50 protein-coding genes and 3 pseudogenes (2 of these 53 cut by a window edge) are annotated in these 57,671 nt (G+C 43.9%); 18 read left to right on the top strand and 35 right to left on the bottom strand.

The window, feature by feature from the left end; translation table 11 throughout:
* From OCV52_RS09275 to OCV52_RS09285, 3 genes are all read left to right on the top strand, one after another.
* Positions 1-1,197, top strand: partial view of an NAD-dependent malic enzyme gene (locus tag OCV52_RS09275; protein WP_061032752.1) — the 3' portion only. 492 nt of this gene lie to the left of the window's left edge; only the last 1,197 of its 1,689 coding nucleotides appear in the window; the start codon falls outside the window, past its left edge; its stop codon occupies positions 1,195-1,197.
* Positions 1,198-1,358: 161 nt separating this feature from the next.
* The gene (locus OCV52_RS09280; RefSeq protein WP_137408591.1) at positions 1,359-2,111 is read left to right on the top strand and encodes a SanA/YdcF family protein; all 753 of its coding nucleotides are present in this window, start codon (positions 1,359-1,361) and stop codon (positions 2,109-2,111) included.
* A gap of 199 nt (positions 2,112-2,310) precedes the next feature.
* On the top strand, positions 2,311-3,681 hold the full coding sequence (locus OCV52_RS09285; protein WP_137408592.1) for an SLC13 family permease: 1,371 nt from the start codon (positions 2,311-2,313) through the stop codon (positions 3,679-3,681).
* A gap of 241 nt (positions 3,682-3,922) precedes the next feature.
* Here the strand turns inward: OCV52_RS09285 and OCV52_RS09290 are convergent.
* Together OCV52_RS09290 and OCV52_RS09295 are read right to left on the bottom strand one after the other, a co-directional pair.
* Positions 3,923-4,273, bottom strand: a pseudogene (locus tag OCV52_RS09290) (GlpM family protein).
* A 123-nt stretch (positions 4,274-4,396) separates the two neighbouring features.
* Positions 4,397-5,692, bottom strand: a complete 1,296-nt coding sequence (locus OCV52_RS09295) for a GGDEF domain-containing protein (RefSeq protein WP_137408593.1) — start codon at positions 5,690-5,692, stop codon at positions 4,397-4,399.
* Positions 5,693-5,994: 302 nt separating this feature from the next.
* On the opposite strand from OCV52_RS09295, the gene OCV52_RS09300 reads away from it, so the two are divergent.
* A complete protein-coding gene (locus tag OCV52_RS09300; protein WP_137408594.1) occupies positions 5,995-6,819 on the top strand; it encodes a DUF2797 domain-containing protein in 825 nt (274 codons plus the stop codon).
* Between the two features lie 108 nt (positions 6,820-6,927).
* Here the strand turns inward: OCV52_RS09300 and OCV52_RS09305 are convergent, their stop codons facing one another.
* A complete protein-coding gene (locus OCV52_RS09305; protein ID WP_019821838.1) occupies positions 6,928-8,178 on the bottom strand; it encodes a sensor domain-containing diguanylate cyclase in 1,251 nt (416 codons plus the stop codon).
* A gap of 314 nt (positions 8,179-8,492) precedes the next feature.
* Positions 8,493-9,377 (bottom strand): LysR family transcriptional regulator, encoded by an 885-nt coding sequence (locus OCV52_RS09310; RefSeq protein WP_137408595.1) that lies wholly within the window; start codon positions 9,375-9,377, stop codon positions 8,493-8,495.
* Between the two features lie 207 nt (positions 9,378-9,584).
* On the opposite strand from OCV52_RS09310, the gene OCV52_RS09315 reads away from it, so the two are divergent.
* On the top strand, positions 9,585-10,256 hold the full coding sequence (locus tag OCV52_RS09315) for a type 1 glutamine amidotransferase domain-containing protein (protein ID WP_137408596.1): 672 nt from the start codon (positions 9,585-9,587) through the stop codon (positions 10,254-10,256).
* A gap of 138 nt (positions 10,257-10,394) precedes the next feature.
* Here the strand turns inward: OCV52_RS09315 and OCV52_RS09320 are convergent, their stop codons facing one another.
* The 3 genes and pseudogenes from OCV52_RS09320 to OCV52_RS09330 form a co-directional block, all read right to left on the bottom strand.
* The gene (locus OCV52_RS09320; RefSeq protein ID WP_137408597.1) at positions 10,395-11,630 is read right to left on the bottom strand and encodes a cysteine desulfurase-like protein; all 1,236 of its coding nucleotides are present in this window, start codon (positions 11,628-11,630) and stop codon (positions 10,395-10,397) included.
* Positions 11,614-12,270 carry a 2OG-Fe dioxygenase family protein gene (locus OCV52_RS09325; RefSeq protein WP_102424225.1) on the bottom strand — a complete coding sequence of 219 codons (657 nt, stop codon included), beginning with the start codon at positions 12,268-12,270 and terminating at the stop codon, positions 11,614-11,616. Before OCV52_RS09325 ends, OCV52_RS09320 begins: the two co-directional genes overlap by 17 nt.
* A 764-nt stretch (positions 12,271-13,034) precedes the next feature.
* Positions 13,035-14,258 (bottom strand): annotated as a pseudogene (locus tag OCV52_RS09330) (ISL3 family transposase).
* A gap of 263 nt (positions 14,259-14,521) precedes the next feature.
* On the opposite strand from OCV52_RS09330, the gene OCV52_RS09335 reads away from it, so the two are divergent.
* Both OCV52_RS09335 and OCV52_RS09340 read left to right on the top strand, forming a co-directional pair.
* Positions 14,522-14,845 (top strand): Ldh family oxidoreductase, encoded by a 324-nt coding sequence (locus OCV52_RS09335; RefSeq protein WP_137408598.1) that lies wholly within the window; start codon positions 14,522-14,524, stop codon positions 14,843-14,845.
* 54 nt (positions 14,846-14,899) lie between these two features.
* Positions 14,900-16,108, top strand: a complete 1,209-nt coding sequence (locus tag OCV52_RS09340) for an IS256 family transposase (protein WP_137409203.1) — start codon at positions 14,900-14,902, stop codon at positions 16,106-16,108.
* Between the two features lie 171 nt (positions 16,109-16,279).
* Here the strand turns inward: OCV52_RS09340 and OCV52_RS09345 are convergent, their stop codons facing one another.
* Both OCV52_RS09345 and OCV52_RS09350 read right to left on the bottom strand, forming a co-directional pair.
* Positions 16,280-16,714 (bottom strand): MarR family winged helix-turn-helix transcriptional regulator, encoded by a 435-nt coding sequence (locus OCV52_RS09345; protein ID WP_137407495.1) that lies wholly within the window; start codon positions 16,712-16,714, stop codon positions 16,280-16,282.
* Entirely contained in the window at positions 16,707-17,132 is a 426-nt protein-coding gene (locus OCV52_RS09350; protein ID WP_233090575.1) for an SRPBCC family protein, read from the bottom strand. The genes OCV52_RS09345 and OCV52_RS09350 overlap by 8 nt, the downstream gene beginning before the upstream one ends.
* A gap of 215 nt (positions 17,133-17,347) precedes the next feature.
* On the opposite strand from OCV52_RS09350, the gene trxB reads away from it, so the two are divergent.
* The 6 genes from trxB (at position 17,348) to OCV52_RS09380 (ending at position 23,330) form a co-directional block, all read left to right on the top strand.
* Positions 17,348-18,307: a thioredoxin-disulfide reductase gene (gene trxB, locus OCV52_RS09355; RefSeq protein WP_008223323.1), complete on the top strand. Its 960-nt coding sequence runs from the start codon at positions 17,348-17,350 to the stop codon at positions 18,305-18,307.
* A 161-nt stretch (positions 18,308-18,468) separates the two neighbouring features.
* Entirely contained in the window at positions 18,469-20,253 is a 1,785-nt protein-coding gene (cydD, locus tag OCV52_RS09360) for a heme ABC transporter permease/ATP-binding protein CydD (RefSeq protein WP_137407493.1), read from the top strand.
* A complete protein-coding gene (gene cydC / locus OCV52_RS09365; RefSeq protein WP_137407492.1) occupies positions 20,246-21,967 on the top strand; it encodes a heme ABC transporter ATP-binding protein/permease CydC in 1,722 nt (573 codons plus the stop codon). Before cydD ends, cydC begins: the two co-directional genes overlap by 8 nt.
* Positions 21,968-22,300: 333 nt before the next feature.
* Positions 22,301-22,681 (top strand): nucleoside 2-deoxyribosyltransferase, encoded by a 381-nt coding sequence (locus tag OCV52_RS09370; RefSeq protein ID WP_240700676.1) that lies wholly within the window; start codon positions 22,301-22,303, stop codon positions 22,679-22,681.
* A gap of 21 nt (positions 22,682-22,702) precedes the next feature.
* Positions 22,703-22,876 carry a hypothetical protein gene (locus OCV52_RS09375; RefSeq protein ID WP_240700675.1) on the top strand — a complete coding sequence of 58 codons (174 nt, stop codon included), beginning with the start codon at positions 22,703-22,705 and terminating at the stop codon, positions 22,874-22,876.
* Positions 22,877-22,961: 85 nt separating this feature from the next.
* A complete protein-coding gene (locus OCV52_RS09380) occupies positions 22,962-23,330 on the top strand; it encodes a hypothetical protein (RefSeq protein WP_102426289.1) in 369 nt (122 codons plus the stop codon).
* Between the two features lie 212 nt (positions 23,331-23,542).
* Here OCV52_RS09380 and OCV52_RS09385 read toward each other — a convergent pair whose 3' ends face one another.
* On the bottom strand, positions 23,543-24,400 hold the full coding sequence (locus tag OCV52_RS09385) for an EAL domain-containing protein (RefSeq protein ID WP_137407491.1): 858 nt from the start codon (positions 24,398-24,400) through the stop codon (positions 23,543-23,545).
* 9 nt (positions 24,401-24,409) lie between these two features.
* A complete protein-coding gene (locus OCV52_RS09390) occupies positions 24,410-24,700 on the bottom strand; it encodes a hypothetical protein (RefSeq protein WP_102425849.1) in 291 nt (96 codons plus the stop codon).
* A 260-nt stretch (positions 24,701-24,960) separates the two neighbouring features.
* Here OCV52_RS09390 and OCV52_RS09395 point away from each other — a divergent pair, with 260 nt between their 5' ends.
* From OCV52_RS09395 to OCV52_RS09405, 3 genes are all read left to right on the top strand, one after another.
* Positions 24,961-25,866, top strand: coding sequence for a transcriptional regulator (locus OCV52_RS09395; RefSeq protein WP_137407490.1), 906 nt, complete (start codon positions 24,961-24,963; stop codon positions 25,864-25,866).
* Between the two features lie 153 nt (positions 25,867-26,019).
* Positions 26,020-26,637 carry a redoxin family protein gene (locus OCV52_RS09400; protein WP_102426552.1) on the top strand — a complete coding sequence of 206 codons (618 nt, stop codon included), beginning with the start codon at positions 26,020-26,022 and terminating at the stop codon, positions 26,635-26,637.
* A gap of 197 nt (positions 26,638-26,834) precedes the next feature.
* Positions 26,835-28,247 carry a hypothetical protein gene (locus tag OCV52_RS09405; RefSeq protein ID WP_137407489.1) on the top strand — a complete coding sequence of 471 codons (1,413 nt, stop codon included), beginning with the start codon at positions 26,835-26,837 and terminating at the stop codon, positions 28,245-28,247.
* Positions 28,248-28,332: 85 nt separating this feature from the next.
* Here OCV52_RS09405 and OCV52_RS09410 read toward each other — a convergent pair whose 3' ends face one another.
* The 9 genes from OCV52_RS09410 to OCV52_RS09450 form a co-directional block, all read right to left on the bottom strand.
* Positions 28,333-30,216: a methyl-accepting chemotaxis protein gene (locus OCV52_RS09410; RefSeq protein WP_137407488.1), complete on the bottom strand. Its 1,884-nt coding sequence runs from the start codon at positions 30,214-30,216 to the stop codon at positions 28,333-28,335.
* A 324-nt stretch (positions 30,217-30,540) separates the two neighbouring features.
* A complete protein-coding gene (locus OCV52_RS09415) occupies positions 30,541-32,112 on the bottom strand; it encodes a BCCT family transporter (protein ID WP_102432399.1) in 1,572 nt (523 codons plus the stop codon).
* A 271-nt stretch (positions 32,113-32,383) separates the two neighbouring features.
* Positions 32,384-33,982 carry a BCCT family transporter gene (locus OCV52_RS09420; protein ID WP_137407487.1) on the bottom strand — a complete coding sequence of 533 codons (1,599 nt, stop codon included), beginning with the start codon at positions 33,980-33,982 and terminating at the stop codon, positions 32,384-32,386.
* A gap of 169 nt (positions 33,983-34,151) precedes the next feature.
* A complete protein-coding gene (locus OCV52_RS09425; protein WP_048659561.1) occupies positions 34,152-34,790 on the bottom strand; it encodes a response regulator transcription factor in 639 nt (212 codons plus the stop codon).
* A complete protein-coding gene (locus OCV52_RS09430) occupies positions 34,783-36,138 on the bottom strand; it encodes a cache domain-containing protein (protein ID WP_137407486.1) in 1,356 nt (451 codons plus the stop codon). The genes OCV52_RS09425 and OCV52_RS09430 overlap by 8 nt, the downstream gene beginning before the upstream one ends.
* 104 nt (positions 36,139-36,242) lie before the next feature.
* Positions 36,243-37,526 (bottom strand): TRAP transporter large permease, encoded by a 1,284-nt coding sequence (locus OCV52_RS09435; protein ID WP_048664743.1) that lies wholly within the window; start codon positions 37,524-37,526, stop codon positions 36,243-36,245.
* Positions 37,527-37,535: 9 nt separating this feature from the next.
* Positions 37,536-38,066 (bottom strand): TRAP transporter small permease subunit, encoded by a 531-nt coding sequence (locus OCV52_RS09440; protein WP_048659564.1) that lies wholly within the window; start codon positions 38,064-38,066, stop codon positions 37,536-37,538.
* 177 nt (positions 38,067-38,243) lie between these two features.
* The gene (locus OCV52_RS09445) at positions 38,244-39,338 is read right to left on the bottom strand and encodes a TRAP transporter substrate-binding protein (RefSeq protein WP_137407485.1); all 1,095 of its coding nucleotides are present in this window, start codon (positions 39,336-39,338) and stop codon (positions 38,244-38,246) included.
* A 509-nt stretch (positions 39,339-39,847) separates the two neighbouring features.
* A complete protein-coding gene (locus OCV52_RS09450) occupies positions 39,848-40,240 on the bottom strand; it encodes a hypothetical protein (RefSeq protein ID WP_004740184.1) in 393 nt (130 codons plus the stop codon).
* Between the two features lie 220 nt (positions 40,241-40,460).
* Between OCV52_RS09450 and OCV52_RS09455 the strand changes: the two genes are divergently transcribed.
* Positions 40,461-41,261: a DUF2982 domain-containing protein gene (locus OCV52_RS09455; RefSeq protein ID WP_137407484.1), complete on the top strand. Its 801-nt coding sequence runs from the start codon at positions 40,461-40,463 to the stop codon at positions 41,259-41,261.
* Positions 41,262-41,379: 118 nt separating this feature from the next.
* Here OCV52_RS09455 and OCV52_RS09460 read toward each other — a convergent pair whose 3' ends face one another.
* From OCV52_RS09460 to nrfB, 15 genes and pseudogenes are all read right to left on the bottom strand, one after another.
* A complete protein-coding gene (locus tag OCV52_RS09460) occupies positions 41,380-42,033 on the bottom strand; it encodes an MBL fold metallo-hydrolase (RefSeq protein WP_137407483.1) in 654 nt (217 codons plus the stop codon).
* A 100-nt stretch (positions 42,034-42,133) separates the two neighbouring features.
* A complete protein-coding gene (locus OCV52_RS09465) occupies positions 42,134-42,682 on the bottom strand; it encodes a YcbK family protein (protein ID WP_008222012.1) in 549 nt (182 codons plus the stop codon).
* A 197-nt stretch (positions 42,683-42,879) separates the two neighbouring features.
* A complete protein-coding gene (locus OCV52_RS09470) occupies positions 42,880-44,418 on the bottom strand; it encodes a L,D-transpeptidase family protein (RefSeq protein WP_137407482.1) in 1,539 nt (512 codons plus the stop codon).
* Between the two features lie 81 nt (positions 44,419-44,499).
* Positions 44,500-45,585, bottom strand: coding sequence for a DUF1513 domain-containing protein (locus tag OCV52_RS09475; protein WP_137407481.1), 1,086 nt, complete (start codon positions 45,583-45,585; stop codon positions 44,500-44,502).
* Positions 45,575-46,636 carry an imelysin family protein gene (locus tag OCV52_RS09480; RefSeq protein WP_137407480.1) on the bottom strand — a complete coding sequence of 354 codons (1,062 nt, stop codon included), beginning with the start codon at positions 46,634-46,636 and terminating at the stop codon, positions 45,575-45,577. The genes OCV52_RS09475 and OCV52_RS09480 overlap by 11 nt, the downstream gene beginning before the upstream one ends.
* Before the next feature lie 160 nt (positions 46,637-46,796).
* A complete protein-coding gene (locus tag OCV52_RS09485; RefSeq protein ID WP_137407479.1) occupies positions 46,797-48,185 on the bottom strand; it encodes a di-heme oxidoreductase family protein in 1,389 nt (462 codons plus the stop codon).
* 111 nt (positions 48,186-48,296) lie between these two features.
* Entirely contained in the window at positions 48,297-49,556 is a 1,260-nt protein-coding gene (locus tag OCV52_RS09490) for an imelysin family protein (RefSeq protein ID WP_137407478.1), read from the bottom strand.
* A gap of 175 nt (positions 49,557-49,731) precedes the next feature.
* The gene (locus tag OCV52_RS09495) at positions 49,732-50,328 is read right to left on the bottom strand and encodes a GTP cyclohydrolase II (protein ID WP_061032781.1); all 597 of its coding nucleotides are present in this window, start codon (positions 50,326-50,328) and stop codon (positions 49,732-49,734) included.
* A 247-nt stretch (positions 50,329-50,575) separates the two neighbouring features.
* Positions 50,576-50,752, bottom strand: a complete 177-nt coding sequence (locus OCV52_RS09500; protein ID WP_170222442.1) for a hypothetical protein — start codon at positions 50,750-50,752, stop codon at positions 50,576-50,578.
* A gap of 88 nt (positions 50,753-50,840) precedes the next feature.
* Positions 50,841-51,270 (bottom strand): annotated as a pseudogene (locus tag OCV52_RS09505) (cytochrome c-type biogenesis protein CcmH).
* Entirely contained in the window at positions 51,270-51,824 is a 555-nt protein-coding gene (locus OCV52_RS09510; protein ID WP_137407477.1) for a DsbE family thiol:disulfide interchange protein, read from the bottom strand. The pseudogene OCV52_RS09505 and the gene OCV52_RS09510 overlap by 1 nt, the downstream one beginning before the upstream one ends.
* The gene (locus OCV52_RS09515; protein WP_137407476.1) at positions 51,805-53,721 is read right to left on the bottom strand and encodes a heme lyase CcmF/NrfE family subunit; all 1,917 of its coding nucleotides are present in this window, start codon (positions 53,719-53,721) and stop codon (positions 51,805-51,807) included. Before OCV52_RS09515 ends, OCV52_RS09510 begins: the two co-directional genes overlap by 20 nt.
* Positions 53,722-53,888: 167 nt before the next feature.
* Positions 53,889-54,863, bottom strand: a complete 975-nt coding sequence (gene nrfD, locus OCV52_RS09520; RefSeq protein ID WP_137407475.1) for a cytochrome c nitrite reductase subunit NrfD — start codon at positions 54,861-54,863, stop codon at positions 53,889-53,891.
* Between the two features lie 2 nt (positions 54,864-54,865).
* Positions 54,866-55,552 (bottom strand): cytochrome c nitrite reductase Fe-S protein, encoded by a 687-nt coding sequence (nrfC, locus tag OCV52_RS09525; RefSeq protein ID WP_137407474.1) that lies wholly within the window; start codon positions 55,550-55,552, stop codon positions 54,866-54,868.
* Positions 55,553-55,555: 3 nt separating this feature from the next.
* Positions 55,556-56,140: a cytochrome c nitrite reductase pentaheme subunit gene (gene nrfB / locus OCV52_RS09530; RefSeq protein ID WP_137407473.1), complete on the bottom strand. Its 585-nt coding sequence runs from the start codon at positions 56,138-56,140 to the stop codon at positions 55,556-55,558.
* A 482-nt stretch (positions 56,141-56,622) separates the two neighbouring features.
* Between nrfB and nrfA the strand changes: the two genes are divergently transcribed.
* On the top strand, positions 56,623-57,671 hold the 5' portion of the coding sequence (gene nrfA, locus OCV52_RS09535; RefSeq protein WP_206383566.1) for an ammonia-forming nitrite reductase cytochrome c552 subunit. The gene runs 400 nt beyond the window's last position; only the first 1,049 of its 1,449 coding nucleotides appear in the window; the start codon lies at positions 56,623-56,625; the stop codon falls past the right edge of the window.

Genomic DNA, 57,671 nt, shown 5'->3' on the forward strand with positions numbered 1-57,671 from the left:
GGCATGGGTATTCCAATCGGTAAACTAGCACTGTACACAGCATGTGGCGGTATCAGCCCAGCTTACATGCTACCAATCGTGCTAGATGTTGGTACAAACAACCCTCAACGTCTTGCTGACCCAATGTACATGGGCTGGCGTCACCCTCGTATCACAGGTGCTGACTACGATGCATTCGTTGAAGAGTTCATCCAAGCCGTTCAACGTCGTTGGCCTGATGCGCTAGTTCAGTTCGAAGATTTCGCACAGAAGAACGCAATGCCTCTACTTGAGCGCTATAAAGATCGCATCTGTTGTTTCAACGATGATATCCAAGGTACAGCAGCGGTAACTGTGGGTTCTCTACTTGCAGCATGCAAAGCAGCAAACAGCAAACTTTCAGACCAACGTATCACCTTCTTGGGTGCAGGCTCTGCAGGTTGTGGTATCGCAGAAGCAATCATCGCTCAAATGGTGTCTGAAGGTATCAGCGACGAGCAAGCGCGCTCTCAAGTATACATGGTTGACCGTTGGGGCTTACTACAGGAAGGCATGCAGAACCTGCTTGATTTCCAACAGCGCCTAGTTCAAACCAACGCGAACACTAAAGACTGGGAAAGCGATGGTACTGGTTTCTCTCTACTAGACGTTGTTCGTCACGCAAAACCAACAGTATTGGTTGGTGTATCTGGTGCACCGGGTCTATTCAGCAAAGAAGTCATCAAAGAGATGAACCTTCACTGCGAACGCCCTATCGTGTTCCCACTATCGAACCCAACAAGCCGTGTTGAAGCAACACCAAACGACATCATTCGTTGGACAGATGGTAAAGCACTAGTCGCAACAGGTAGCCCATTTGAGCCAGTGGTTCACAACGGCACAACTTACCCAATCGCTCAGTGTAACAACAGCTACATCTTCCCAGGTATTGGCCTTGGTGTGTTGGCTGTGAACGCTTCACGTATCACTGACGAAATGCTAATGGAATCGAGCCGTGCACTTGCGACGTGTTCTCCACTAGCAATCAATGGTTCTGGTGCTCTACTTCCACCACTGGAAGAGATCCACACTGTATCTAAGAAGATTGCTTTTGCTGTTGGTAAGAAAGCGATCGAACAAGGTGTTGCACTAGAAATCACTGAAGAAGCACTACAACAAGCGATTGACCAGCACTTCTGGCAGCCGGTTTACCGTCGCTACAAGCGTACTGCATTCTAATAGAGCGTACTTGTTCTCAAATACCACTCTTACAAGAGCCTCTGCCATTGCAGGGGCTTTTTTCTTTACATTGTCTTGTCTTTTTAACTGATTTTTCTCATTTTTATTTGGTATTATCGAGCACTCAAAAAATAATGCTCAGTCAAAGGACTATGCCGAGAGTGAAATTCGATTCTCACATTTGCCGTAACTACTTATTAAAAGCATACAAAAAACTGCAAGGTTTTCTGTATGGCGCTTTCATTGTGTTCTTGATAGGCAGCGCTACAGTTATTGCGATCGATTATTGGGTTTCGTGGCAAGCCGAAGACCGCATCATCTATGACATCGATGAGGTGCCAGAAGTAGAGGTTGCCGTGGTACTGGGTACCAGCAAATACTTGGGTAGAACGCTCAACGACTATTACAAACATCGTATTGAAACGGCAATAGAACTGTTCGACCGTGAAAAAGTAGACCAATTTTTATTAAGTGGCGATAACGCTCACCGCTCTTACAATGAGCCGTGGACAATGAAGCGCGACTTGTTAAAAGCGGGGGTTCCTGATGAACGTATCAACCTCGACTACGCGGGCTTTAGAACCTTAGACTCGATTGTTCGTGCGAAAAAGATCTTCGATACCGACAACTTCCTAATCATCACTCAAAAATTCCACTGTGAACGAGCGCTATTTATCGCCAACTCATATGATATTCACGCGCAATGTTTGGCGGTTTCCGGGCCGACTCAACACTCCGGAACATCAATACGCTTACGTGAAGTGTTTGCTCGTACCAAAGCCTTCCTCGACCTATATATTATGGGTACAACCCCGAAATTCCTTGGCCCGAAAGAGCCGATTCAGCCTAGCCCAAAACAAGAAATATCACCAATTCCAAGCCCTATTTCTGCCCCTTCAGAGACCGATGTGTAGAAATCTACACATTTTGAATTTGTTGCCTCACATTTCCCTACTGTTACACAAAAACACACCAACGCCCCTTTATTAACTTAAGTAACATTCCCTCAACAAAGCCCAACCCTACATGAAGTCAATATTCCTCGAAAAACAATAAGCACAGCTCAATGAAGCAAGTGCATCCATAAACGAGGATAAACAAAAGGAGCGCCTTATGACGGCACTTGTTACTACACTGAAACACTGGTTGTTTACCCGCAACAGCATGATATTAATTGGTAATTTCACGCTATTCGCACTCTTGCTCAACACTCTTCCTTTCGAATCACAAGTCAATACTGGTTTGAGTATTCTCGTGTTCGTTGCGGTTCTATGGTTAACCGAAGCTATTCATGTCAGCATCACCGCTCTGCTTGTTCCACTCTTGGCTGTCCTGTTTGGTGTCTTCAACACGCCCGCTGCATTGGCGAACTTCTCTAACCCAATCATCTTCCTATTTTTGGGTGGTTTTGCTCTTGCTGCCGCGCTCAACAAGCAAGAACTTGATAAAGCGATTGCCGACAAAGTACTGCTGATTGCAAAAGGCAGAATGTCGGTCGCAGTATTCATGCTATTCGGTGTGAGTGCTGGTTTGTCGATGTGGATTTCTAACACAGCAACGACCGCAATGATGCTTCCTCTTGTACTTGGTATCATGAACAAAGTAGACCAAAGTGAAGACCGCAATACTTACGTGTTCGTGCTACTGGGTATCGCTTACTGTGCGTCTATCGGTGGTATCGCAACCCTAGTAGGTAGCCCACCGAACGCTATCGCTGCAGCAGAAGTTGGCCTTAGCTTCACAGAGTGGATGGCACTTGGCCTGCCAATCTCGATGATTCTATTGCCAATCGCAATGTTGATTCTTTACGTGATGACCAAGCCAAAACTAAACCACAAGTTCGAGCTAGACCACGCGCCAGTAGAATGGACAAACAGCAAGAAAATCACACTGTCTATCTTCCTACTCACCGTGACTCTGTGGATTTTCGGTAAACCAATCAACGCAATGATCGGCGGCTTCTCTAAGTTCGATAGCTTAGTTGCAATTGGTGCAATCGTACTGCTGGGCACTTCTAGAGCGGTAGAATGGAAAGATGTTGAAAAGACAACCGACTGGGGTGTATTGATTCTATTCGGTGGTGGTATCTGTCTAAGTAACATCCTTAAAGCGACTGGTACCAGTGTATTCCTAGCGCATTCACTAAGTGGCTTCTTAGAGACAGCAGGTGTGCTACTAACGATTCTAGCGGTAGTCGCGTTCGTGGTATTCCTAACAGAATTTGCGAGTAACACAGCAAGTGCAGCATTGTTAGTACCAGTATTCGCCACCATTGCTGAAGCATTAGGTATGTCGCCAGTTATCCTGTCTGCATTAATCGCTGTCGCTGCATCTTGTGCCTTCATGTTACCTGTTGCAACACCACCAAACGCGATTGTATTTGGCTCAGGTCATATCAAGCAGAAAGAGATGATGCGAATTGGTATGGTTCTAAACCTAGTTTGTATCCTAGTGCTAACACTGTTCGCTTGGATCTTCTGGTAATAAACACTGATAAGAGATCTGCATAAGCAAATGCTCTGACGAAACTGGCTGCAGTTCCCCCGCTCAGCCAGTATAAAAATGCCCACTCAATGTGAAGCCATCATTTACTTGAGGCTATCACTAAGCGGGCATTTAAAAAGAAGAATAAAACGATTTCCCTTTTTGGTGGCTCCTCGCCACCTTTTTTGTTTGGGTGTTTGCATACCTATCAAGCAACCATTCCCATTTGGATAACGCCTTCTTACGCCACACTCGGCACAACACGCGTCCAGCCGATAAGCAACATAGAGGCGCACAGCACCAACACCACTGTTGCCAGCGACAGAGTCGACACTAAGCTTTAGCGATAGCTAAACACATACACAGCCCCTAGATAAGCCGCGTATGGCACCAGAGAAAACAGGCCAAACAGTGCGGTAGTACGCAGCTCTACCATGGTTTGCTCTGTGCCGACAATATAATGAGCAATCAAGGCAAAAGTAGGAAACAAAGGTACAAGCCCTGATACATAAAAACTCTTACTTTTCGACAACAGTGCAATCAACAAAACCGCTGCAGCACCAAGCAAACATTTAAAGAACAATGAGATCATTTCAATACGTTATCCAAACAAACCAACAAAAACTCTAGAGAGTAAACTCATACAGCGCCCACAAAAACGCCACACATCACATATTCACGTGTGGCTTATAAAACAATCAAAATAATTTGCAGATTAGTGGCTCAAGATCACCTGATTGCGTCCTGAATGTTTAGCTTGATAGAGCGCCTCGTCAGCGCGAGCAATCGTCTCTGTCACCCTCTCTTGCTTCATTTCAGCAACACCAATGCTGCAGGTCAGTGGGTCACCATGAACCCAAAGGTGTTGGCTAACTAAGAGGAGAATTTTCTCAGCTTTTCTTTGCGCTTCGCCAAGATCAGTCTCAGGGCAAAAAACAATGAACTCTTCACCACCCCATCTCACCAATATATCTGTCGGGCTGATTGCACTACCGACCACCATACTAAATTCTCTTAGAATATGGTCACCCATTTGATGGCCGTATTTGTCGTTCACACTCTTGAAGTAATCAATATCAAGATAGAGCATGCTTAACTTACCGTGCCCTTGTTTGACATGTTGTGACTGCATCTTCAGCCAGTCTCGAATCGCATGCCTGTTAAGGATTCCGGTCAATTCATCACGATGCGCCATTTCCGAGAACTCAAAGTTTTGCTCTCTTAATGCTCGGTTAACGTTCTTAAGATGATGATGTCTTTTCTCGGCAATCACCATACGTTTGCGCGAGTTGTGTAACTCTGAAATTAAGAATACGGTGCCAGTACCAACCCAAACAAACAGCAAGATTAAGAACAAGCTCTCGGCGGTGATGTAAGAGCCCTCAAATTCGATACTACGAATAACAATGCGATGATGCCCAAGTTTTGCGCCTGATGCCGTCGCGAACTCCACCATATTTACGTTGGAATACTCGGGAGCAGAGTGCTCTAGCGCGATGTCATTATCTGCAAGCCACCATGTCATCACTTGCAGGTTTTTAATCGGTATTTCAATCACGCCGCCATCGACACCTGGCGAAAACTCCATGCCATTGTACTTATGCGTGTACTCATTATCCGGAACCGAATAAGCAGGGTTGTAATTGCGTAGGTAAGTTCGTAAACGGCCGCTAGAGTCCGCTTCCGCGTGGTAATCGATGTTGACTCTAAAAGTGTGATACTGGGAAAGGTCGAGGCCAACCGTGATGTCTGGGTCAATACGAATCGACAAGCCACAATAAGGCCAAGGGTACTCAGACTCTTTCAGTTCACAATCAAGAATGTACTGCCCATTAGCAAAGGATAATTGAGACGTACTCACGCCTCTATCGACCTGATCACTGGTTGCAATAAACTCATATTTGTCTGGTGTAATTGCCGTTATCACGCGATTTCCGCTAACACGGTAGTACTGCACTATGGCAAGCGTCGCGATAACTAAAAAGATGACTATCTTATGGATCCACTTCACATCTAAGCTTCCGGCATATATCCCTATCTTTGGGATTTCACGATATAAAATAAGTGACGTAAATTAGTGATCTTAATGCCAAAAATTTACTAAAAACCGTTATATCACGCCTGAACAAAATGTCATACTATATTTTTATGCTTATATTTCATGCTAATTATTTACGCCGAGAATCAAGTATTATTGCGTATAAAAACAGGCGCCATTTGTTATACTCATCGCATAATCATCGCTAACCGTACTGCCTGTTCACAGCGCAAACGAGTCGGCGAAATAATAATCAAAATACAATGAGTAATGTCATGTCTTTATTAGCGAAAGGAACACTCAAGAAGATGAGTGCTTCCCTTGATGGCGCGGTAACCTACCGTTTGCCTGTAGGCGAAGAGTATGTAGAACTAAACCCTCTGATTGGTAAAACCATCAACCTCACCCACACTGGCAATATTTTTTGCTGCTCTTGTGGCAAGAAAACCAAGAAGAGTTACTCTCAAGGCCACTGCTTTGTGTGTATGAAAAAGCTAGCAAGTTGCGACATGTGCATCATGAAGCCAGAGACTTGCCACTACGATGAAGGCACCTGTCGTGAGCCTGAATGGGGCGAAGCAAACTGCATGGTTGATCACTTCGTTTACCTGTCGAACACATCAAGCCTAAAAGTAGGTATCACTCGTCACACGCAGATCCCTACCCGTTGGATTGACCAAGGCGCAACACAAGGCCTACCAATCCTTAAGGTTAAAACTCGCCAAATCTCTGGCCTGATCGAAGTTGAGTTAGCAAAACACATTGCTGATAAAACTAACTGGCGCACACTGCTGAAAGGCGATGGCGACGACATGGAACTGGTAGAGAAAGCAAAAGAGCTGCTTCCACTGGTGGAAGATAAGATCCAAGAGATCAAAGCAAAATTCGGTGACGATGCTATCGAAGTGTTGAGTGAGAACATCACTTCACTAAGCTACCCAGTTGAACAGCACCCGGTGAAGATTGTTTCGCATAACTTTGATAAGAACCCTGAAGTGTCTGGCGTGCTGCAAGGCATTAAAGGCCAATACCTAATCCTTGATACGGGCGTGATTAACATCCGTAAATTTGGTTCTTACGAAGTTGAGGTCTCTGCTTAAACAGCGGAGCACCATGACAAGTGAGATACAAAAATGCCCTGAGGCTTCTGCTTCAGGGCATTTTTATTTCAGATGAGACGATCCGCTTTAAAAAATAATGAGAAAAGACTAGAGCGCGACCATATCCCCATCTACACAGTTCTTACCATTGGCTTTAGCGCGATAAAGAGATTGATCAGTGAGGTTAACCAAAGCATCGATCGTCATGCGCTCTTCACACGCAAGGCTATCACTCATACCAATACTAACACTCGAATTGAATCGAGTCTGTTCGTCGATTTTAAACTCTGCTTGATTAAACTGTTGACGAATTTGTTCAGAGATTTCATGTGACATTTCTGACGTTGCATTTGGAAGGAAGACGATGAACTCTTCACCACCCCAGCGACCCGCAACACCGCCCACACTCTCAACACTGCGCTTAGTAATATTAGCCAACGCACAGATCACCTCGTCACCGACCATGTGACCGTATGTATCATTAATCGATTTAAAATCATCAATATCGAGCAGCATACACACAAGGTGATTGTCAGAGGTCATGTGTTCTCTAAACCACTCATAAATAGCTCGACGATTGAGTAAGTCCGTCATCTCATCGTAATTCGCTTGATGCACGAGCTGCTTTTCTAGCATCACTTTCTGGGTGACATCTTCAAGCACAACCTGCATGGCTGGCTTACCTTCCCAGATAACTGCGTTGTCATAGATATTGAAAAATCGATGGACACCATCCAAGCCGATATTCTCAACCACATTACTGGTACCCGACGGCTCACCCGACATGACAGTCTGGTAACGTTGATAAATACTTTCTACGTTTTGTTTTGGCACCAAATCAAGAATAGAGTCGAGCTGCAATACCTGCTCTATCGACTTGCCACCTTGTAAGTTCACCCAAGATTGGTTAACCATCAAAGGTTTAAAATCTCGGTGTACTAATATTCCCTGCCCCGATTGCATGATCATATCGCGATACATTTGGTCTTGTTTGCGGACAATATTCTGCAGCTGAATAGCTGGGCTAAGGTCAATAACGGTCACTTGTAGCGCCGGTCTTCCCTGCCACTCTGTGACATGATCAATAGAAAAAACCGTGAACTCTCTGCCGTTTCGGTCCACATTGGTAAAGGTGTGAACTTGTGGGTCTCGTTGACCACTAACCGTTTCAAGATAGTTTTGGTAGGCGAGAACATGGAACTCTTCAGGAATTAGATCCAGAAAGCTGTCAATATTGGCCAATAATTCTTCGGGAGATTGGTAACCATAAATACGAGCATAGTTAGCATCGACACTAACCACATTCATATCTTGAATAATTATGACACCGTAAGTGGATTCGAAATTTATAGAAAACATTGCCAACTCCGCAATCTAGCTACACTTCATAAAATGGAGCATAACAACACGCCCTGCCAACGCTTCCATATATTCTCTTACGCGCTTAGGGACATTAATACAAACCGTAGTATATCGTACTGCTGACCGCTTCTCTACAATTCAATCGCTAGCACGACTTAGTAAAAGTAGACAAGTTTCTCAATCTGATTACGCGCGCCAAAAAACAGAAATAGATAACCTATAGCAATGTTATGATTAACTTTTCTGTCTTTTGGCTTCTTTGGTTTCTATCTGTTCTAGTTTCTGTTTTCTTAGCTTAAACAGCACTAGCACTACTCATCCCAATCAGAGAAATAAGCAACTAAGAAGTCTATCGCTAGCCGTGCTCTCTGAGGCAGAAAGCGTCGGTTCTGATACACAATCCAACTGCTTGTGCCCGAGCCCCAATACTCTTCTAGCACAGGAACCAGCTTGCCATTGGTTAGCCCCCCATTAAAACTACTTCTAGGAAGGTACACAACGCCGAGTCCCTCTTCACAAGCTTTCAGTACCGCGCTTGAATTGTTACTTCTCCATCGACCATGCACTCTTACCGCATTCAATGGCTTTCCATTTTGCTCAAACAGCCATTGGTCACTATTGGCAATAATGCAGCTGTGTTGTTTTAACTGTTCTGGATGAGTGGGGGCGCCATATTGCTCGATATACGCTTTGCTTGCCGCGGCTGCCATTGGGCGATCAACCAACTTTCTTGCCACCAGCCCTGAGTCATCTAACCGACCGTAACGAATCGCGAAGTCGATACCGTCTTCAATAAAGTTCACCATCTTGGTGTTGAAGTTCATTTCAATGGTTAGATCTGGATGAGACTTTGCAAACTCCATCAGCGCTGCCGCAACATGATTCTCGGCAAATGCGCCCGCCGCACTAACACGCAATGTACCGCTAAGCTGAGTTTGTTGAGACGTAACTTGCTCATTGGCTTGTTGTAGCCCAATAACTAAATCTTTGCACTGTTGGTAGTAAGTATGTCCAGACTCAGTCAGGCTCACCATGCGCGTTGAACGGGCAAGCAAAGCCACCCCAACTCGCTCTTCTAACCTTGAAACTTGTCGACTCACATGGCTGGTACTGCAACCTAACTGCTTAGCGGCCGCAGAAAAACCGTGGCATTCGGCAACCGCAACGAATTCGTTAATCCCTTCAAAGCTATCCATACTTAACCTACTCGCGTTTTATCTTTGCTATATAGCAACAATGTTTTGCCTTTTAAGTATATTATCACCTAAATGATTTGGAACTAGTATTAGATGTAACAAGGCGGCGATAGCTAAGTCACAGTGCACAGGCTAACACCAAGCACTAGTGCTTAGAGAAAAGCGCCAACCTACAAATAGAAAAGCAGCAGCTCAAAGAGACGAATCATGAAAAAAATACTAATTCCAGTAACTAACCACGCGACACTTGGCGAGACAGATCAAGCGAACGGCACTTATGCTCCAGAACTTACCCACACTCTGAAAGAGATCTTGGCTGCTGGGTTCGAATACGACATCGCTTCTATAAATGGTGGCAAAGCACCTCTATACGGAACCGATATTGAAGGCGATACGGTTAATGCTGAAATCTTGGCGAATGATGACTTCCAAAACCGCATTAACAACACGATTCCAGTAAGCCAAATCAATGCAGACAGCTATGATGCGATCTTCTACCCAGGTGGTTTTGGCCTGCTTTCAGACCTAGCATCTAATGAACAATTCGCTAGCATCGCTGCCAAGCATTATGAAGACGGTGGCGTTGTCGCGGCAGTATGTCATGGCCCAGCAGCCCTGCTACCTATCGTATTGAGCAATGGCGAAACACTTCTGAGCTCTAAATCAGTGACTGGCTTTACACGTGAAGAAGAGATCGACTTTGGCACCATCAACGACATTCCATTCCTACTGGAAGAGTCGCTAGCTCGTGGGGCAGCACGTTTCAACAAGGTTCAACCTTGGCAAGAGCTTGTGATTGTTGATGAGCGAGTAATTACTGGTCAAAACCCTACAAGCGCACACGCTGTCGGTGTCGCGATTGTTGAGCACCTTTCTTAATCGAGCCATAGCTTGATGGATCTATAGCTTGTCCGACTCAACTACACGAGCCCCCTAAATAAGGCTAAAAAAAAGAGCATACTTCAGACTCAATATTCTTGAGAGAAATATGCTCTTTTCTAATTCTGCAACCCGCTTTTAGTTATTTCTAACAATGCCCTCGAGCACGTTGAACAGTAAGTCAATTTCTTCAATCGAGTTGTAATGCATACAACCAATACGCACTACCCCCTGCTCTTCGATACCCAACTGCTTCACCAAACCTAATGCGTAGAAGTGTCCGTTCCACACACAGATATTATGCTCGCCCAGCTTCTTCGCAATGAACTCTGGAGAGTGGTTATCAAAGGTGATAGCGAATGTTGGCGTCCTTAGGTTCGAATCAAACTCTGTCTTACCGTAGAGTTTAGCGCCTTCTAGATCGCCCAAGCGTTTTAGGAAATACTCACTCAACTGGCTTTCATGCTTATTGTAAAGCGCGTAGCTTTGCTCTAAGCGAGAACGTAATGAGTCGGTTGGCTCACCAAATTGTGCCAAGTAATCCACCGCAGCAATCACGCCCGCGAGGCCTTCAAAGCTCTGTGTTCCTGTTTCAAAACGACCAGGCCCGATGTTAGTGGCTGGCTCAACCTTATATGGTTTTAACGTATGTAGCCATTGAGGCGCCACGTAAGCAATACCAACATGAGGGCCAAAAAACTTGTAAGCCGAACACGCTAAGAAATCACAGTTCAGTTGTTGAACATCGATCAAGTGATGAGGAGCGTAGTGAACCGCGTCAACATAAACCTGAGCGCCGTATTGGTGTGCAAGCTCGATGACTTTCTCCACATCAACAATTGAGCCAGTGGTATTTGAAGCAAACGTCACGGCAACCAGTTTGGTTTTCTCGTTCAGTAACGACTCAAAGTGTGCCATATCTAGGCTGCAATCCGACTCCTCAACACGAACTTGACGAACAATCGCACCTTTATCGTCTGCTGCTTGTTGCCAGCTCGATACATTCGAGTAGTGATCTAGCGCGGTAACAATCACCTCATCGCCAGCTTGCCAATCGCGGCTGATCGCTCGGCTAAGCTGAAATGTCAGCGAAGTCATGTTGGCACCAAACACAACATTGCCAGAAGATTCAGCATTCAGTAACGCTTGCACCGACTCTCGCGCTTGCTGCATCAAGCCTGTCGTCTTCTGGCTCGAAAAGTAGTGACCGCCCAAGTTGGAATTAAAGTGACCAAGGTATTCTGTCATCGACGCAAGAACATTTTCAGGAACCTGAGAGCCACCCGGGCCATCAAAAAAGGTAACCGGCTTACCGGCATGGTATTGGCCTAACGCACTGAACTGCTGACGTACATCATTAAGAGTGAAGGACATTGCGCGCATCCTTAGCCGTTAGCACAAACAAATCCATGTAGCCCATCTCATCGTGGTCTATGGTGCGAATTGGTTGTGCGTTGTGCCACAGCTTACTGTCTGCAAGCATTGTAACATCACCATTTTCAAGAACTTTTCTAAAGAACGGCGCTTCATGAGAATCTTGGTACAGCATGATTTCGCCACCAACAATGTTGTGACGGTTCACGCCAACTAGGGCAATGTGGTCGAAGCCATCTTGGTGCACGCCTTCTGGCGCAACCTGTGTCTCTTCATAAATGGCAGCGATACGAATTTGGTGGATTTCGATTTCTTGTCCATCTTCAAGCCCGTTAGTTTCAATAAACAGTTCACACATCTCTTGCATGCCTTCGCTGCTAAGAATTGGTGCTTCAATTGGCTCGAATTGACGAACAACATCACCTTGGAAGTGGTTGATGTCTTCAGACTGGACGAAGTCATGTTTGTCTAGCTCAACGACTTGTCCATTACTGAATTCAACCACAGAGTACCTTCTCAATCGGTACTGTCCGTCTGCGTGCTCTGTGCTAGGTAGCTTAGAGAAAGAAGGTGACAGCTCCTTAACCGCGTGGTTACTGAGATGGGTAATATGTAGGGTGTTTTCGTGAGCGTGTAACATCATCGACTCCTTAATGATTGTTAATTTACTTTCGACATTTAACGTTTTGTTTACATAAAAGGATACTTGAAGATCTTGCCAAATCAACAATAAACAATCATTTATCCCGTCATAATTAATAATTCAGATTGTAAAACCAAGTTTAAAATAAAAAGCAGTGTATAACACCAGAACAAAAGATGACCAACTCTTAAAACTAGCACACTTCACTAGCTAGTTATAAACACCTATAAAATCAAATTTAACGATATTATTAACTAGCGCGCTGTGTTTATTATTTTGTCAGCAATTACCCACTAATACGTCAGCCGCAGCATCTAGGCTCATCCCACTACTTCGACATACTTTATTTGTATGTTTTTGCACATCGAAATACGACCAACCTATCAGTGGCCAAGCTATTGATTATTTACACAACAAACTGGAATTGGTTAATTTATGAGTAAGCCAGAATCCACACGCCTTTGCTTGCGCGTCTGGAACAGGTCGAGTTCGGGGGGAACTCGGCCGCCCCAAATGGTTTGATTCTTTTAAGGGAGTAAGTTGGTTGTTCTTTTAGTCTGGAAAGTGTTTGAAGTGGAATATTTCGGTTGAGAATGTGGAAATCCACTATGACCATGGATTTAGCTCCGAGAGAATCGGCACATGTTTACAAACGAGATGTGCTCTTCCTTAACATATTTATGCCCGGAAACAATTCAGAGCAAAAGCTGTTGCGTACTTCGAACCGAATAATTTCCCCTATTAAAAGGGCTCTTCTCCGCTTACGTGAGCTTGATATTTGGGTAAAAGATAGAATAGGTGTCTGGAACCGACGTTTGTCTGATCTTTGAGTTGAAATGTTCGATATCTTTTACTCCTCAAGCTCTTCGCCTGAGCAAACCAATGGAGACATTTCCAGCCTCTACTCGAGCGTTAGTTAATTTGTATTTCGCGTAGTTAAAGATACCAACCTTCCTTTCTAGAAGTGCATCAGCAATGTTACTTAATGAGAGAATTCGAGTCGATTTCGCAAGACGACTCCAAGCTTCGAGTTCAGCCACCATTGTCTTGTAACAAGGCTCATCCCAAATCGCTTGTAGCTGCTCTTTCAGCATATAAATGATGCATAGGGTCTTATTGCTTTCGAGTAAATCTTCGAGCCTGTTGGATTGTTTATCATTCAACTTGATCGCATTTTTCAGTAAGAGAAAGAGCGTGCCTTTGAGTATTGTCTTCTCCTCGTGGGAGTAGTTCTTAAACGCTTTTGCTCTCGCTTTTTTCATAAACATGCAGTAGTTCTTCATCACATGAAATCGGTCGAAGGCGACATCTGCGTTGGGCAACATTTTCCTAACAGCTGATTGATAAGCTTACCCCATATCCATTGAAACTGCCTTAATCCCCTCTCTCGTTGTTACTGATAACCGCTTAGGGAAGAGATGAGTACTTTGGCTTTTCGATCATGATCTACCCAAATGAGGTGGCCAGAAACTAGGTCATATAGTCATGCCTCTTCGCTCGTGCTACCTCATCAACACCAATATGCATTAGGTTGGTCAATTTCTCAGACTCCAAGGAAGGTAAACTCGCTCGCAAGTACTCCCTATCGATATTCTGGGCGGTTTCCCAGCGAATACCTAAATGTTGATAAACAGCATGGATACTCATATTGCGGCATAAACCGCTGATGAGCTTGCAAAATCGGGCCGTGTAACGACTTCCTTTGGCAACATATTCAGTAGGTTCAATCAACCTTCTACCGATTTGGTCTGGAGTCTGAGCGAACTCTACTTCAATCGTACATGGTCGGCCACTAACAGGAAGATCTTGAATCCGCCTTCGAATGTAGTGCTCGACGGTGCAAGGAGAGTCTGTCATCGGCTTCTTAACTTTAAACCGCCTGTCTCGACGACAACGAACTAATAGCGATTGAGAGGCTTCTTCTATTGAAAAAGACTCATACATTGCCCCTTAAAGCGAAACAATGTGGAAGATAATAACGGCAAGGTAAACCACTAATTTTCTAGAGAAAGAAGCATTGTAAATCAGAGTATTATCAATAAACCTCGTATGTATTCAGACTCATTTAACCGGAGAAGAGACATCATACCCATAAGTCACACATTGCTATGTTACAACTTAAATTCACAAAATAAGTTTTCACATATGAAAATTAAACCAGTTGAATATGAGAACGTAACCTCAGTTTTAAAAAATTTAATGGATAGAATACTTAGATTAAATAAATGTTAAAAAAGAGAAAGGTATTATGAAGAAAATAGCCATAGAGCTATTACAAAGCATGGTCAAAAAAATATTTGTTGACGCGCAGCTTTCAGATAAACAAGCAAGCGAATTAACAGAGCAATTGCTTTATTCTGAGCAACACGGTATGACTTCTAACGGTTTGGTTAGAGTTAAGTGGATAATCGACCAATTACATAAATACCTAAAAAAATCGCCAATACAGCTGTTGATAAACGAGATGACAGAACTATATGACGCAATTGGTGTGCTAGGTTATGCTGTTTTGAACGAAATCGTTAAGCAACAAGGATCTGCTAAAAGTAAAAAAATAACATCGAGCCTGTAATTTAAATTGTGTATCTGCTTATAATTAAGCCAGTCATGGCTAAGGATAAGCAATATGGATAAGAAAGCTTTAGAAGCCTTCGCTCGCGAAGCCGCTAAGTCAATTAAGACTCCTTCGGATCTTGATGACTTCAGGAAAATGTTAACCAAGGTGACGGTTGAGACAGCTTTAAATGCTGAACTTGATGATCACCTTGGCTACGAAAAACACTCACCGACCAACGATAGTAACAGTCGAAATGGCTACTCATCTAAACGCCTAATTACTGACGATGGTGAGATCCAACTAGAAATCCCTCGTGACCGTGACGCGTCCTTTGAACCCAAGCTCGTTCGTAAGCATCAAACTCGATTCCAATCGATGGACGACAAGATCTTAAGCTTGTATGCCAAAGGAATGACTACCCGAGAAATCGTCGCAACCTTCAAAGAAATGTACGATGCTGATATCTCCGCCAGTCTAATATCTAAAGTCACTGATGCTGTTTTAGAACAAGTTGTTGAGTGGCAAGCCCGCCCTCTTGATTCGGTTTATCCCGTCGTTTACCTAGACTGCATTGTTGTGAAGGTGCGCCAAAATAAGCAAGTCATCAACAAAGCCATTTACCTTGCTCTCGGTGTCAATATGGAAGGTCAGAAAGAACTTCTTGGGATGTGGATGTCCGAAACTGAAGGGGCGAAGTTCTGGCTCAGTGTACTTACCGAACTTCAAAATCGTGGTGTAAATGATATCCTCATCGCTTGTGTTGATGGCCTCAAGGGCTTTCCTGATGCCATCAATGCCGTTTATCCAAAAACTCAAATCCAGCTCTGTATCGTACACATGGTACGAAACTCAATGAAATACGTTCCGTGGAAAGATTACAAGACTATTACCGCAGACTTAAAGGAAATCTATCAAGCTACGACTGAAGATGAAGCTCTGTTGGCGCTAGAGCACTTTGGTGATAAATGGGATGAAAAGTACCCTCAAATCAGCCGCTCGTGGACGGCTCATTGGGATAACCTCAACACTCTGTTCAGCTATCCTCAAGATATCCGCAGAGCTATCTACACGACCAATGCGATAGAATCACTAAATAGCGTCATCAGGAAAGCGACCAAGAAACGTAAGCTGTTCCCGACAGATGAATCCGCCAAAAAGGTGGTGTACCTGGCGATTATGGATGCTTCCAAGAGGTGGACAATGCCAATTCATCACTGGAAGCAAGCGCTAAACCGTTTTATGATTATGTTCGAAGATCGATTAACTGAATACTTGTAACCAAGAGCAGTTACACAGAATTATTTACAGGGTCTTTTTAGATTCTCACTACTCAGTGATACCGGTGATACAACGCATGAGTGTAAGCGATTTCGTGTTACCTCAACTAATTAAGATTATGCTAACTTAGCAAGATTGCTAACAAGCTTCTGTCCAATAGTGAGTTTTAATTCAAGGGCTCTTAAGGCCTGCTAACAGGGAAATAAATCGTCCTCTTTCGCCCTTTAAGCTTTCGAAATATAGTTGGTCTAACTCTTCCACCTGCGCTATTGCGTTTATTGCTAGAGCTTCCCCAGGTTTCGTGAGTCTCAGAGAAAAGCTTCGTGAGTCTCTAACACCTTTATCTTTGGTGATAAGATCATTCGCAACCAGCGCTTTCATCGACTTTGATAATGTCATCTTATCCAAGCCTGTAATATTGACTACTTCTGTTTGCGTGGTTTCGTTTTTGTTCTTGTTACACCATAGTATCGAAGCGAGTATAACGAACTGAGTATGGTTGATGTTTAACGGCTTAAGGAGTTTCATTACCTCTGAATGCCATTTATTATAAGCCCCCCAGAGCTGTAGTCCTACGCTGTCCGATGGAAGTTCATGCTTAAACATTGTTCTCTGCCCTTTTTTTTAATCCTTCAAGAGTAGACGGTAGTCCATCATAAATTTTCTTTCCTACGACTTTCCCAAACAAAAAACTGGTTAACCCCGAAAACTTAACCCTATGAGTTACCTCCGTTATTTCTCCTTTAGCCTGTAACTGGTGCTCAAATGATAGAAGGCAGAATGGCAGTTTGCTCATGACAGTAAAGCTCTTATTTGGTGTAGCATCCGTAATGACTATCTTTGATTTAGGCCCATTAGTCGGCTTTATAACGCCTTTCACACCAACCTCGAATACCCCCAGTAGACGAGAGTAGACCACTTCTTTATCCCATTGATTCCAGTTTTCTACATCGACATATAGCGAATATATGTCTTGAGGTGATGCTTCAATACAAATACGTTCTTCAAAAATCACTTTTCCCATCCTAGCTGATTGCAATTTAGTAAACTAGTTTACAATAATTCATCATAGGTACATTTGCAACATCACTTCCAGCCACGAAAACGTTTGTCTCGATTAAGTTCTAAACTATAACGATTAATTACACTTCAGCCCTTGTTTACACTTTTATTGCCTCCATATTTTCCATACAATCCTAAGCGATTATAAATTAAAACAAATTCAATTTCGGAGTCCTCATGAGCGACGTAAAGCACTGTAATTTATTGATTCTTGGTTCTGGCCCTGCTGGCTATACAGCTGCAGTTTACGCTGCTCGTGCAAACCTAAACCCAGTTCTGGTTACTGGTATGCAGCAAGGTGGTCAGCTTACAACCACAACAGAAGTGGAAAACTGGCCGGGTGATGCTGAAGGTTTAACAGGCCCAGCACTGATGGATCGCATGAAAGAGCACGCAGAGCGCTTTGAAACAGAGATCCTGTTCGACCACATTAACGAAGTAGACCTATCAAACCGCCCTTTCCGTCTTAAAGGCGATTCTGGCGAGTACACTTGTGATGCGTTGATCATCTCAACAGGTGCATCAGCTAAGTACCTAGGTTTAGAGTCTGAAGAAGCATTCAAAGGCCGCGGCGTGTCTGCTTGTGCAACGTGTGACGGTTTCTTCTACCGCAACCAGAAAGTAGCGGTTGTTGGTGGTGGTAACACAGCAGTTGAAGAAGCTCTTTACCTATCTAACATCGCGTCTGAAGTTCACCTGATTCACCGTCGTGACACGTTCCGCGCTGAAAAGATTCTTGTTAAGCGTTTAATGGACAAAGTAGAGAACGGCAACATTGTTCTTCACACTGACCGCACGCTAGACGAAGTTCTTGGCGACGATATGGGCGTAACAGGCGTTCGCATTAAAGATACTCAATCTGACAAGACAGAAGATATCGACGTAATGGGTGCGTTCATCGCTATCGGTCACCAACCGAACACTGAAATCTTCAAAGGCCAAGTAGATATGAAAGATGACTACATCATCGTTCAATCTGGTCTTGAAGGTAACGCAACACAAACCAGCATCCCTGGCGTATTCGCTGCAGGTGACGTTATGGACCACAACTACCGCCAAGCGATCACTTCTGCTGGTACAGGTTGTATGGCTGCTCTGGATGCTGAACGCTTCCTAGATGGCCTTAACGATAAGTAAATCTGAGATTGCAGATTTGATTATCGATGCTCTCGCCTTAGTAGATGCAGGGCGTCATCACATTTTGTTGTAAATCCCTAAAGCCCAGTGGTATATCCACTGGGCTTTCTTTTGTATACTAGCCGCCCTCAACGAATAATAATTATCATTAAGCCTTCATAATGGATAAGAAAAAACAACGCAGCTTGAATAAGTGGCTTAAGCAACAAAGTAAGTTAGCAAAACGCTGGCTTATGATTGCGATTAGCCTTGGCGTACTTTCAAGTGTGTTTTTAATTGCTCAAGCAGCGCTTCTCGCCTCTATTCTTCACCAGTTGATCATCGAGAATGTCGATAAATCTGAACTGGTTGGTCATTTTGCTGGCTTGGCACTCTCGGTCGTTGGCCGTGCGGGCTGTACATGGGGTCGTGAAATCGCAGGTTATCGCTGTGGTGAACAGATCCGTGTCTACATTAGGCAGCTCATTCTAGACAAGCTACGCGAACTGGGCCCTGCTTACATCAAAGGTAAGCCAGCCGGTACGTGGGCAACGCTGTTGCTAGAACAAGTTGAAGACATGCAAGACTTCTTCTCACGTTACTTGCCACAGATGTCTTTGTCAGTACTGATTCCATTCATTATTTTGGTTGTGGTATTCCCAGTAAACTGGGTAGCCGGCCTTATCTTCTTGCTGACTGCGCCACTGGTACCGATGTTCATGGCATTGGTGGGTATGAAAGCCGCAGACGCAAACCGTAAAAACTTCAAAGCGCTTCAGCGTCTTTCAGGTCACTTTTACGATCGTTTGCAGTCCATGACAACCATTCGTCTTTTCGACCGCACTAGCTCTGAAACAGAAGTGTTGAAAGGTGCATCTGAGGTGTTCAGAACGCGCACAATGGATGTATTGAAGATCGCTTTCTTGTCGTCTGCAGTGCTTGAGTTCTTCACGTCTATCTCGATTGCGATGACGGCGGTTTACTTTGGTTTTACTTACATCGGCGAGCTTAACTTTGGTCACTACGGTGTTGGCATTACGCTATTCGCAGGTCTGTTTATCCTTATCTTGGCGCCAGAGTTTTACCAACCTCTGCGTGACTTAGGTACTTTCTACCACGCTAAACAACAAGCGGTAGGCGCAGCCGAGAGTATTGTTGAGTTCCTAGAAACCGACATCACTAAGGTTAAATCAGGTGACACTCAACTGGACCCAGCTCAAGGAATCAATATTGAAGCTCAAGATTTGAAAGTATTGAGCCCTGAAGGTGTTCAACTGGTAGGCCCAATCTCGTTCGCACTGAATACTCGCCAGTCAACGGCATTAGTTGGCCCAAGTGGTGCGGGTAAGACAAGTTTGATTAATGCCATTCTTGGTTTCATGCCTTATGAAGGAAGCTTGAAAATCAATGGTATTGAACTGCGTGATTTAGACTTGGCATCTTGGCGTAAGACCATTAGCTGGGTTGGTCAAAACCCACTGTTGCTGCACGGCAGCATTCGTGACAACGTCACCCTAGGTAAGCAAGATATCACAGACCAAACGGTTCAAAACGCACTAGACCAATCTTTCGCTAGTGAGTTCGTTAATGAGCACGGCTTGGACTACATGATTTCTGATCGTTCTGGCGGCCTATCTGTTGGTCAATCTCAACGTTTGGCACTGGCTCGCGCAATGATTCAAGACGGCCAATTCTGGTTGCTTGATGAACCTACTGCTAGCCTAGATACTCGTAGTGAGCAGCTAGTGATGAAAGGCATCAACAGCAACATTGAAAGTCGCACTGCCCTGCTTGTGACGCACCAACTGGCTCCTCTTCAATCGGTCGATAACATTATGGTTATGCGCGATGGTGGTCTTGTGGAACAGGGTCATTACTCTCAGCTTTCGACTGCGGGTGGTTTATTCGAAGAGATGCTAAACGCGAATTTAGCTCAACAAGACAATAAGGGTAATTTAGATGCGTGATTTACTGCCTTACCTGAAACTCTATAAAAAGCATTGGTTTGGCCTATCGCTAGGCATGCTATTGGCTTTTGCTACTCTGTCAGCTTCTATTGGCTTGTTAACGCTATCGGGTTGGTTCATTTCCGCTTCTGCGGTTGCAGGCCTGACGATTGCGCGTGAAACCTTCAACTACATGCTACCGGGTGGTGGTGTACGTGGTTTGGCTATGAGCCGTACTGCGGGTCGTTGGGGTGAACGTGTTGTAAGCCATAATGCGACATTCAAACTACTGACTGATCTACGTATCTTCTTCTTCAAGAAGCTGGCTCCGCTGATCCCAGGTCGTATTTCAAACCTACGTGACGCTGACCTACTGAACCGCTTGGTTGCTGATGTCGACGCCATGGACCACGTTTACTTGCGCTTAGTAAGCCCTGTGACGGTTGGTGTGTTTGGTATCTTCTTCCTGACTCTGTTCTTGATGTGGTTTGATACTTCACTAGGTCTGATCTTAGGTTCTATCCTGCTTATCATGCTGTTGATTTGGCCTGTCTTGTTTTACAAGCTGGGTAAATGTAACGGTGGTGAGCTGACGCAAAACAAAGCGGAGCTGCGTGTTACCACTCTTGATTGGATTGAAGGCTACAGCGAACTGACTCTATTTGGTGCGGAAGAGCGTTACCGTAATGCGATTCTAGAAACCCAACAGAAGCTGATGGCGAACCAGTTTGTGAACGCTAACCTAACCGGCATGGCTTCAGCAGCGCTTATGCTGTTCAACGGTTTGACGTTGGTTCTGATGCTTTGGCTAGCGGCTGACGGCGTGGGTGGTAATGCTCCAGATCCGTTCATCGCGTTAATGGCGTTTGCAACCATGGCAAGTTTTGAACTATTGATGCCAATCGCGGGCGCGTTCCAGCATTTAGGTCAGACTTTGTCTTCTGCACGTCGCTTGAATGAAGTGATTCTTTCAGAACCTGAAGTTCAGTTCGCGGAAGAGAAACTAGACATTAACAAGCCGCTTGATATTACGTTCTCAAACGTGACGTTCAACTATCCTGACTCTGAGCGCAGTGTTCTGAACGCTGTCGATCTAACGATCCCGGCAACGAACAAAGTAGCGATTGTAGGTCAAACGGGTTCGGGTAAATCGACACTGATTCAACTTCTAACTCGCTACTGGGATCCTAAGAAAGGCTATATCTCTATCGCGGGCATTGAACTAACACAATGGAACGAGTCACAACTACGTGAATCGATCAGTGTGGTAAGCCAGCGTGTCGACATCTTGAATGGCAGCCTACGCGACAACCTGTTGATTGCGAAACCAGATGCTAACGATGAACACCTAGCTAACATCCTTAAAGACGTTGGCCTAGAAAAGCTACTTGAGAATGATGGTCTTAATAGCTGGTTAGGTGACGGTGGTCGTCAACTGTCTGGTGGTGAGAAGCGCCGTGTTGGTATTGCACGTGCCATTCTTCATGATGCCCCTATCCTGCTGCTTGATGAGCCAACCGAAGGCCTAGATAAGCAAACTGAGCAGAGCATCATGGCACTGTTTGAGAAGCATTTTGAAGGTAAGACAGTTATTTTCATTACACACCGTTTGATTGGTCTGGAAGCGATGGATTCTATCGTTCTGATTGAACAAGGTGAGATTGTAGAACATGGCTCTCACGAGACACTGTTGAACGAACAAGGACGCTATTTCCAACTTCGTCAGGCAATCTAGTCGCTTCATCATTGACAAAAACATTCAAAGCCCGAGTTCATACTCGGGCTTTTTTATTGCCTATCGATTTTTCTGTATCTCAAGTAGGTCACCTTCTCATTCTACTCACCGTCACACTCTTGCCTTAAGTGACCACAAAGCAGCCTCAAAGTAATATTCAAATTATGAGCTTAAGCAAAACAGTACCAACGAGTCGTTTTTTAAACCATAAAGCTAAAAACACACCAAAACCACACGTTAGCAAACCGTGTACTTTCGGTTATTACTTAAACAATCCAATAGATAAAAATATCAGCACAAACCCAAGCATTGTTGCTAATCAGGAGTTAAACGTTGAAACGCATTTATCTAGCAGGACCAGAAGTATTTCTAACTGACGCTGTCTCTATCGGTGATCAAAAGAAGAAGATTTGTGAAGCTTATGGCTTCGAAGGTATTTTCCCACTCGACAATATTCTAGAGTTGAATGAACCTAGCCCTCAGCAAAATGGCTTAAAGATTGGCCGCGCTAATGAAGAGCTTATTGAGAGCTGTGATATCGTCATCGCCAACATGACACCTTTCAGAGGCGCGAGCTGCGATGTGGGTACAGCCTATGAGATGGGCTTTGGTAAAGCGCTAGGTAAAACGGTACTTGCCTACAGCAACAATTCTGATCTTTTCTTAAAACGAAACCTAGACCAACTGCCAAATGCTAAGCAAATCGATGAGTAAACCTATGTGGATGGCATCGGCATGACGCTAGAAAACTTTGGCTTAATTGATAACCTAATGCTAGATAACGCAGTATCAGGCCCGATAGAATTAGAGAATGTTGGCGTGTTTTATGATCAAACAGACGTGTATCGTAACCTACGTGTGTTCATCCGTTGTCTAGAACAGCTAAAGAACAACGCTAAGGCTGCGTAAATCGCTATCTAAACTGAATGACATTGATTCTCCCAGCATCCTCACAATGCTGGGAGAATTTTTTGTAAATATAGAGAGGAAAACTATGAGTGAGATTTGCATGATGTCTCTTACAAGAGACGAAGTAGCGGAACGTAAAGACTATGATGCGATCAAAGCGTCATTTGATGATTTATGGTCTTCGATTAACTCAAACGAAAACGCCAACGTTAGTATTTGTACCAGTGAAGGGACTTGTCTTTTTGTGGATAGAGAACAGCAGCTTTACAACATTAAGCTTGGTGTTGATCAGAAGGAAGGGTATGTATCGTGCAGAGTGAACCAAGTTGAAATTGAAGAGGTTGAGAGGTTTCTCCATGCCTATTGCACCTACAGCAAAAGCGAATTGATTCAGTTAATCCAAGAAAGCAATTCAGAAACAAAATCAAAAAGAAACTCAGAAAACGAACTGTAATCCTCTATTAGAATAATGTTAGCCCTCCCCCAGCGTTCAATCCGAAGTAATTCAAATACAACTCACTCATATCAATATCACTATCACTATCACTATCACTAGCCAAAAAGCTAACCTCCCACACGAGAGGTTAGTGAACCGAAGAGTAGTAGTTCAGATAAGGGAAATCGACAAATTGATTATTTGGAGCGCGGGTTCAGTCACTTGGTGAGTTAAGCGCTTTTACTCGTTATTCTGGTTTTCTTATTGAGATAAGTGTTTAGCCTGAATTTTTCATCTGGCGTGGCAACACCTTGGTCTTGCATGTTTACAGGATAAGATTTAGGGAAATCTATGTGGTAACCCTGATAATAATCAGCCCCATACTGGGCAGCAGAACGTAAGTTATCCACGTTCTCAATCCCCTCAAAAATCACCTTAATACCTTGTATCGTCGTAATGGTGTTCAGTTCTTCCAAAAGGTTGTCGTCTTGAGAACCACTCATAGCAAACTCAATCAACATATCACGGCTCACTTTGAGGTAGTCAGGCTTCACGACTGCCATGCGGCTATAACCCGCCCAACCAGAGCCAAAGTCATCCAGTGCGAACGAAATACCTATGTTTCTGAGGTACTCAGTACCTCGATGTAAACTCTCTATGTCAGCTAAAGGGCAATAGTCCTCGACAATTTCGACGACGATTTGACTCAAGTCTACCCGCTCCTCCTTGATTAACGGGAGATATAAGCTGTTTAAGTCTTTCCCGTATGAAAAGTACTTAAAAAAGCATGGGGTAACATTGAGAAACAGCTTTAGATCACGACCGTAGATGCTCGAGTTCCGAAAGTTTCTCAAGTGCATAATGTTCAAGAAAAACTTAAATCTAAACTCAGACTTCTCACCGAAGTCCTCAAGAATTTTATAGAAGCGTTTAACGTTTACCTTTGCACCTTGCATCTCTACTCGGCATATCGCCTCATAGCCAAACACATTTTGGTCAGCGTCATTAATCGACTGAAAGACACTGTGCACTTTAAATCCAAGAACCGACATCTCGTATCGACGGTGTTCAGAGTTCCACTCAAGCATCAGTTAGCCTCACTTGGACTGTGCTGGATTGCGTAGCGGGCTAACGGAGTTCATTAATATCGCTTCAGCTTCTTCCAGTTCCATTTTTTGGGCAAAGGCTAGCTCTTCTGATATCAAATCCTTGATGTGGTCTACTAAGACTTGTCGATCGTCTTCTGAGATCTTCTTGCTCTGAAGGTGACATAAGCGAACCAATAAGCTGATGACATCTAAGCCTTTGGATTCAACACAAGCTACCTGTTTATATTCTTCAATGCTGCCTAAAACACGTGTAACACTTTCTTTTGATACAACTTTCATCTTCACTCCCAAAAACAAACAACGTTATTAATAATCCCTATATCTGTTGATGTTCTATCCGTGAATTATGCGTCTATCGTACTTGCGCCCAACCTAAACCACATCATTCAAAACTCACTAAAAACACACCAAATATACATTCCACACATTTTTCAAACGAACTTGATTTTTGATAGCCAAAGCGATGAAAAAAAATAGAATCGACGACAAGTTGGTCTAGGCGTAATAACAATAAAAATAATTAATTTGAGAGAAGTAGAATGATTAATGATAATTCACTTGTAATTAATGATGAGTTACATATAAACCTGAGCGATCGTTCGATAATGAATATCGAAAATAAAACCTTAATCAAACTAAGGCCAAAACCATTCCGTGTTTTACTCTATTTGCATAACCATAATGGTCGATGTGTGAGTAAAGATGAGCTTTTTAGTGAATGTTGGAACGGTGCCATTGTCTCTGATCAATCTCTAACCAATACGATCAGTACGTTAAGAAAGTCGCTCAAAACGATTGGTATTAAAAATACAAAGCTCACCACGGTGAATAAAGCTGGCTATTTGCTTGAGAAAATATCCAATGAAGAGTCATCAGAAGCCCATCTACCTACTGAAAGCCATTCACCAACTGAAACCAGTCTAACTTCCGAAACCCAGGAGGACGACACAGTAGCCGCTGCTGCCATAGATGGAGCAACAAGCGAAGTCTCAGTACCTGTCGAAGTAATCGACAACCAAGAGCCGTCGAATAAACCTCGCGAAACTCTGGTTTATCTTAAAAAGCTATTCATGTTAATGCTGGCTATTTCCTCCTTGTCACTCATTAGAGGTTGCTATAACACAAATAATATCAACAAAAATATGACCCAGCGTTTGGTGTCCACAGAAAACATCTCATATAACCTTGTTGATCATACGGGGATGTTAGACCTTGATAGTATGGAGGGAATAATCCGAGTAAGCTCATATAAGGACTGTAGAGCTAGGCATATTGATATAACAGTAACTAAAAATGGCGAAGGTGTTTTTGAGACCGATTTTTCGATAGTTTATAAGAATAAAGCCCATAACTACTTGCATTCATACAAAATAAAAAATGACAGCTCTGAAGTTAGAATATTACAAATATCCAAGATACTCAGCTTATGTAAGCTCTCATTTTAAATAGGGTCTTATTCTCTTAGTCGTTGATATTTTATAATAAAATCGAACGGTGTGATTTTCATTATCTGTTGGTTTGAACAAACCGCATCTTATTTCGCTAGAGTTCGCTGCGCTTGAAACTGAGCTTAACTAATATAATTCAAGAGACTCAACATGAAAAAAACGCTAATCACGCTAGCGGCACTGATTTTAACCACAACGGCTGGTGCTGCGGACTACTTAACAACCAGTGAAACGGCTCCAACAGGGAAAGACAATACGCTGACTTTATACTACGAGACAACGTTCAACCTTGTTGGTAATAGCTTGGCTGTTGGTGATTACCTGCCTTCAGTGACATTGATGACAAACAAAAATCAGCCGTACGATACCACAGCAAAAACAGACAAAGTGCGTATCTTTAGTTTACTGGCTTCGATTGACACACCAGTATGTAACCAACAAGCTCAGGATCTTTCTAACTTTGTAAAAGCAAACCCTGAACTGACAGATAACATTGAATTTATCGGCCTAAGTGCAGACACGACTTTCGCACTGGATCGATTCAAGAATGAGAAAGGTATTACAGACAACCTAACTTTGCTTTCAGATGCCAAAGACCACGTTTTTGGTTTTGAATCAGGCACACAAATCAACGAGCTTGGTTTATTGGCTCGTAGCACATTCGTTGTCGATAAAGACAACAAAATCGTTCATATTCAGCGAGTTCCAGAGCTGACTATGATTCCAGATTTGGACAAAGCTGTTGAAGTAGCGAAAAAATACTTCTAAGCAAAGTAAACCAGTGGGCAACTTAGGCTTGCCCACTTTGATTACCCTTCTTACTTCCCGCAAATTAATAGCTCGAATACATAACTTAAAGATTATTTGTAAGCTCTATCAATACATAACTTACAAAGGCTTACTAAGAGAAAATACCATTTCTTGTAACATGCGAGCTTTATTGCTTGCAGATAATTTGGTTCTCTATGATAAATAAACTTATTATTCCTACTCTTGTTGTTACAACAATGCTTACTGCCTGTGGCGGCGGAAGCGGTGGCGGTAACAATAACAGTGCTTCAAAAAATGTCATTGACGCATCTAGCGCCAACTCAGTGGTTAGCTTGGGCAACAATTTCTCGCTGCAATTCAGCGTAAAGTCGATTAAAAATGGCGCAGACAAAAACGTGAACGTTGATATTACCCAGTACGGTAATAACCTAAAATCGAGCGGCGGTTTTGCTCAAGTTCATGGTATCCCAGAGCGCAACTATAAGACTCAAAATGACGCAGACATTACGTTTACAGTAACCGCAACAAACTCGTCTGGTAAAACATATGACGTTGAAAACTTTAATATTTACTACGAGAACTTCAACTCAACCACAACACCAGAAAAACTTGCTGTTGCGAAAGTCGAAAACAACATCAAGAACATCATTCTTTGGAAAAAAGCCGACACCGTAACCATCAACAAGCAATTCATCATCGATAGCACTGGCGACAAGTTTAATATCGACCAGATGAGACCGATGAACCTTTACGTTCGCGTGGGTAACACCCTAAGTAACGCTATCCAATTTGTTCCAAGCTTTGCTCAAAGTGCTTCAGAGACGTTCGCTCGTGTACCAACGAGTGATTGTTCTGTTATTTCAGACACAACAGGCAACTTGCTTAACAATGGCATCAAGCAACGCAGTTGCGTAGAAGCTCATGGTTACAAGATCCCATTACTGATCGAAGACAAAACACAGAATGACGGCACGGCCAAAGTTGCGCACGTTAAGAAGATCATGCACTACTACCTTGATAACTTCCCAGCTGAAGTGACCAAGGCGATCTACGACAGCAAAGCTGCGATGGCGTTCTTTTACGATGATGATTGGGCTAACAGAGGTGCGGGCGATTACTTAGATGAAAACTACCGCTTCCAAGATCTATTCGCGACTGAAACGACAGATACTACAGCAGGCGAAAACAAGCCGGACTTAGCAAATCAACGAGACGCTGCGTTTGAAGAGATCATTCACTTTGTACACGACTACGGTGTGATGAATTTAGCGGTGCAGTCACCTTCATCAAAGTGGGGTGTGATGCAAAAAGAACTCGATGAGCTAAATGAAAAAGCGATTCTTGCGGGCTCTTACTTTCCAAATGGAAAAGACTCGACGATTGTTGAAGCTGACCTAGACGCTGAGTCATACGATCAAGAATACCTAGCGTACTCTCTGTACGCTTACTACGACGTAAACTACAAAGGCTACAGCGCTCAAGAGCTAAGTTCCGCGACATTCACAGAGCTTCAAAAGAACGACCCTGCGATGGTGAAGTTTATGGAGAAATACTTCCCTACTCGCGCCAATCTAAAAGCGAAGTTCCCAGGTTACCCGAACAACTAGCACTCAGTGCCTAAGCCTCCAACTAAGAGGCACAAAAAAACCGAATGTGATGACCACATTCGGCTTTAAATTTACGCTTTAGTGCTTACAGCTTGAAGCGACTGATTTCGCTCTCTAGCTCGTGAGACAGTTCAGACAGCTGAGCTGCTTGCTCTGCCGCTTGGTGTGCTTCGTCTGCTAGCTCGTTAGACACGTCACGGATTCCCTCAGTGTTACGAGTAATCTCAGACGTTACAGAAGCTTGTTCTTCTGCCGCAGAAGCAATCTGTGTCGCCATGTCGCTGATACGTTCAACAGCAGCATGAATTTGCGTTAGGCTTGCAGCCGCTGAGTTTGCGTCATCAACACTGGTTTCAGCCAGAGTACGGCTGTCATTCATGATGCTAACCGCTTTGCCTGTTGTACCTTGTAGCAATTCGATAGTCTGTTGAATCTCTTGTGTTGAACCGTGTGTACGTTGGCTCAGAACACGAACTTCATCAGCAACAACCGCAAAGCCACGACCTTGCTCACCTGCACGAGCTGCTTCAATCGCTGCGTTAAGTGCAAGTAGGTTTGTCTGTTCAGCGATGCCTTGAATGTTAGACAAGATAGCGTTGATGCTATTACCGTGTTCTTCAAGCTCTAGGATTACGTTCGTCGCAATCTGAACTTCTTGAGCAAGGTTTTGGATTGAACTTTGAGTCTGTGTTACTTGACCAGTACCGTGCTCACACGCACCAACCGCTTCAGATGAGTTCTGTGCCGTGTGGTCTGCGTTACCCGCGATCTCTTGTGTTGCCGCTGCCATTTCGTTAACAGCCGTTGCAACCATGTTGATTTCGTCTTGTTGCATCTGGATGCGAGCGCTACGCTCTTCCGCTTGTGATGCAGTTTGGCGCGCTTGGTTACCCAATGCAGCAGACACTTCACTTAGCTTGATCACCATTGTGTGCATGTTGCCCACAAAACGGTTGAAGTTTTGTGCAAGCTGACCAATTTCGTCGTCGCTCTTTGGCTCAAGACGCTGAGTAAGGTCACCTTCACCTGAAGCGATCTCTTCAAGTGCCGCAGAAACTCGGTTTAGGTCGCGGAATAGGAAACTCACCAACCAAGAAGCCAGTACGATCACGATAAGCGTGATCACTACAGCAGTCATAATAAGCTGAGTAAGTAGTGTTGAGTGGTTTGCTTCTTCAGTCGCTCGGTCCATCTGAACCGCGAAGATCCAGTTAGTGTTTGGTACTTTCGTGAAGTAAAGCAGCTTCTCAGCGCCACGTTCTTTAATGATCTCGATGCTACCAGTACGCACTGCGTTCTCGATAATAGGCATAGAGATGTCATTAGAAAGCTGGCTTACTGGCTTCAGGCTTAGTGCTGAATCTGGGTGCGCTAGGAATGTGCCGTCAGACGCATCGATTAGCATTGCGTGAGCATTGTCACCCACATCTAGGCTGATAACGTCATTAACCAATTGATCGATAAGTACGTCAGCACCTACCACACCAACAAGTTGACCATTGTGACGAACTGGTTCTGCGATGGTTACTAGTAGTGCTTTAGTGATTGCATCTTGGTAAGCCGTAGTAATGATCTGCTTACCTGCTGCATTTGCTTCTTGGTACCAAGGGCGTTGACGTGGATCGTAATCTGCACGATTACGTTCAGGGTGTGAACGGTACATGCCACCTTCTGGTGTACCTAAAAAGATATCGTCAAAACCACCCGCTACGCGAGCTTGCTTTAGGAAAGGAACAACATCGCTTTCTCGTGAAAAGTCATTAAATGCTGATGCGATATCCGTGCGAATACCAATCCAGTTTTTAATACCTTCAGATGCTGCTTCTGATACGCTTTCAGCTCGTAGGTATACGCCATTACGAGTCTGTTCAAATAGTTGGTTTGCTGATAGCCAGGTCAACGCTGTTGCCATAACTATAACAGCAGATAGGCTAGCACCTATTAACTTCTGTTTTAGTGTTAGTTTCATGTCAAAGTTTCACGAGTGGTGGGAAATCCCGCGCATACTACCCAATATCAGTATTAAATTCGAGCGATTTCACTATTTAATATTGGAATATATTTTTATGTAAACCATAGCCTTAGCTTATGCCAATTAGTTGGCATAACGCCAAATTCAAGGCGCTATTAACGATATGGTTATTACAAAATATTTCAGATCCGATACGATGAAGTATGTATAGAAACTGTCATGAAAATAGATAGAAAAAAGGCAGGTGAGTCTCCTCACCTGCCTTCGTATTATTTATCGTTCGACTGTATTTATAACACGGTCGATTCACGCTTTTATGAGCTAGCGTTTTTCTGTACGCATACCCATTAGCAAGCTCACACACATCAATAACAGAATGATGGTGAAAGGCAGCGCCGTCGAGATAGCACCAGCTTGAAGAGCTTGTACTGCTTCAGTACCACCAACCCACAATAGTGCCACTGCAATCGCACCTTCAAGGAACGCCCAGAACACACGTTGAGGCACAGGTGTATCAACTTTACCACCCGCGGTGATGCTGTCGATTACTAGAGAGCCTGAGTCAGACGATGTAATGAAGAATACTAGAACCAATACAACCGCAATGATTGAAAGCAGAGTACCGAACGGCAGTGCATCAAACATTTGGAACATTGCTAGTGATACATCCGTTAGGCCGTCTTGACCAAGAATACCAACGTTATTCACGATTTGGTCAATCGCCATGCCACCGAATACTGACATCCAAATGATAGTCACTGTAGTCGGTACAATCAGTACTGCTGTGATGAACTCACGAACGGTACGACCTTTAGAAACACGTGCGATAAACATACCTACGAATGGAGACCATGAGATCCACCAAGCCCAGTAGAATACAGTCCAACCGTGCATCCACGTTTCATCTTCGCGACCGTGAGGGTTACTTAGCGGAATGATGTTTTCAATGTATGCCATCAATGTTGTTGGGATAGAACCTAAAGTCACCGCGTAGCCGATTAGAGCCACTAAGATAAGCAGTAGGAAAGCAACCAACATGTTGATGTTACTGATAACTTTAACGCCACCATCAATACCACGAAGTACTGATACTACCGCCAATAAAGTCACCGCTGTAATCACAATAACTTGCAGCCCTAAGCCCGCTTCAATGCCGAATACATGCTGAATACCACTTGCCGCTTGTTGTGCACCCAGGCCAAGTGATGTCGCCAAACCGAATAGGGTTGCAAGCACTGCAAGAATATCAACAATGTGACCTGCCCAGCCCCAAGCTCTATCGCCTAAGATTGGGTAAAAGATAGAACGAATTGAAAGAGGTAATCCCTTGTTGTAAGAGAAGAAAGCCAGTGACAATGCCACTACACCATAAATCGCCCAAGGGTGCAGTCCCCAGTGATACATGGTTGCACCTAGTGCTAGCTTAGCCGCTTCTGGTGTATTCGCTTCAACACCTAACGGAGTCTCATACAAACCGGTGTAATATGCTGCTGGCTCTGCCACACTCCAGAACATCAAGCCGATACCCATACCTGCGGCAAACAGCATCGATAGCCAAGACATAAAAGAATAATCTGCCGTCGCATCAACACCACCAAGGCGGATTTTGCCGTACGGAGAAACAATCAAACCTAAGCAGAAAATTACGAAAATATTACCCGACCAGATGAAAAGCCAATCAAACGAATTGATAATCTGGCCTTTAACGCCATCTAGTGCAGCCTTTGCCGAAGCGGTATCTGTAATAAGAACACCGATCAGGAACAAAGCGATAAGTCCCGCACTGATACCAAATACTGGGTTATGAACATCAAAACCCCATTTTTGGACGTTATCTTGACCAACAGTGTAATCCGTACTGTCGATACTGTATTTATCTATACCTTTAGTCATTATCCCTCTCTACGGAATACTCATAAGGTCTATTGACCTCGTATCCCTTACTTACCTGTGACTTAATTACAAACTCGAACATACAATCCAAGTAGTACAAGTTATTGTCACAATAATTCAAATACTTGGATGTCTGAAGTTTAGCAGGTTAACTTATTGTTTTCAGTAAACCTGAATCAGTTCGATGGGTTTTGATCCAATATTCACGTAATTACTCAAATTGCTGGCGAAAAAAAGGCCGAACAAGTCGGCCGTTGTTTCAATAATACTTTTAACTCAAAGCATTTTGGTGCTTAACCAATTGATTTTCAGTTCGTAAACCAAGCAATAAGCTTAGGCACATAAGCAATAATATGAATGCAAATGGCAGCGCCATAGAGACCGTTCCAGCTTGTAGTGCTTGAATAGATTCCGTGCCACCAACCCACAGTAGAACCGCTGCAATTGCACCGCCCATCAACGCCCAAAATACACGTTGTGGTACTGGCGCATCGACTTTACCGCCCGAGGTGATGCTATCGATAACAAGCGAGCCAGAATCAGATGAGGTGATAAAGAACACCATGATCAAACTAATCGATACTACAGAAAGCACAGAGCTCATTGGCAGCGCATCGTAAGTATGGAAAAGAGAAAGTGTAATATCTTGCAGACCATTCACACCAATTTCCCCCACCTTGTTCGCCACTTGGTCTATCGCGATGCCGCCAAAAATCGCCATCCAGATAATGATCACTGTCGTTGGGATGAACAGTACCGCGACGATGAATTCACGAATCGTACGACCTTTAGAAATACGAGCGATAAACATACCTACGAATGGAGACCAAGACATCCACCACGCCCAGTAGAATACCGTCCAACCTTGCATCCACGATTCATCATCACGACCATGGGGATTACTTAGAGGAATAAAGTTTTCGACGTAACCCATCAGCGCCGTTGGGATAGCTTTAATACCAGCAATGCCACCAGCAATCGTCACGAAAATCAGCAAGCCTAAAGCGACCAACATATTCACATTACTTAGCACCTTTACGCCGCCATTGATGCCACGAACAACCGACATTGTCGCTAAGAAAGTGACCACTGCGATAACAACCAGTTGCATACCAATACCGCCATCGGTACCAAATACATGGTTAATACCACTTGTTGCTTGCTGAGCACCTAAGCCCAATGAAGTTGCAAGACCAAACAGTGTTGCAAGCACAGCAACGATATCAACAATATGACCAAACCAACCCCAAGTTCTATCACCTAAGATAGGGTAGAAAATAGAGCGGATTGATAAAGGTAAACCTTTATTGAAGGTGAAGAAAGCAAGTGCCAGAGCAACAACAGCATAGATAGCCCAGCCGTGTAAGCCCCAGTTATAAATGGTTGCGCCTAGCGCTAATTTAGCGGCTTCAGGTGAATATGCTTCGACACCTAATGGCGTTTCATACCAACCCGTGAAGTAAGCCACTGGCTCAGCCACACCCCAGAACATCAAACCAATACCCATTCCCGCGGCGAATAACATCGACATCCAAGATAGGTTGGAGTGCTCTGCTTTGGCATCATTGCCACCAATAGGTATCTTGCCATACGGGGAGACAATGAGGGCAAAACAGAAAATAACGAAGATGTTTGCTGCCCACATGAAGAAACCATCGAAGTTACAGATGACTTTCCATTTGATTCCATCAAGCGCCGCTTTTGCGGTATCAGGGTCTGCAACTAGAAGTGCCAACAGGAAGATAATGATCGCTCCTGCACTGATTCCAAATACTGGGTTATGAACATCGAACCCCCATTTCTGAACGTTATCTTGTCCTACTGTATAATCGGTATTTTCAATACTATACCTATCTTTTACAGGCTCCATGCTTCCTCTCTAATTTGCAGCGCACTGTTTGCAACATTGCATTCGGCGCTTGAATTTCGAAAAGAAGAATATCAACCTGTCGCAAAAATACTAAAAAAACCTCCACAAAGGAGGCCTAAATTACACGTTTAGTAATTAAATTACACATTTAATGTAATTTAGCGTAAGATCAGTCCACAAGCCCGGAACTGACCGCGTACTTAGCAAGCTCTGCTGTAGAGTGAATATCTAGCTTATGCTTAATATTTTGTCTATGGGTTTCGACCGTTCGATAGCTGATATTCAGTGCCTTCGCGACCTCTTTACTGCTCTCCCCTTTCGCGACTAATTTCAATACCGCTTCTTCACGTCTGCTCAATGGATTCTTCACAGATTGCGTCGGAGTAATTGGCTGAGTAAACAAATTCTGCGTTACTTTTTCACAGAAATAGGTCGAACCTTGATTGACGGTTTTGATTGCCTGCACCATTTTTTCAGCCGAAATCTCTTTCAACATATAGCCGACCGCACCAGACTGCATCACCTTCATGATGTATTCACGGTTGTTATGCATGGTCAGCATCAACACCTTGGCTTCAGGGTCTTCTTCTTTAATCAGGTGGGTCGCATCAATACCATTCATGATAGGCATGCTAATATCCATCAGCACCACATCAGGGCGCAGCGTTTTCACTGTCTCAACCGCTTCTAATCCATTACTGGCTGTGCCTATCACGCTAATATCAGGCTCGAGTTCTAATCTCGCCATAAAGCCATCCAGTACGACTTGGTGATCGTCAGCAATCACAACTCGAATAACTTCACTCATTCACTAATCCTTCTAGTGTCAGTAACACTGTAATTTCCGTTCCGAAACCAGTCTCACTCATCAACTCAAAATCACCGCCGATGAACTCCACTCGCTCTCTCATGTTACGCAGTCCGATCCCTCGTTTCTCCATCGCTTTATAGGTATTGAAACCAACACCGTTATCTTGGATAAGCAGTTGCAACACGTTGCCAATTTGCTGAGCGATAACCGTTACCTTGGTCGCTTGCGCGTGTTTCTCTATGTTGTTCAATGACTCTTGCACCACTCGATACAAGGTCGTTGCGGCTTCTGATTTTAACTTACCCGGTTGAGTGCTAAATAAAGTTTCCACCTCAATACCGGAGTGCGCCTGAAAATCTAATAACAACGAAGACAATGCCGCTTCTAAGCCTATGTCATCCAGTGAACTTGGGCGAAGTTGATGTGAAATGTGCCTCACCTCTTCAATCGCTCGCATCAGTGAATGCTGTGACTTATTCAAATGTGCTTTAAGGTCCTCACTCTGTAGCTTATTACCGAGTAGCTCTAAGTGACAACGACTCGACACTAATAATTGGTTAATACCATCATGTAACTCACGTGCTAGATGTTTCTTCTCGTCTTCTTGGAACATCACCGTCTTATGCGCCAGTTCTTTGAGGTTGTTATCGGCAATACGATGTTCATGCATGTTGATGGCTAAGGTAAGCACGATAATAACCGCCACCGTCACACTCAAAATCACCACAATAGAAAAGAACGTGGTTTCAATATTCTTGTTTATCTCAGCCTGCATTGAAGCCACTTCTTGGTGCACATCTTCAATATACAAACCGGTGCCAATCATCCAATCCCAGCGTTCTAGCCAAGCGGCGTAACTCAACTTAGACACCACCTCACCCGTCGATGGCTTTTGCCATAAATACTGGTGAAATCCTCCGCCCGTTTGTGCCTCTCTTAGCAGGGCTTCTATCAGAAAGTCACCATCCTCGTCTTGCAGTTCAAGTAAGTTTTGACCAATCAATTCAGGCTGAATCGGATGAACTAAATTGGTTCCGTGGCGATCGTAGGCAAAGAAATACCCGTCCGACCCGTATCTAAGTTTAGACAATATGGCTCGAACTTCCGTTTTGGCTTGGGCTTCTTGGATGTCAGGGTCGTTGTAGATGTGCTCAATGGCATCGAATGCTAGGTCTACTGTGTCCTTGAGGGCGTTTTCACGTGACTTGATTAAGCTGTCTCTGAAGATTTCGACCTCTTTCGCGCCCAACGTTTTGGTTTGGTGTAACGAGATCCAACTAATACTCGCCGTTACCAATAGCAACGGGAGCAGCGTCAGCAAAATCAATTTGGCTTTTAGAGGCATTCCTTTTCCTCACAAAAAACGGCTTACTGAACATCAATAAGCCGTTTTATTTTAGCAATTTATCGTTAACCCTTGAAACATATCATTCACATTCTTGGCGTCACTCACATTCCATAGAAAGCTGGAAATGCGAGAAGTGATCCAAGTACTAGGATCTGAATCAGAATGAATGGCATCACACCTCGGTAGATATCCTTCGTAGTTACGCCTTTTGGTGCCACGCCTTTTAGGTAGAACAGGCTGAAACCAAACGGCGGTGTTAAGAATGAGGTTTGCAGGTTCATCGCAATCAGGATAGCAAACCATGTCATGTTAATGCCCATCAACTCAGCAACCGGCGCAATAATTGGCACGATGATGAAACAGATCTCTACGAAATCGATGAAGAAACCCAGAATCAAAATCACTAACATGGTGATGATCAGGAAGCCCCACTTCTCACCCGGAAGCTGTAGCATCCACTCTTCAACCAGATAATCACCACCGGTATAAGTGAACGCCATCGAGAACGCAGTCGCACCCAGCAAGATAGCAAATACCATCGCCGTTACTTTCACCGTCTCTTTCGATGCGTCATACACCATCGACCAACTAAACTGACCGTAAAGCAGTGCTAATACCATCGCACCCGCGCCACCTAATGCAGCAGACTCTGTTGGCGTAGCCACACCCGCAAAGATTGAACCCAGTACGACAATGATTAACGCAAGAGGCGGAAGAATCGCTTTAAGTGCATCCAACACCTCTTGCTTACGGCTGATTGAATCGTCTCGCTCAATCGGTTGAGCCGCTTCAGGGTGTAACTTGGCATATATCAAGATGTAGAGGATATAAGCACCAACTAACATCACGCCCGGCCAAATCGCCGCTTGGAACAAGTCACCTACTGGCACACCTAATACGTCACCTAATAAGATTAATACGATGGATGGTGGAATGATTTGCCCTAACGTACCAGACGCACAAATGGTGCCGCACGCTAAGCCTTTGTCGTAATTGTACTTAAGCATTACTGGCAACGAGATAAGTCCCATTGCAACCACAGAAGCACCAACCACACCAGTAGAAGCCGCAAGCAGTGAGCCTACTAAGACGGTTGAAATCGCGATACCACCACGAACGCCACCAAACAGTCGTCCCATCGACTCAAGCAACTGCTCAGCAAGCTTGGTCTTTTGTAGAACAAGCCCCATGAAAACAAACAATGGAACGGCCATCAGCACCGTGTTTTCCATAATGGATTGAATTCGATATGGCATGAAGGCAAACATTTCAATGCCCTCAGCCCAAACACCAAAGATTAACGCGATACCACCAAAGGTGAACGCCACAGGGAAGCCAAGTAGAAGCGCAAACAAGGCTACGAAAAACATTACTATTCCAATCATGTTTAGCCTCTATTTGTTATTGGCATGGATGAGATGGGGATTAAAAATCTTGTTCAGTGAATGCAGGATCAAACCTACGCCACTCAGTGCCATCAAGAAGAATGACAGTGGGATCATGGCTTTGATGATCCAGCGATACGGCAGGCCACCGGGATCGCCTGAGGTTTCACCCAGTTCATAGCTCTCTTTGGCAACATCGATACCAAACCAAGCCACCAGCAAACAAAACGGCAGTAAGAAGATAAGTGTGCCTAGCAGGTCAATTATCGCTTGTGCTTTAAAGCTCAGTTGCTCGTAGAACACGTCAACTCGAACATGACCACCCGCTTTGATGGCATAAGGAACACCTAATAGGAAAACGGCTGAGAAAAGGTGCCATTCCATCTCTTGGAAGGCGATAGAGACATCGTTGAATGCATATCTCATGACAACGTCATACACGACGTTGGCGATAAGTAAAATAAACAACATACTGGAAAGCCATCCCAGTGCATCACCGATACGATTAAACAGGCGTTCAATATAAATTAGACTTCGCATTCCCGACTCCATGGAATTTGAAAAGACATCGTGCAGCGGGGTAACAAGCTGTTCGATGTAGAAAGGGTTCTTGGGCATTTAATTATTATGTTTAAAATGAACCCTCAGCTTATCCACTCTTAAATACTCAATAAGAAAAGCTTTGGGTTCATTTAACTTCAGTTCAACAACCGTCGATTATTTCGCTTGGCTATTTAGATAAGCTCTATGTGAAATATCTGTCCATGAACGTACTTGCTCTAGGTAAGCTGCTTGTGAAGCTTGAATCTCTTTTGCCAATGCATCTTTCTCAGCGTGCTCAGCAAGTAGGCGATCGTTCGCTTCTTTCAGTGCAGACATAACCTCTGGCGGGAAATCTTTTACTTGTACATCTGGGTACTCAGTCTTCATTGAAACCCAGTTCTTACCACTTTCATGCGTTGCTTGTGTGTACATGTCGTAAGCCGCTGTACGCATTGCAACACGCAGGATTTCTTGTAGATCTTCAGGAAGCTTGTTCCATGTACGCTTGTTCACTAGGAACTGAAGCTCTGAACCCGGCTCGTGCCAACCTGTGTAGTAGTAAGGCGCGATTTTGTGGAAACCCATACGTAAATCCAGTGATGGACCTACCCACTCTAGCGCATCAATCGTGCGACGCTCTAGAGACGTGTAAAGCTCACCTGGGGCAATGTTGGTCGGTTTAGCACCTAGCTCAGCAAGAATCTCGCCTGCAAAGCCTGGGATTCGCATTTTCAGACCTTGTAGATCTTCAACGCTGATGATCTCTTTCTGAAACCAACCACCCATCTGGATATCGGTGTTACCACCTGGGAATGACATCAAGTTGTGTGGAGAATAAACCTGCTCCATCAACTCCATACCACCACCGTGATAGAACCATGCGTATTGTTCTGCAGGCGTCATACCGAAAGGCATAGAAGTGAAGTAAAGAGTGTTTGGAACTTTACCTTTCCAGTAGTAAGAGCCTGAGTGACCCATGTCGTATTGACCAGACTTAACCATGTCAAAAACGCCTAGAGGGGCTTTGTGTTTGTTCGCTGAATCGATTCGGATTTGCAGTCGGCCATTCGACATCTTCTCAGCCATCGCTGCCATGTTTTTCGTTGCATCACCGAAAATAGGGAAATTAGGTCCCCATGTTTCAGCAAGTTTCAAACGATAAACCTTATCCGCAGCTGTTGCACCGGTTGCGACCAAAGCTAAACAAGCCGCAGCAGTTACCGCTACGTTTTTAAAAACTCGTGTAAGGGAATTAGAAATGAGACTCATGTTCACGTCCTTTGTTGGGTTAACACTCTTTCTTTGAGCATTTTTTATGATTCAACCTAAGAGTGCACCGCGATGAAGCAACAAGATATCAGGGAGAGCACGCACCCTGAGCTTGTGTAAAGGTACGTATTAGATCAAAGGATTAAGTAGAACTACGTAGGAGATAAAAGAATGGTAACGATTTTAAAGGACTTGAAGAATTCCCCCCCGAAAATGCGTATTGATAAATACCTAAGTAGTTACAATGTACCCGTATTAACAATTGATTCCCATTTCGTGATGAAGCTCTAGTCGTTGCTGCATTTTAGGGAGAGTCATCCGCATTTATCGGTTGATCCGCCCTACTTTAGTGCTCGCTGATAAGAAACAAAATTGGAAGTTATCGTGAATCAGTTAAGAGGATATTTAGAATGGGAAAAGTAAAGGAGTTATTCAGCACCTTTCAGATACAAAAAAGCCTCGATAATCGAGGCTTAAAAACTTAACGAAGCGAATATCATCCCGTGGGATTAGATAGCTTTGTAGATAACCTTGTTACCTGCTAGCTGCTCTTTCGCTACTAGGTTTTCTTCAAGAAGTTTTTTCAATGCGCCTGTTGCCCATGAAGCTGCTTTCGCGTCTTCTTGACCAGCTGCTAGGCCGATACCTTTAGGGTTAATGCCTTCAGCATTGCTAACAACGATGTCTAGAACTTGTTGTTGCTTAGGAGTCAGTGCTACTGCAACTTCTTTAGTTGCTGCTACTGTTTTCTCTACCGCTGGTTTTGCTGCTACAGTTTTTTCTGCTACAACTTTCTCTGCGACAGGCTTCGCTTTTTTCGGCGTTGCCACTGCTTTAACTACAGCCGCTTTAGTGCGTTTCTGCAGTTTAGCCTGCACCTTACGCTTATGAGCAAGTCTCATTGAATATTTCTCCAGTTCACTGCTCTTTTCGCAGTGGTGAAAATTTGAAGCGCGATTTATACCAAAAAACAGGAGCTATTTGTAGAGTGAAGCGTCGAAAGTCGACGAAAAATACCGATATTATCTACTAGCGTCTATTATTTAAACATCGACTTATCAATTCAGGGTCATATACACTGGTTATCCATCCAGAAAAAAATATGAAAACTTGGTGTTGCCTATGGACACTCGTCATTTAACAAATTTCTCTTTGCCTTCGTTTACTCGCTCATACCGTATTCTAGCCGTTATTTTAGGCTTTATTTGCTTCATCATTGCACTCTATAGCAACAACCCAAAGTTACTGATCGTAGGCGCATTTTGCATTATTACTTTACTCGCCACTGGTTATTATTTAATGCTGCGTAGCAGAGTGATGTTCACACTCACACCAACACATTTTCAGCAGCATTTTTATAAGGGCGGGTGGGTTTTAAAATGGAGTAATATCCAAAAAATAGGCTTGTGTACTTATGAACAAGATGGATGGCATCAACCTCTTCCTTGGATCGGTATTAAGGTCAAAGATTACTCACCCTACTTGGATTCCATCTGCCCTAAAATCACCTGCGAACTACTGCTCAGCCAGCGTGCACTTTTGTATTTAGGTGCCAAACAAGCAGGGAAAGAATCGAAGTTTGAAGACATGGTTCTCGACTCTTCGCATTACCACGCCCGCTGTACTGAAGCTGGCTGTGTAGAGCTAAGTAAATTTAAAGAATCAGAAAACACTGAAGAGAGCTATTTTAGTAACAGCCAAACACAAGCTACATCTGAACCCTCTAAAACGTCAAATGACGAGAAAGCCGTCATCAAAAATTACTCTGGACTACAGGCGATGCTCGCTAACAGAATGAAATATCAAAGAGGTTTTCACGGCTACGATATTTTTATATCAACCAATGACCTAAATATTAGTGGGGAAGAGTTTGTCGGCCTTGCTAGGCGCTACCTAGCCGCTGCCGAACGTATTTCTAATTAACACTCAAAGCTATAGAAGTGAATGTTCACGCTAACCCGCAATGAACCATAAAAAAAGCTTAGCTTTCAGAAGAAAAGCTAAGCTTCATTTTCAATCGTTTTGGTATTCAATAACTGACTTAGTACAGAGGCATCTCATCTGCTACGAACGGGTTTGAAGCGCGCTCACGACCGAATGTCGATTCAGGTCCGTGACCCGGAACGAAAGTTACATCGCTGCCTAGTGGCCAAAGCTTGGTCTTGATTGATGTGATAAGCGTGTTGAAATCGCCTTGCGGGAAGTCAGTACGACCAATTGCACCGTTAAACAACACATCACCAACAAACGCTAAACGAGCTTGCTCGCTAAACAGTACCACGTGGCCTGGTGTGTGGCCCGGAGTATGAATCACATCGATAACTTGGTTACCAAACATCACTTTATCACCCTCTTCTAACCAAGTATTTGGTTCAAACGCTTTACACAGAGGGAAACCAAACATTTGGCTTTGATTCTCTAGGCCTTGTAGCCAGAAGTTGTCTGCCTTATGTGGGCCAACAATTTCCACGTTCAACATCTCTGAAAGTGGCACCGTACCACCAACATGATCTAAGTGACCATGAGTCAGCACCAAGTTCACTACCTTCACACCTAGCTCTTCGATGATTGCAGCTAGCTGTTGGATGTCGCCACCTGGATCAACAACGATGCCTTCCATGGTTTCATCACACCACACAATCGAGCAGTTTTGAGCGAAAGAGGTAACAGGTACAACGTGATACTTAAGAGACATATACAAACCTTAAAGGGCAAACTAAAATTTGGGCAAACTATGACATTGGATGTCTACTTTGACAAGTGCCTACCGCTTCAGTTCACCATAGAGCCTAGAGCTACCAGCTTCGTACTGGACCAGTATCAATGTGGATGAAGTTACTACGAGCGTAATAACCAACACCACCTGCTTGCAGACTTTTAGCTACGTCTCTCAGCTCCTTTAAATCAACACCATCGATACGAAAATCGATCGCTTTACCAAGCATGTGATAGCTCTTTTTCGCAACTCCACTCGACTTAGATCGTAATGCTTCGTTTGTCGCCGGTGAACGGTAACCAGAGATGATCTGAACTTCTTTTTGAATACCCAAGATATTTTGGATCTGAGTGATCTGATCAAAGAGGTTCTTATCCATTGGGTGGATTTCATTGCGGCGGAAGTCTCGACATAACTTACTAAGGCGAGCCATTTCATCACCAATATAGTTAGTCCCATCGAAATAACAGGTCTCTAATCTTTCACCAGTATGAAGGTTGTTCATGCTAATCGTTCTTGGTTGATCAGGGTATGAAGCAAAAGCAATAGATGGAGTAAGTGAGGCGACAACAGCAGTACCACCAGCGTAAGTCAGAAACTGACGGCGTGAAAATAAACTTTGAGACATACAGCAAGAAAACCAATTAGATCGAACAAAAACGCACGATACATAATGAAATTTGCTGCGTCAACGTACAAAAACCGCGCAAAACGTTAGTATTTGTAACCTTTGCACGGTTAGTTATTGATACTCATTATAATTTTATCAATAGAAGGCGAGTTGTCATTTTTTGGTCAAGATCACCATTCTATGCATATCTGCCATTAACCACCCTGTTTATCGTATTGATAGATGTCGCCACGATATTGAATCCCCTCTTCCTCAAATAACACGGTTTGATAAATGATATGTACAGGGATTCTTTTCTTGAGTCGAACTTTAGTATTGGGTGCTAGGTCATCACTCTGATTCGGCACTTTCTTTACCTTAGTCGCAAATAGCAACTCCGCGAGTTCCTCGGCATGCTCAACACGAATACAACCAGAGCTATAGGCGCGGAAGTCATCGTTAAACAAGCTTTTACTTGGGGTGTCATGGAGATAGATGGCTCGCTTGTTGGGCGTATTGAACTTATACAAACCTAATGCATTGCTAGAGCCTGCTTGCTGACGCATTCGATATGGGAAAGAGTTGAAGTTGATTGTCTGCCAATCAATCTCGGTAGTATCGACAGTTTCCATCGAACGCCAACCATCAATCACTTGAAAATTGTGTGTTTCAAGATAACTTTCGTCGGCTTTTACTTTAGGCAAGATATCTTTAACCATGATTTTCCATGGCACGTTCCAAGTCGGATTTAAGATCACCGAATCAAGTTTTATCTCTAAGAGTGGTGTTTTTCTCGATTTTCTCCCGACCACGACTTTAGATTCAAAAACCTCTTCTCCGCCTTCCCAATACTTCATATCAAAACTAGGTACATTCACCACTATCAGTGAGTCTCTATTTCTTGGCCATAAACGGGCACGCTCGGCGTTCAATGCTAGAGAAGTGAGTCGATCATCAAAGCCCATGTTGATCCACTTGATCGTGTCTGGTCCGATAATCCCATCCGCGGTAATCCCATGCATACTTTGAAAAGCTTTGATCGCGATTTGTAAGTCTCGATCAAATCGAGGGGAATCGATAGCTATCATTGAAGTGTCTACGCCAACCAATGCAATGCGCTCAACCAGCGTCGCTTTGTCTGAAAGCTGATCTCCCAAGCGTTGCAAACCTTTTTGTCGGTAACGTTCAACACCAAGCTCTGATGCCGTGTTTAAAACAGAATAGGTTGCTTTGAATTGGTCAAAATCGCCAACCGGTGGCGCGTAAGACAACACCATCTCCAATAAGTAATCATTGGCGACGCTGCTTTTAAGTCTCATAACAATATGAGGTGAAGGCGCGGGTAATTTAGAATGCAGCTGACCGGAGAAATACCACTCCTTACCTATGATTGGCGCATTCTCAACGTAGCTCAAATAATAGATGAAGGTGTCAGTCAGTAGTATGTCTAACTCTTGCCACTGCTGACGAGATTGGTATTGGCGAATCTGTTTAAGCTGTCGCTCAAAAAGCGGGGCCATCTTCGCTTGTTCAATCAGCGATAACTGGAATTCAAACGCCTTGACCAGCTCGGGAGAGTCCCACAAAAATGGAAATGAGGTATCTTGGTAAATGCTCTGGGTAAGTTCAGGGTATATCAGCATGAAAGAGAGCTCTGAATCTGCCGGAATAAACCGACGCTCTTCAGAACTCGTATAGCTCCATGTACTTACGGAAACTAGTACTAATAAACCAAAGAAGTATCTCGCTAACATGCCTTACTCCATCACCACTAATCCCATAAGTATGGCAAAGAAATTGGAGTAAGCATGTTAATTTTTAAGACAGTATATGCATCAAATTGACGACCAGTGATTATCCCACTGGACGGATGATTGCTGGCTTGATTTCTCATAAGGCTTGCGTTGGCTAACCACACTACCCGCCCCAGAACTCAACCTAAATTCACCATCAAGTAGCACAGCACCAGAAGCATCAGATAATGCCGATAATTCCACTAACTCTTTGGTTTGTTTAGACCAAATACCGTAGCAATTGCCTCGTGGTGAGGTGGCGATAATCCAATCATCTGACGCGGCAATACTTGCAATGTAGTGATTAAATCGTGCCCATTGCTCTGGCTCTGCATTCAAGGATTCGAACTCACCGCCTTTAGTATGCATCGCTAAAAGTGAAGGATATTCATCGGGTTCGCCGCGATATTGCTGGCCACAAAGTACTGTCTCTGCCCCATCATGCGCTAAGTGTCGAATGCTTAACTTCTTATCCAGCAATTCAACCTGTTCAAGCAGCTCACCTTGCGATGAAACATAGCTCAAATTAGGCTGCATGGAATCCAAGTTTTTCGGTGTTCGACCATCAGTGTGTACACCGCCAACGCCGATAGCAAGATTACCATCAGGCATGATAATCACTTCGTGAGGGCCAATACCAAAACCGGTGAATTCTTCGACCTTACGGTATCCTTGCGCAACATCATAGACGCCAATCACGCCCTGGCTTGTGTCCGTTTTCCCTTCAGTAGCATACAGTAGAGTACCGTCTAACGAGTAAACGCCGTGACCATAGAAGTGACGGTTGTTACCCTTCACTACCATTTTTATCTGCTCACCACTTTTGTAGTCAAACACCATAAAGTAGTCACCAGGGCGACGAGCAAACACCACCGCATGGGATGACGTTGGACAAATGGCGACACCATGACCGCGCTCAGGGATAGGTAGCTGGTTCAGTGGCATGCCATATTCATCAGCAACAACCGCGGAATACTGACCTCGACCATTAAGTGCGCAGCCAATCAACTGAGGTTTGCTCGATGCTTTTTCACCTGAACGGCTAGCACATCCGAACGGCAGCACTGGTACAGCAGCACAACCCAGTGCTGCTTTCAGTAAGGTTCTTCGTGTAGTATCAGTCACCATCGGTAGCATTAAATCCTATTACCACGCCAAGTTCTATCGCCACTTCTTCATGAATCAGGTACTTCAAACGCTCAAGTTTGTTGTACTGAGTCAGCACCTCGCGGTAACCCTCTTTACTCTGTAATAACTCAAACAAGCTTGAATCAGTAGGCCAAGTATCTAGCGTCAATGTGAACTGGTCAGCAACACGATCTGCAAGTGCGTTTAAGCCCTTATCTCTCAATAATCCGTCTAGGCCATTGCCATCAGCAATGTACAGATTCTGAAGTGCCGCTACATTGGCTTTGAGTTGAGTCATCGAGGTTTGTGCACGCCATGATTCTGAGAAATAAGGGCGCGGGTGACCAATTTTTGCCATCGGACGGCTCAGCTTTTTCATGCTGTAATCAAGTTGGTTGGTCAGTAGTGCGATGTATTCCGACTCCCAACGCATCTCGTCCAAGGCTAGCCATGGGTTAACTTGCCAAGCTTCAGCAATTGAAGCTGATTTCATTGCCAAGTTTTGTGCAATTGCTTGTGAAGACAAACAGCCCGATGCTTTATCTTTAATCAGTGGCGATTGCTCGTCATAAAGTGACCATTCCAACGCGCCTAAACCTTGAACTGTCACGCTTTGTTGCGCGATTTCGTCTTGTGTCCAGGCTTTGTTCTGTTGAGTCAATTGACGCATCTTAAGACCCGTCGTGTTCTTTTTGTCTGGCCAGAACTGAACATTCCAGCTCTCTTCTAATGCCGCCGTTGGACCACGTTCTTGTCCTTGCAGCGCCATCCAACTGTTCATGGTGAGCTGCCACTGATTTTTAACTGCATCTAACTCGACGTTATTTGCTTCACAGTAACCTTGCATCAAGGCTTCTAATTCGCTCGATTGCTTAGCGAATAGTACTGCTGAATCAAACTCCTGTTGATACACACTACGACTAATATGACTTGTCGTGTCGGCTTGATAAGACACACCGTTAACCTCAGACGAAGCAACTTGCTCCCCTGATGATTGACAGCCTGCCATGGCTAAAACCGACAAAGGCATTAACAATAATTTTTGAGCCATGCTGTTACCTTACTTCCTAATTTTTCTTTTAATTATATGAGTTCATCAAATATGAAAACGACCGCTGAGCTCGTATTTCTAAAAGTTCAGCGGCAGTCAGTCATTTATTCGCTACTTGTTTCGCTCATCAAGCCTCTGGCTAAAATGAGTTCAAGTTAGCTTATAGTGAATCTAAGAACGCCAGCAGTGCTTCACGTTCGCTACGACTTAGTGACAACACTTTCTGTTTCGCCATCTCAGCTTCACCACCGTGCCATAGCACAGCTTCCATCACGTTTCTTGCTCGACCATCATGCAGCAAGAAGGTGTGGCCATTCACTTCTTTTGTATACCCTAAACCCCACAATGGTGTGGTTCGCCACTCACGTCCATTCGCTAGATACTCTGGACGATTATCCGCTAGGCCTTCACCCATATCATGCAGCAGCATATCGGTATAAGGGCTGATTAACTGGTTAGAGAGTGCAGGTAAACCGTCGCGCTTAGCGGTACGAATCTCAGCTTGGTGACAGCTTTGGCAACCAATCTCTTTGAACAGTTTCTTGCCTTGAACAACAGCAGGATCATCAACATTTCGACGAATTGGAACCGCTAAGTGCTGAGAGTAGAACTCAACAAAGTCGAGAATATTATCGCTGACTTCTGGCTCACCACCATTAGGGAAATCATCACAGGTTGACTGTGCTGATGTGCAGTTTTCGTTCGGGAACAAGCTACTTGTTAAACCTAAATCACCATTAAATGCCGCTGCGTTTTGCTGCATTAGGTTTGGTTGCCCTGCTTTCCAACCAAATCGACCCAACGCCACCTCGTTAGTTTGAACATCAAGAACGTAATTGGCTTTGCCTGTTACACCTTGATTGTCCGCAGCTTGCTGCTTCGTGAAGCCAAGAATCGTTTCTTGTGGAATGCTCTCGAGCAAACCTAGGCCGATCATTGGTGGCGCAACACGAGCTGAGAATTCAGTTTTAGGATGCATCTCACCGAACGCAAGCTCAGTAATTTTTAAAATCGGTTTACGCAGAGTAACGACCGTGCCGTCTTTGAAGGTAACAGGTACATCCGTGTAGCTAATGTTTACTTTACCCTCTGGTTTTACCCCTTGAAGCGCAAAGTCTTGTAGCTGACCACCGTAAGTTGGCTCTGGTATGCCGCCATCTCGGATAAAGGCTTGTCTTTGCTCTGGTGTTTCGGCCGGAATGCTTAAGCGAACTAGCATAGATACTGCGTTCTCATCGCCTTTTTCTGGCGCGTGACCTCGCCCATCTTTGATGTGACAGTTTTGACAACCGTTCGTGTTAAACAACGGACCTAAACCATCACGAGCGTCAGTTGATGATGGCGCGGGTACCCACGGGTTTCTAAAGAAGCTATTGCCAACGCTGAAATCTAAGCGCTTGCTCATTGGCAAGTTAGCAGCAGGAAGAGAAAAAGCATTTGCTCCCTCTTTCTTTACGGTCGTTTTGCCACCGGAGTAGGTTTCATGGGCGTGTAATGGAGATAAGAAAAACAGTGCAGTTAAGAGTGAGGCTGATAGATACGACTTCATACAGTGCCTTGCTGAATTTTTGATTTTAGTTTTTATAAGGAAGTGGCTTTTTTCTTAGCAAACAATTAAGGGCTCAATCAGAGCCCTTACATTGGTGTTTGACTCAGGTTCTTAGAACTCGTGATCAGCCGTGTCTGGGTTTAGGCTATCAATGCCAATCACACCAGCAGCACGCTCAATTGCAGCTGTTTGAGATACTAGAGCAACAATTGTTTTATTGACTAGTGCGTTACCTGCAGCGTTGTCAGCTGCAATTAGTTGGTCAAAGTGCTGGTTGTTTTTCTCAGCAGACGTTACCAGTTGGCCTACTTGTGCACGTGCTAGGTCAAACTGCTTTTGAATCTCTTTCGCAGCTTGCTCATCTTTTTGCTCAACTAGGTCAAACAGGCTTGGACCTGAAAGTAGAGTACCGTCTTCACGCTTGTATAGGCCCGTGTAAACGTTGTAGATACCTTGCTCGTTGTAGTAATGAGAGTTATGCGTGTTATCAGAGAAGCAATCGTGCTCATCTTCGGTTGAGTTCGCTTCTAATGCTACCTTCATACGCTCACCAGCAAGCTCACCAAGAGACAGTGAACCCATGCCGAATAGCATTTTACGTAGGCCGTTTTCACTTGATTCAGAAAGAAGCTCTTGACGGTAATTACCTTTCTCGCCTTCAGCCCATTGCTTTTCCATCCACTCTAGATCTTGAATTAGTAGCTCAGCTGATGCTTTTAGGTATGCGCCACGACGGTCACAGTTGCCATTTGTACACTCAGCACCAACAACGAAGTCAGTGTAAGCACGCTCACCTGCACCTGAGTTTGTGCCATTCAGATCTTGCCCCCAAAGTAGGAATTCAATCGCGTGGTAACCCGATGCAACGTTTGCTTCAGAACCACCGATCTCGTTTAACTCTGCGATTAGCTCATGAGTAATGTTCGTCGCATCTACTGTCGTCTGACCAATTTGGAACGTTTTGTTTGCAACGATGTTAGCGCTTGCGCCTTCGTTACCTAGTTCGTATTGGTAATCAGAAGAAACGTAATCGATCAGACCTTCATCTAGTGGCCATGCGTTTAGTTGACCTTCCCAATCATCAACAACCACGTTACCGAAGCGGAATACTTCAGACTGCTGGTATGGTACGCGAGATTCAAGCCAAGCTAGTTTTACTTTTTCGAAGTTGCCAGCAGAAGGAGAAGCTAAGAAGGTATCGATAGAAGAGTTCAACGCTTTTGCTGTGATTACTGAATCAGCAAATACCGCGTGTGCAATATCTGCGTAATGTTCTATTACTTGATCTTGAGTTACTGCAGCGAAAGAAGAAGCAGAGGCAAAAATGAGTGACGAAGTTACGGCTTTTGTCACTAAAGATTTGATAGTCATGAAGCATCCTTGTTGAGCTTTAAATTATTATTCGTAGTAATAGTGCAAACCATTATCATTTACACTACGGATTTGAATAATACAAACTTACAATTTTATTGCAAGATAAATACAAAAAAACCTCACATATGTGAGGTCTTTAAACGTTTCTGTGTTAAGCGCAACAAGCTGCGGATTAGATATCCAAGTTATGCTTGCCGTGTGAAACTTTCGCTTTTAGGTAGCTTTCATTACCAGATTTGATATGAGCAGATGTATTCACCACTTCTTCAATCTCGATACCATAAGACTTCAGCTCATTAATCTTCTTAGGGTTGTTTGTTACCAAGCGAATCTTAGGGATGCCCAAAGCACGCAGCATCTCAGCGGCTTCAGTGAAGTCACGCAAGTCATCACCAAAACCTAGGTGGTTATTCGCTTCGTAGGTGTTCATTCCTTCGCTTTGAAGGCGGTACGCATCGATCTTGTTATATAAGCCAATACCACGACCTTCTTGACGTAAATAAAGAATCACGCCGCCAGTTTCACCCATAATTCTGATGGTTTCATCTAGCTGCTCACCGCAATCACAACGAGAAGAGTGGAAAACATCACCAGTAAGGCACTCAGAGTGCATACGAACAAGAGGTACATCTTGCGTCTTATCTGCTGATTTGAATATCACAGCAACATGCTCTTTATCTGTTTTCAATCCATGAAAAGAGAGCAATTCAGCATCAATACTGCTTGTTACTCCTACTTTGAAATCTATTCTGGCACGCACTTCCGCCATAGCTATACTCACTTGAAAATTCGATGTATTTAACAACACTACATTATATGTCTAGGCAATATTTTGTAGCTAACTATCTAATGATAGACACTATGAGGCTCTTAACAATTTTTTTCAAGGTCGATAGAGTACAAATTGTTATAATATAACAATTAATCTTCAGGTAACAAAAAAACCCACATTGGTTTGACCAACATGGGGTTAGAAATGAATCAGTTGCAGCGGAACCTGCTATTTTACCGAACACTCAACTTACTTGGGTCTGTTTCCAAATCACAAGTTGTACCCAAGCATTCTCCAATTCAGCTAGCTCTTCTTGCGTCAGCGTAGAGATGCTCGACTGCGCACTGTATCTTTCTGCCCATTTGTCGGAACGAACATGGGTATGGAACTCTTTTTTTAAATTTGAGATAACGTTATCCACAGACACATCCTTATATACAGTGCTTAGCCTTTATAATCCGTTAATGTTACAAAATACAGGTCAATTGGTAAACAGTAATACACAATTTTTATGAGCGCTTTATAACACTTTTTACTGATAAACATGTAAATAATAGGCTCGGTATCAAACAAAAGTAATAAGTTTGCCGTGCTCAATGACGGTTTATAAAGCACAAATTCTCCAAACCTCTCCGTCATATATTGAGTAATTTCATGATTACTCTTCCCTGCTTTCACCATATTAAATACAACTAGGCGTAAGTCCTTTTCAATTGGAGAGTTTGATTCAATCAGGTTCTGGTTTTGGCATTGAGGACAGCGCAGTGTCTTAGCTAAAGCAATGGCGCGCTGTTGTTGGTCGGGGCTTTCAAACTCAAAAAGCTCCACTTGTATGCTGGTGCTCTTATCACTGGGAACAAACAAATCTTCTGCGGATGCGGGTAGACTTATCGCGATAATCATAGAAACGAATAATATTATTTGGGCTAAAGATCTCATTATCCATCCACACCATCAAAATAAAAAGCAAGCTCATCTTGCCACACGGATTCGTTAATTACGCCCATTAACTTCTTCACAATATTTCCTTTAGCATCAACCAAGTATGTCTCTGGAGTCCCTATTACACCAAGTTCGAGCGCTAGCTTACCTTGAGGGTCGCTAATCACTTTTGAATAAGGGTTGCCATCACTCGATAGCACATTAATAGCAGCGGCCGAGTTATCTCTGTAGTTAAGTCCAACAATAGGAATCCCTTTATCGCGAAGTGCTAACAAATAGGTATGTTCCGATTTGCAGATACCACACCATGAAGCCCATACATTCACTAACTGGTAAGGGTGCTCAGTAATGTCTTTTAACGTCAGTTTTTGTTTACTGCTGATGCCTTCTCTATCCGTTAAAGCCATAGAAGTAAATTCAGGAAACGCTCTTTGTTGTATCGATACGGTGGTGGTTTGCTGTTTGTTATCAAGAGCAAACAAAAATACCAACACCAACACCAGTGCCAATACAATAAGCGTAATAATTTTGTTACGAACGCTGGTATGCATACTGTGACGCCTTAACGGTTTTCTTTTTACGATGAGTTAACGAAAGCAGTGCCCCCAGTATGGATATCAAACCACCGAACCAAATCCAGCGCGCATACGCTTTGTACTGAACACGAAATGCATAGGCTGTAGAGTCAACTTTCTCTCCCATAGTGATGTAGACATCACCATGCCAGAACCACTTCATTGCTGGCTCACTCATGTTCATTACTCTGACTTGGTAATGTCTTCTCTCTGGCTCGATAGAAAATGCTTGTTCGTCGGCATGGAGGTTGAGCAAGGCTCTTTCTGCCGTAAAGTTCGAAGCGACATAGAGTTCTGTATCGCGATGAGAGAGCGTCCAGTCCATAAACTCAACCTCTTCACCTGGGCTCAATTTGTAACTTCGCTCAAATGAATGGTAACTGTTCATCGCGGCACCTATCGCTAATACTGCGACACCCACATGCGCCAACGTCATCACCCATACTTTGCGTTGAAACTTCGAGTTGCGCGTTACCGCTAAGCCGTAAACATGAGTCAGGGCTACCCAAAACGCAAGTGACCATGTCATTAGCACCATCACTTGGATCGCTTCAACTTGCAAAACATAAGTTACAAAGCCAAGACAGAGAGACAATAAGGCAATAATTCCAATCACACCTTTCGACGCTTGAGGTTTGATACTGAGCAATGGCGCTAAACCTACCACTGCCATCGCGAGCAGAGCCAACGGCGCAATAAGTAAATTAAAATAATGTGCACCTACGGATATGTTTCCAAGGCCAAGTAATTCAAAAACCATTGGGTAGAAGGTACCAAACACCACCACCGCCGTAGCCAGTACAAATATAAGTACCGCCACTAAACTCAAAAAACTTTTACTCGCAAAGCTAGTGATTGGATTCGACTCGAAAGATTCACCACGAACAATAAGAAGAGAAAACGAACTCACTAACACCAAAACCAGTATCAGCAACAGCGCGATACCTTTGGTTGGGTCAACAGCAAAAGCATGAACGGAAGTGAGGACGCCAGATCGAACAATAAAGGTACCGAGGATACTTAAACAAAACGTAATGAAAGCAAGGCTAAGTGACCACTTCAGCAACTGTTGTTTGCCTTTAGCAACACCCAAACTGTGCAATAGAGCGGTTGATGTTAGCCAAGGTAATAGGCTGGCATTTTCGACCGGGTCCCAGAACCACCAACCACCCCACCCTAACTCGTAGTATGCCCACCAAGAACCAAGAATGATCCCTGCGGTTAAAAAGATCCAAGCGACCAAACACCAACTGCGACAATGAGCGACCCAATCGAATTCAATCGGATCCACCAGCAAAGCGGCCACAGCAAATGCCAAGACCACAGAGAAACCAACATAACCCAAATACAATAGAGGTGGGTGGAATATCAAACCAACGTCTTGCAGCATAGGGTTAAGATCGCGCCCTTCAAGTGGCAAGGTGGAGTTCAATTCAAACGGATTCGAAGCAAACAAGGTGAACCAGGCGAATATCGCGAGTAACACATTCATCACCCACAATACGCGGCTCTGATACTCAGAAGAATATTGCTTTTGTAGGGCAATCACACCCGACCAACAGCTGATGGTTAACACCCAAAATAGCAATGAGCCTTCATGTCCAGCCCACACAGCGGCCATTTTGAAGAAGGTGGGTAATTGAGTATTGGAGTGTTCTGCAACATAGAGGATGGAAAAGTCGTCACCGACAAAGGCATAGCCAAGTAAAACGATAGCGCCAATGGAAAACAAAGCGCTAGAGAGGGAGAAACTGCGAATTAAAGCCACATTTTGTGCTTGTTTAGTTAGCATTTGATACATCGAATACACAGCGATAATGCTGCTGAGAACAGCGACCAAATTTAAACTAAACAGCCCCAAAGAACCGACCATATCACCTCAATCAGGCTCTACCTAAGCAGAACCAAGTTAAGCCATTATTGGCATTGATTGCTCAACTAGCTGATGTAACTCAACTAGCTGCTGTTACTCAGCGAAAAGAAATTTAGTGAGCAGGTGCTTAGTATCCAACATCCACTCACTTATAATCTTGAGCGAAATTAAGCTAACGTTAATTGCCCTGCATAAAGGACAAACGTTCTTAGCATTAATACGCCCATCAGGCTCAATGAAGTAACAGAGAAAATATACACAGTACTATGGCGAACCGATGCTGGTGTCACGGCGTTAAGCAACAAGGGTAAAACCATACCCACACCAATTACGCCATACCAGAACCAACTTGCCCAGAAACCACCGCCAATCGCGTTCCATACTGCCTGTTCACTTTGACCACCAGCAAATATCAACCCAGTGAAGAAAGTAACAAGGACAAACAGTTCAAACATAACAACAGGACGTTCGAAGCCGTGGATCCAAGAAATACTGGCACTATGCGGAGACTCCTTAAAGACCAACACACCAAATAAAATACATGCCGCCGCTCCCGAGGATAGACTCGAGAATAAGAACAATATCGGCAACACTGGGTTATTCAGCATTGGGAAGGTATTTAGCGCAGAGAGTAAGAAGCCAGTGTAAGCCGCAAGTAATAGCGCAAGCACAGCTAAGAATATTTCAAAAACATTCTCAAAAGATTCTAATTTGCCAATCCAGTTACTGACAAAATCGAGTCGCCCTTTTAACCATGCTTGGTCACTCAAGAATATGGCAATCTGATTTCGGAATATAATGCCGATCCAAACAAATAGGATCACCATATACACTTGGAATAAGATCACACCCATCGACATCACTGACGTCGGATTATAAAAGATCATGATCTTCCAAAATGATAGTGGTTTCGTCAGGTGGAAAACCAAGATCAATAAACCTGAAATGATCCCGAATGGTGCTAGAAAAGCCGTTGCCTTTAATACACCATTATTCGCTGGATCCCCATCAATCACCTTTCTCTTGAGATAGATCGAGATCATCACTGCACCCGCTGACATACCCGCCAAAAACAGATAGATAGCAATGATCCAGTCCCAAACCACGGTACCTGATTGAAACGCTGTATCCCATGCACTCATAATCAAATCTCCCCTTTTTGGTGTGGCACTTTATAGAGTTTTGGCTGAGTACCTAGATAAGCCTTATCTCTGTAAACCACTTCAGGTTTAAGTACCTGGTTTATCTCGCTCTTAGGGTCATTTAAGTCGCCAGATATCAGCGCATTGGTAGGGCAAGATTCAACACAAACAGGTAATTTACCTTGTGCAAGATTGGTATCGCGGCAGAAATTACATTTGTCGGCCGACTTATTCTCAGGATGGAAGAAGCGCACTTGATATGGACAAGCTAGCAGGCAATAACCACAGCCGACACACTTCTCTTTATGTACATCAACAATTCCTGTCTTCTCATCTTTATAGGCGGCGCCTGTTGGGCAAACCATTACACAAGGTGCATTATCACAATGTTGACAAGAGTTACGAGTGAAACGGTAATCAACATTTGGATATTCACCTTGAGGTTCGCTCTTTATGATTTCTAAGCGCGATACGCCTTCAGGCACTTTGTTTACTTCACGACACGCCTCAGTACAAGCAGTACAGCCAATACAAGCGGTTTCGTCATGAACCATTCCGTAACGCTTGGTGCCATCTTCCTGAACATTAGCTAGCGTTTTGCGGCTTGTAACCGCTGCAGTACCTGCAACACCAGTTGTGAAAATAACGGAACCCGCGCCAGCTAAAAAGTTTCTTCTTGAGCAGCTCATAGATTACTCCCCTTCTTTCTTCTGGTTGAAGTCTGAATGGCAATCCACACACAGCTTGATGGTTTGCTTTTTATCTAAGCCAAGCACCTTCGCTTCACTCGCATGCACATCGTGACAGTTTGAACACGTTAAGTTTTGTGCGTGTACGTCATGAGTCCAACTGGCTTCGCGCGGATCATCAGGCTTATGACAATCTATACATTGGCTGTTGGCATCTAGGATTAAGCTAGGATCGAGGAAAACCTTTTCGGTTCCGGGTTGTGATTGAGCCGCGCGATACTTCACCACCTCAGGTGCACCATCACGGTGATCGGGGCCAATAGAACTATGACAATCTTTGCAATTCACTTCACGGCCAAGCAAAGCGTGCGCACTCTCACCATGTGAACCAAATACCGTTTCTTTAGAATCTTTATGGCATTGGACACACTTGTAATCTTTGTCACGTATTAATTCGACTTCATGTCTTGTTGACTCTCCTACTGGCGTAACAGCAGGCTCTGCAACAGCATGAATGGAATAACCATAGAGGCAGAATGCTAGAAGGGATTTAAGCATTATGACTATGGCCAATTTAATATTGCCCATTTTATCCTTTCCTTATACCGGCATTATTTAACTCTCAACTAAATAATATTCCGGTTAAACAAAAGTACCCTTAAACGATATTATTACCGCTTAAATGATGTCAATTCTTATTTTGGATAAGCCACAACGCTTTCTATATTTAGAATATACCCCTAATTAGGTAAAGCGAAATATACAAAGGGTAATATGTGAACACAATCACCCTATTTATAGTGAGGGCATGTCGGGTAATTGTTTGTTATATATGATAATAATTCTCAATAAGACCAGTCTAACTTGATGGTCACATATCCCTTTAGGGTTATATAAACTTCAACGTGATTGAAGTCACTGTCATTAATTGATCTAAAACAAGCAAACATCCGACACGTAATAAAATGTGTTTATTTATGAATTAATATAAACAGCAATATTCCAGTTCTTAATTTGAATAGCAAACTCACAACGCTTGGTATAAAAATCAGTATATTGGAGATATCACTGTGAAAAAGCATTGGATACGTAATTCCGTCACAGCATTATTAATGGTTAGCGCATCACTAGTAAGCGCGACCAGCTTTGCTGCGTCTGAACAAAAAGAAATTGGTGATCCTCGTAACGACCAGTTCGAGCAAAACCACCCAGATCAATACCATTCATGGAGACAAACGTCAGAGAGCGAAGCCATTGAAGACGCACTAAAAGAAGATCCAAACATGGTTATTCTATGGGCGGGCTACGGTTTCGCGAAAGACTACAACAAAGCCCGCGGCCACTTTTATGCAGTTGATGATGTAAGACAAACCCTGCGTACTGGTGGACCAACCGACGAAAACTCAGGCCCAATGCCAATGGCGTGTTGGAGCTGTAAAAGCCCAGACGTAGCACGCGTTATTGAAGAGCGTGGTGAAGACGGCTACTTTGAAGGTAAATGTGCTCGCCTTGGCAGCGAGATAGTCAATCCAATTGGTTGTGCCGACTGTCACGATACTCAAAGTGAAGGCTTTAAAAATGGCGAACCTGCACTAAAGATCACTCGTCCTTATGTTGAACGTGCTTTCGATGCGATTGGGAAGAACTTCGAAGAACAAGGTCGCTTTGATCAGCAAGCATCTGTGTGTGCTCAGTGTCACGTGGAATACTACTTCACAGGTCCAACAAAAGGTGTGAAATTCCCTTGGGATAAAGGGACGCGTGTTGAACAGATGGAAGAGTACTACGATGAGATTGGTTTTAAAGATTGGACACATAAAGTCTCTAAAGCACCAATGCTTAAGGCTCAGCACCCTGGTTACGAAACTTGGCGTGAAGGTATTCACGGTAAGAACAACGTTGCTTGTGTTGACTGCCACATGCCTAAAGTGACGAAAGAAGACGGTACCGTTTACACCGACCATAAAGTAGGTAACCCGTTTGACCGCTTCGAAGACACCTGTGCGAACTGCCATACTCAATCTAAAGAGACCATGCGTAACATCGTTTCAAGCCGCAAAGCTCAAGTGCTAAACATGAAGCTGACCGCTGAGAAACAAATCGTAGCCGCTCACTTTGA

The sequence above is a fragment of the Vibrio chagasii genome, from assembly GCF_024347355.1.
Taxonomy (GTDB): Bacteria; Pseudomonadota; Gammaproteobacteria; order Enterobacterales; family Vibrionaceae; genus Vibrio; species Vibrio chagasii.

Coding starts and splice junctions, on each gene's coding strand:
- OCV52_RS09285 (WP_137408592.1), top strand. CDS start 2,311: ATGACGGCACTTGTTACTACACTGAAACACTGGTTGTTTACCCGCAAC.
- OCV52_RS09420 (WP_137407487.1), bottom strand. CDS start 33,982: ATGGAGCCTGTAAAAGATAGGTATAGTATTGAAAATACCGATTATACA.
- OCV52_RS09300 (WP_137408594.1), top strand. CDS start 5,995: ATGTCTTTATTAGCGAAAGGAACACTCAAGAAGATGAGTGCTTCCCTT.
- nrfC (WP_137407474.1), bottom strand. CDS start 55,552: ATGAGCTGCTCAAGAAGAAACTTTTTAGCTGGCGCGGGTTCCGTTATT.
- cydC (WP_137407492.1), top strand. CDS start 20,246: ATGCGTGATTTACTGCCTTACCTGAAACTCTATAAAAAGCATTGGTTT.
- nrfB (WP_137407473.1), bottom strand. CDS start 56,140: ATGGGCAATATTAAATTGGCCATAGTCATAATGCTTAAATCCCTTCTA.
- OCV52_RS09385 (WP_137407491.1), bottom strand. CDS start 24,400: ATGCTTGAGTGGAACTCTGAACACCGTCGATACGAGATGTCGGTTCTT.
- OCV52_RS09395 (WP_137407490.1), top strand. CDS start 24,961: ATGATTAATGATAATTCACTTGTAATTAATGATGAGTTACATATAAAC.
- OCV52_RS09340 (WP_137409203.1), top strand. CDS start 14,900: ATGGATAAGAAAGCTTTAGAAGCCTTCGCTCGCGAAGCCGCTAAGTCA.
- OCV52_RS09515 (WP_137407476.1), bottom strand. CDS start 53,721: ATGGTCGGTTCTTTGGGGCTGTTTAGTTTAAATTTGGTCGCTGTTCTC.
- OCV52_RS09425 (WP_048659561.1), bottom strand. CDS start 34,790: ATGAGTGAAGTTATTCGAGTTGTGATTGCTGACGATCACCAAGTCGTA.
- OCV52_RS09470 (WP_137407482.1), bottom strand. CDS start 44,418: ATGTTAGCGAGATACTTCTTTGGTTTATTAGTACTAGTTTCCGTAAGT.
- OCV52_RS09325 (WP_102424225.1), bottom strand. CDS start 12,270: ATGTTACACGCTCACGAAAACACCCTACATATTACCCATCTCAGTAAC.
- OCV52_RS09320 (WP_137408597.1), bottom strand. CDS start 11,630: ATGTCCTTCACTCTTAATGATGTACGTCAGCAGTTCAGTGCGTTAGGC.
- OCV52_RS09305 (WP_019821838.1), bottom strand. CDS start 8,178: ATGTTTTCTATAAATTTCGAATCCACTTACGGTGTCATAATTATTCAA.
- OCV52_RS09450 (WP_004740184.1), bottom strand. CDS start 40,240: ATGAGACTTGCTCATAAGCGTAAGGTGCAGGCTAAACTGCAGAAACGC.
- OCV52_RS09465 (WP_008222012.1), bottom strand. CDS start 42,682: ATGTCTCAAAGTTTATTTTCACGCCGTCAGTTTCTGACTTACGCTGGT.
- trxB (WP_008223323.1), top strand. CDS start 17,348: ATGAGCGACGTAAAGCACTGTAATTTATTGATTCTTGGTTCTGGCCCT.
- OCV52_RS09405 (WP_137407489.1), top strand. CDS start 26,835: ATGATAAATAAACTTATTATTCCTACTCTTGTTGTTACAACAATGCTT.
- cydD (WP_137407493.1), top strand. CDS start 18,469: ATGGATAAGAAAAAACAACGCAGCTTGAATAAGTGGCTTAAGCAACAA.
- OCV52_RS09455 (WP_137407484.1), top strand. CDS start 40,461: ATGGACACTCGTCATTTAACAAATTTCTCTTTGCCTTCGTTTACTCGC.
- OCV52_RS09345 (WP_137407495.1), bottom strand. CDS start 16,714: ATGTTTAAGCATGAACTTCCATCGGACAGCGTAGGACTACAGCTCTGG.
- OCV52_RS09460 (WP_137407483.1), bottom strand. CDS start 42,033: ATGTCTCTTAAGTATCACGTTGTACCTGTTACCTCTTTCGCTCAAAAC.
- OCV52_RS09495 (WP_061032781.1), bottom strand. CDS start 50,328: ATGGCGGAAGTGCGTGCCAGAATAGATTTCAAAGTAGGAGTAACAAGC.
- OCV52_RS09400 (WP_102426552.1), top strand. CDS start 26,020: ATGAAAAAAACGCTAATCACGCTAGCGGCACTGATTTTAACCACAACG.
- OCV52_RS09445 (WP_137407485.1), bottom strand. CDS start 39,338: ATGAGTCTCATTTCTAATTCCCTTACACGAGTTTTTAAAAACGTAGCG.
- OCV52_RS09475 (WP_137407481.1), bottom strand. CDS start 45,585: ATGGTGACTGATACTACACGAAGAACCTTACTGAAAGCAGCACTGGGT.
- OCV52_RS09510 (WP_137407477.1), bottom strand. CDS start 51,824: ATGCATACCAGCGTTCGTAACAAAATTATTACGCTTATTGTATTGGCA.
- OCV52_RS09390 (WP_102425849.1), bottom strand. CDS start 24,700: ATGAAAGTTGTATCAAAAGAAAGTGTTACACGTGTTTTAGGCAGCATT.
- OCV52_RS09430 (WP_137407486.1), bottom strand. CDS start 36,138: ATGCCTCTAAAAGCCAAATTGATTTTGCTGACGCTGCTCCCGTTGCTA.
- OCV52_RS09350 (WP_233090575.1), bottom strand. CDS start 17,132: ATGGGAAAAGTGATTTTTGAAGAACGTATTTGTATTGAAGCATCACCT.
- OCV52_RS09485 (WP_137407479.1), bottom strand. CDS start 48,185: ATGAAGTCGTATCTATCAGCCTCACTCTTAACTGCACTGTTTTTCTTA.
- OCV52_RS09375 (WP_240700675.1), top strand. CDS start 22,703: ATGACGCTAGAAAACTTTGGCTTAATTGATAACCTAATGCTAGATAAC.
- OCV52_RS09335 (WP_137408598.1), top strand. CDS start 14,522: ATGAAGAAAATAGCCATAGAGCTATTACAAAGCATGGTCAAAAAAATA.
- OCV52_RS09380 (WP_102426289.1), top strand. CDS start 22,962: ATGAGTGAGATTTGCATGATGTCTCTTACAAGAGACGAAGTAGCGGAA.
- OCV52_RS09310 (WP_137408595.1), bottom strand. CDS start 9,377: ATGGATAGCTTTGAAGGGATTAACGAATTCGTTGCGGTTGCCGAATGC.
- OCV52_RS09480 (WP_137407480.1), bottom strand. CDS start 46,636: ATGGCTCAAAAATTATTGTTAATGCCTTTGTCGGTTTTAGCCATGGCA.
- OCV52_RS09410 (WP_137407488.1), bottom strand. CDS start 30,216: ATGAAACTAACACTAAAACAGAAGTTAATAGGTGCTAGCCTATCTGCT.
- OCV52_RS09315 (WP_137408596.1), top strand. CDS start 9,585: ATGAAAAAAATACTAATTCCAGTAACTAACCACGCGACACTTGGCGAG.
- OCV52_RS09440 (WP_048659564.1), bottom strand. CDS start 38,066: ATGCGAAGTCTAATTTATATTGAACGCCTGTTTAATCGTATCGGTGAT.
- OCV52_RS09415 (WP_102432399.1), bottom strand. CDS start 32,112: ATGACTAAAGGTATAGATAAATACAGTATCGACAGTACGGATTACACT.
- OCV52_RS09435 (WP_048664743.1), bottom strand. CDS start 37,526: ATGATTGGAATAGTAATGTTTTTCGTAGCCTTGTTTGCGCTTCTACTT.
- OCV52_RS09490 (WP_137407478.1), bottom strand. CDS start 49,556: ATGACTATCAAATCTTTAGTGACAAAAGCCGTAACTTCGTCACTCATT.
- nrfD (WP_137407475.1), bottom strand. CDS start 54,863: ATGAGTGCATGGGATACAGCGTTTCAATCAGGTACCGTGGTTTGGGAC.